This window comes from Perlabentimonas gracilis, from assembly GCF_011174675.1.
GTDB lineage: Bacteria > Bacteroidota > Bacteroidia > Bacteroidales > Tenuifilaceae > Perlabentimonas > Perlabentimonas gracilis.
This window is the reverse complement of record NZ_JAANIG010000005.1, coordinates 115,344-158,344: the sequence shown is the minus strand read 5'-3', so window position 1 is coordinate 158,344 and position 43,001 is coordinate 115,344. Positions and strand designations below refer to the sequence as shown.

32 protein-coding genes (1 of these 32 only partly in view) are annotated in these 43,001 nt (G+C 43.5%); 10 read left to right on the top strand and 22 right to left on the bottom strand.

The features are described from left to right. Positions 1-372 precede the first annotated feature (372 nt). From G8O23_RS04060 to G8O23_RS04025, 8 genes are all read right to left on the bottom strand, one after another. On the bottom strand, positions 373-2,745 hold the full coding sequence (locus G8O23_RS04060; RefSeq protein WP_166362024.1) for an alpha-amylase family glycosyl hydrolase: 2,373 nt from the start codon (positions 2,743-2,745) through the stop codon (positions 373-375). Between the two features lie 150 nt (positions 2,746-2,895). Then, on the bottom strand, positions 2,896-4,737 hold the full coding sequence (locus G8O23_RS04055) for a glycoside hydrolase family 13 protein (protein WP_166362022.1): 1,842 nt from the start codon (positions 4,735-4,737) through the stop codon (positions 2,896-2,898). A 64-nt stretch (positions 4,738-4,801) separates the two neighbouring features. After that, on the bottom strand, positions 4,802-5,866 hold the full coding sequence (fbaA, locus tag G8O23_RS04050) for a class II fructose-bisphosphate aldolase (protein WP_166362020.1): 1,065 nt from the start codon (positions 5,864-5,866) through the stop codon (positions 4,802-4,804). A 26-nt stretch (positions 5,867-5,892) separates the two neighbouring features. After that, positions 5,893-6,222, bottom strand: a complete 330-nt coding sequence (locus G8O23_RS04045) for a YidH family protein (RefSeq protein WP_166362018.1) — start codon at positions 6,220-6,222, stop codon at positions 5,893-5,895. A 19-nt stretch (positions 6,223-6,241) separates the two neighbouring features. Beyond that, positions 6,242-8,011 carry an SLC13 family permease gene (locus G8O23_RS04040; protein WP_166362016.1) on the bottom strand — a complete coding sequence of 590 codons (1,770 nt, stop codon included), beginning with the start codon at positions 8,009-8,011 and terminating at the stop codon, positions 6,242-6,244. A 107-nt stretch (positions 8,012-8,118) separates the two neighbouring features. After that, positions 8,119-10,428 (bottom strand): glycoside hydrolase family 65 protein, encoded by a 2,310-nt coding sequence (locus G8O23_RS04035; RefSeq protein ID WP_166362014.1) that lies wholly within the window; start codon positions 10,426-10,428, stop codon positions 8,119-8,121. Positions 10,429-10,482: 54 nt separating this feature from the next. After that, a complete protein-coding gene (locus G8O23_RS17390; RefSeq protein WP_235942243.1) occupies positions 10,483-12,276 on the bottom strand; it encodes an MFS transporter in 1,794 nt (597 codons plus the stop codon). Positions 12,277-12,612: 336 nt separating this feature from the next. After that, a complete protein-coding gene (locus G8O23_RS04025; RefSeq protein WP_166362012.1) occupies positions 12,613-13,629 on the bottom strand; it encodes a LacI family DNA-binding transcriptional regulator in 1,017 nt (338 codons plus the stop codon). A 299-nt stretch (positions 13,630-13,928) separates the two neighbouring features. Here G8O23_RS04025 and G8O23_RS04020 point away from each other — a divergent pair, with 299 nt between their 5' ends. The 6 genes from G8O23_RS04020 (at position 13,929) to G8O23_RS03995 (ending at position 26,373) form a co-directional block, all read left to right on the top strand. Beyond that, positions 13,929-16,928, top strand: coding sequence for a SusC/RagA family TonB-linked outer membrane protein (locus G8O23_RS04020; RefSeq protein ID WP_166362010.1), 3,000 nt, complete (start codon positions 13,929-13,931; stop codon positions 16,926-16,928). Between the two features lie 19 nt (positions 16,929-16,947). Then, the gene (locus tag G8O23_RS04015; RefSeq protein ID WP_166362008.1) at positions 16,948-18,570 is read left to right on the top strand and encodes a RagB/SusD family nutrient uptake outer membrane protein; all 1,623 of its coding nucleotides are present in this window, start codon (positions 16,948-16,950) and stop codon (positions 18,568-18,570) included. A gap of 55 nt (positions 18,571-18,625) precedes the next feature. Beyond that, entirely contained in the window at positions 18,626-20,074 is a 1,449-nt protein-coding gene (locus G8O23_RS04010) for a SusE domain-containing protein (protein WP_166362006.1), read from the top strand. A 76-nt stretch (positions 20,075-20,150) separates the two neighbouring features. Continuing rightward, positions 20,151-22,001: a glycoside hydrolase family 13 protein gene (locus tag G8O23_RS04005; protein ID WP_166362004.1), complete on the top strand. Its 1,851-nt coding sequence runs from the start codon at positions 20,151-20,153 to the stop codon at positions 21,999-22,001. A gap of 10 nt (positions 22,002-22,011) precedes the next feature. Further along, complete coding sequence (locus G8O23_RS04000) at positions 22,012-24,825, top strand: alpha-amylase family glycosyl hydrolase (protein ID WP_166362002.1); 2,814 nt, start codon at positions 22,012-22,014, stop codon at positions 24,823-24,825. 429 nt (positions 24,826-25,254) lie between these two features. Further along, entirely contained in the window at positions 25,255-26,373 is a 1,119-nt protein-coding gene (locus G8O23_RS03995; protein ID WP_166362000.1) for an acyloxyacyl hydrolase, read from the top strand. 57 nt (positions 26,374-26,430) lie between these two features. Here the strand turns inward: G8O23_RS03995 and G8O23_RS03990 are convergent, their stop codons facing one another. The 11 genes from G8O23_RS03990 to G8O23_RS03940 all read right to left on the bottom strand — a co-directional run bounded on the left by G8O23_RS03990 (position 26,431) and on the right by G8O23_RS03940 (position 37,949). After that, positions 26,431-27,354 (bottom strand): DUF6263 family protein, encoded by a 924-nt coding sequence (locus G8O23_RS03990; protein WP_166361998.1) that lies wholly within the window; start codon positions 27,352-27,354, stop codon positions 26,431-26,433. A 49-nt stretch (positions 27,355-27,403) separates the two neighbouring features. Beyond that, on the bottom strand, positions 27,404-28,219 hold the full coding sequence (locus tag G8O23_RS03985) for a DUF3108 domain-containing protein (protein ID WP_166361996.1): 816 nt from the start codon (positions 28,217-28,219) through the stop codon (positions 27,404-27,406). 28 nt (positions 28,220-28,247) lie between these two features. Beyond that, entirely contained in the window at positions 28,248-28,736 is a 489-nt protein-coding gene (locus tag G8O23_RS03980; RefSeq protein WP_166361994.1) for a hypothetical protein, read from the bottom strand. 17 nt (positions 28,737-28,753) lie between these two features. After that, on the bottom strand, positions 28,754-29,695 hold the full coding sequence (locus G8O23_RS03975) for a DUF368 domain-containing protein (protein ID WP_219932404.1): 942 nt from the start codon (positions 29,693-29,695) through the stop codon (positions 28,754-28,756). Between the two features lie 27 nt (positions 29,696-29,722). After that, positions 29,723-30,481: a phosphosulfolactate synthase gene (locus G8O23_RS03970; RefSeq protein ID WP_166361992.1), complete on the bottom strand. Its 759-nt coding sequence runs from the start codon at positions 30,479-30,481 to the stop codon at positions 29,723-29,725. 32 nt (positions 30,482-30,513) lie between these two features. Then, positions 30,514-31,914: a tetratricopeptide repeat protein gene (locus G8O23_RS03965; RefSeq protein ID WP_166361990.1), complete on the bottom strand. Its 1,401-nt coding sequence runs from the start codon at positions 31,912-31,914 to the stop codon at positions 30,514-30,516. Between the two features lie 504 nt (positions 31,915-32,418). Next, a complete protein-coding gene (locus tag G8O23_RS03960) occupies positions 32,419-33,000 on the bottom strand; it encodes an indolepyruvate oxidoreductase subunit beta (RefSeq protein WP_166361988.1) in 582 nt (193 codons plus the stop codon). Between the two features lie 26 nt (positions 33,001-33,026). After that, a complete protein-coding gene (locus tag G8O23_RS03955; RefSeq protein ID WP_166361986.1) occupies positions 33,027-34,634 on the bottom strand; it encodes a thiamine pyrophosphate-dependent enzyme in 1,608 nt (535 codons plus the stop codon). Positions 34,635-34,851: 217 nt separating this feature from the next. Beyond that, positions 34,852-35,262, bottom strand: a complete 411-nt coding sequence (locus tag G8O23_RS03950; protein ID WP_166361984.1) for a secondary thiamine-phosphate synthase enzyme YjbQ — start codon at positions 35,260-35,262, stop codon at positions 34,852-34,854. A gap of 8 nt (positions 35,263-35,270) precedes the next feature. Further along, positions 35,271-35,699 carry an arsenate reductase/protein-tyrosine-phosphatase family protein gene (locus G8O23_RS03945; RefSeq protein ID WP_166361982.1) on the bottom strand — a complete coding sequence of 143 codons (429 nt, stop codon included), beginning with the start codon at positions 35,697-35,699 and terminating at the stop codon, positions 35,271-35,273. 132 nt (positions 35,700-35,831) lie between these two features. Further along, the gene (locus G8O23_RS03940) at positions 35,832-37,949 is read right to left on the bottom strand and encodes a S9 family peptidase (RefSeq protein ID WP_166361980.1); all 2,118 of its coding nucleotides are present in this window, start codon (positions 37,947-37,949) and stop codon (positions 35,832-35,834) included. A gap of 156 nt (positions 37,950-38,105) precedes the next feature. Here G8O23_RS03940 and G8O23_RS03935 point away from each other — a divergent pair, with 156 nt between their 5' ends. Next, positions 38,106-38,630, top strand: coding sequence for a TlpA family protein disulfide reductase (locus G8O23_RS03935; RefSeq protein WP_166361978.1), 525 nt, complete (start codon positions 38,106-38,108; stop codon positions 38,628-38,630). 28 nt (positions 38,631-38,658) lie between these two features. After that, complete coding sequence (locus tag G8O23_RS03930) at positions 38,659-39,261, top strand: thioredoxin family protein (protein WP_166361976.1); 603 nt, start codon at positions 38,659-38,661, stop codon at positions 39,259-39,261. 69 nt (positions 39,262-39,330) lie between these two features. Here the strand turns inward: G8O23_RS03930 and rbr are convergent, their stop codons facing one another. After that, positions 39,331-39,903 (bottom strand): rubrerythrin, encoded by a 573-nt coding sequence (rbr, locus tag G8O23_RS03925; RefSeq protein WP_166361974.1) that lies wholly within the window; start codon positions 39,901-39,903, stop codon positions 39,331-39,333. Between the two features lie 229 nt (positions 39,904-40,132). Here rbr and G8O23_RS03920 point away from each other — a divergent pair, with 229 nt between their 5' ends. After that, positions 40,133-40,549, top strand: coding sequence for a secondary thiamine-phosphate synthase enzyme YjbQ (locus tag G8O23_RS03920; protein WP_166361972.1), 417 nt, complete (start codon positions 40,133-40,135; stop codon positions 40,547-40,549). Between the two features lie 21 nt (positions 40,550-40,570). Beyond that, on the top strand, positions 40,571-41,248 hold the full coding sequence (locus G8O23_RS03915) for a TatD family hydrolase (RefSeq protein WP_166361970.1): 678 nt from the start codon (positions 40,571-40,573) through the stop codon (positions 41,246-41,248). Here G8O23_RS03915 and G8O23_RS03910 read toward each other — a convergent pair. Both G8O23_RS03910 and G8O23_RS03905 read right to left on the bottom strand, forming a co-directional pair. Further along, positions 41,226-42,308, bottom strand: coding sequence for an alanine racemase (locus G8O23_RS03910; RefSeq protein WP_166361968.1), 1,083 nt, complete (start codon positions 42,306-42,308; stop codon positions 41,226-41,228). The two genes, G8O23_RS03915 and G8O23_RS03910, sit on opposite strands and share 23 nt — an antisense overlap. Before the next feature lie 206 nt (positions 42,309-42,514). Next, positions 42,515-43,001, bottom strand: the 3' portion of a protein-coding gene (locus tag G8O23_RS03905) for an MBL fold metallo-hydrolase (protein ID WP_166361966.1). Its footprint extends 275 nt past the window's final position; 487 of the gene's 762 nt are visible here — the last part of the coding sequence; the start codon falls outside the window, past its right edge; it ends in the stop codon at positions 42,515-42,517.

Sequence of the window (43,001 nt, the reverse complement as noted above, 5' to 3'; positions counted from 1 at the left end):
CTTAAAATCCAAAAATAACACCTTAATAAATAACAAAAAAACAAACCTAAAATTAGCCCAAATCACAGATAGATGTTAGTTTTCCGAACATGACTGGGCAACGCCCCAGTATACAGGTGCAAGGGTTTTAGCAGAAACGCTCGAATTTCCTTGCACTTGACAGAGTAAATATGTTGTTCAATTATTAGGGAATCAGATGTTTATGTCTTACTCAGCAAGCCCTAAGTAGTATACTATACAAAACAATAAGCAAAAAAGTAGCGTCATTGCGAACCTGCCTTGCAAGCAGTGCTGAGTAAAGTAATCTTCTCCATTCTATATAAGTAGATTGCTTCGCTCGTACCTCGCTCGCAATGACGCTAAAATGAATCCCTAATTTGCAGTAAATACCTCAAACGAGAAACCATCTAACTTTACGCTCAGGCTCTCTCCGCTTTTAGAAAACTCATTATCGAAATTATTGCTAAAGCTTAACTTAGCAAATCGAGCAGGTAGCTCCATTTCAATGTCAGCGGTAGTATTGGAGTTATTGAATACAATAAGCACCACATTGCCTATGAATGTTCGGGCGTAGGCATACACCTTATCGTTCACCAGCACGGGCTCAAAGGTTCCGTAGTTCAGCGCCATATTGGAACGTCGCAGGTTGGTTAGCGTCTTGGTAACCTCAATGGTTTGCTGCTCCTGTGGGTTCAAATCGTCAAACTGCATCATCTTGCGGTTATCGGGATCGTTACCCCCGGGCTGGCCAAACTCATCGCCCTGATAGATGGTGGGAACACCCGGTATGGTTAGGTTAAACGCATTTAGCATCTGTAGCTTCTTGTAACCCACAGGGTCACCCACTCCTATTTCTCTATTCCATCCCGCATGCTTTGCATCCTCGTCGAAAGAGAGCGCACCTCCTGCGTAGGAGATAAATCGCCCCTTATCGTGATTTCCGGTGATAATGCCCATCAAATTGTTCCAACCGTAGTAGCTAAAACCCTCTACCAACTTGCTATGCAGATTGGTAAAAGGAACATCGGTACGACCAAAGGTTGCTGTTGCAGCATCGAAAACATTGAAATCGAACTGGCCATTGAGCATTCCGCTACCAATATAGCTCGATATTAGCTCGTGGCTACCGTAAGTCTCACCAATCTGATAAATGGTGCGATTGGACTCAACGTTCTCCTTGATTTTACGGGTAAGCGTGCGCCAGAAAACCTCGGGGATATGCTTGGTGGCATCGTGGCGAAAACCATCGAACTTGTACTGGGTAACCCAGAAAAGAGCCGAGTCGGTCATGGGCTCGAACACCTCGGGGCGTTCCAAGTCGAGCGTGGGCATAAACGTGTCGAACCAGGTGGTAAGGCGGTGCTCGTCCCACTTCTCGGTGTTCAGCGTGCCATCGGGCAGGTATAGCTCGGTTGCCCAGTCGGGGTGCTTTTGGTAAAGCGGATGCTCCTGATGCACGTGATTGGCCACGTAATCGAGTATTATGTTGATATCGCGCTTATGGGCCTCGGCCAGCATCTGGTGAACCTCATCGGATGTACCAAACCTAAAATCGACCTTCGATGATGATATTGGCCAATACCCGTGGTAACCCGAGAACTTTGTGCGAGGCTCGGGATATAAACCGTAGGCACCAAGCGGGTTCTGGGTGATGGGCGAAACCCAAATGGTATTTATGCCCAATTCATCGAAATAGCCATCGGTAATCTTCTCGGTTATCCCGGCAATATCGCCACCATAGTAGTTAGCCTTGGGATGAATTTCGGGATCATCAACAGGCTTATCGTTATCGGGATTGGCATTGTGGAAACGGTCAATCATCAGCGAGTACATAACCTGCGTATGCAGGTCGGAGCGATTCAGCTGTGCTGTGGATGTTACGGCACGACGCCCCTCAAGGGGAATAAGCAAGTCGTTCGATTCGCCCTCGGCGTTGTAAGCCCACACCCTGATATGCGATCGTTTGAGCCCATTGGCATTGGCAGGAATGGTGATGGTAGCACCATCTTTGTCTATCGTCACAAAATTCTCGTCGAGGCGATAGTTTTCCCAAGCAACAAACAGCTCATCCACCTTATTCTCAAATCCAAGGTATATCTTCTCAACTTTTGTATCCTTGGCATAAATAAAAGGCAGCAAATTGGGGTTGCTCTCCCCTACCCTTAGCACCGAGTTTTGTCCGCCAATATTGTTATCCTCAATCTCGGGGTTGGCCGGATCGAGAATCCAGTTTCCATCAACCACCACTTGATAGTGGTACTTACCCGGATTTAGCTGCAGCGTGATTTTCCAAACCCCATCAACCTTCTCGAGGTTGGTTTTGCTTGGATTCCAATCGTTAATCTGCCCGGCAAGCTGTACCGATTTGGGTTGTTTGCCCTTAGGCTGATAAATAAAGTCCACGGATTGCTTACGGCTCTTGAGCATAAGCAGCGAGTAGCATGCGCCATTAGCCCACACCTTTAGCTCGGAAAGCTGTGGAATGCTTTCGTTTTGTGAAACTAGTTTAACGGTTTTCTTATCCACAGCCATTAGCACATCGAAGTTGCTTGGCGCAACCACTGAGTCGATTTGCGATACATCAAGAAAGTAGTCCTCAAGGATTACTTCAGACGACTCGCCAGTAAGTTGCACAACCGAAGCTAAGCCATGAATCTCCGATTTTTTGGCGTAGTGAGGAATAATTTCCCTTGCTCCGCACGATGCTAGCAGGAAAGTGATGGAAATTAGTAGTAATCTTTTCATAGTTTCGATTTTTCAGAACGCTGATACTTCGACTTTGCTCAGTACAAGTGACGCAGACCCGCCTGCTGTGGGCAGGTTTTATCAGATTATCGCAGATCTATATTTCGTGAGAATTCGCAAGATCAGCGTTCCAATTTCCAATTTAAAATGCTACTTTAATTCAATTACCATTGCTGAACGAGGTGAGAGCTGAATCTTACCCATATCGTTCAACTCCTTGCCAGTAATAATATCTTTTCCGCTGGTAAAACCAGAGAGTATCTCATTAAACCGTTCGGTTTTTAGCACCTTGGGTTGATAGCCGTTGTGCAGAATAACCATAACCGTTTGCTCCTCGTTCTGTCGGAAGTAAACATAAACCTCATTTTCGGGTAGGAACTGCACCAATCTTCCGTTATGAATAGCAGTAGCTGTTTTGCGCCAGTTGAGCAACGTGCTCATATAGTCCCACGCCTCGTTCTCCTTTTTGGTTCTGCCTTCGGCAGTAAATGCAGAGCGTTTATGGTCGGGCCACCCACCGGGAAACTCTTTTCGGAGTACACCATGCCCATTGGCATCGTCGCCATCCATAAGAATTTCTGTACCGTAATAAAGTTGAGGAATTCCGCGTGTGGTCAGCAAGAAAGCCATACCCAGCTTGTAACGCCCAATGGCCATATCCTTATGCTTCATAAAGCGGGAAAGGTCATGGTTATCGGGGAAAATAAAGATGTTGTTTAGGTCGGCAAAAAGATAGTCGTGGGCCAATATCTCATAAAGACGATGCAGCCCTCTGTCCCAACTCTCCTCCTCGTCGAATGCGCTATTTATTGCGTAGCAAAGCGGAAAGTCCATAACGGTGGGAATTCCCGAGTCGAAGCCATCGCGGTTTAACGCCCCAGTTTGCCAGTAGGCAACCCAAGCGGGGTAGTTAACCCAAGTTTCGGCAACAATATTGAAATTTGGGTACTCCTCCATTACGGATCTGGTCCAATGGGCCATAAACTCCTTATCGGGGTACGGATGGGTATCCATCCTGATGCCATCAAGATTGGCATACTCTACCCACCAAATGCTGTTTTGGATAAAATACTTAGCAAGGTAAGGGTTGCGCTGATTTAAATCGGGCATATGGGTATCGAACCACCCATCGCTCATCAACTTTTTATCTGCTTCGGAGGCATGGGGATCGAAAACGGCAGGAATACGATAGTTGGTGCGGGTAAATTCTGGCCACTGGTTTACCCAATCATCCATGGGTAAATCCTCAATAAACCAATGCTTGCTTCCCGAGTGGTTAAAGATCATATCCTTAATAATCTTTATATCCTTGCTATGCGCCTCCTCAACCATTTGCCTATACAGCTCATTGCTACCAAACCGCCTATCAACATTATAAAAATCGGTAATGGCGTAGTGGTGATACGATTGCCAGGGTTGCTTGCTCTCCAACACGGGATTAAGCCAAATGGCGGTCATTCCCAGCTCATTCAAATAATCGAGATGATTAATGACACCCTGCAAATCGCCCCCATGGCGAGCATACAGATCCTCACGATCGAACTTGTCGGCCATTCCCTCGTAGCTGTCGTTACTAGGATCGCCATTGGCAAACCTATCTGGGAAAAGCAGATACACCACATCGGAAGCATCAAACCCCTTGCGCTGAGCAGAACCCTCACGGCGCTCATCCAACCTGTATGTGTAGGTTAGCGTTTTTCGTTTCGATATCCTAAAGTTGATATCAAAACTACCGGGCTTGGTATCATCGGCAATAGCAAGGTTTATAAATAAGTAGTTGGGATTTTGTACCCGTTCGATGCTAATTAACCTAACACCTGGATACTCGAAGCTAACCTCTGTTAGTGCAATGTCCTTTCCGTAAACAAGCAGCTGAATCTCGTTATGCAACATCCCCACCCACCAGTTGGGTGGTTCAACTCTGCTTAAGCTTTGCGCGTTGGATATTGACATAGCAGCAATTAAAAAAACAACAACAAATAAATTTCTCATAGCAATAAAAATAAAAAGCCCCCTTGGGTACAGTTAGGCACTCCAAAGGGGCATTATTAGTAGCTTAACCTCTATTAATGCAGTTCAAATCTTCAAAAGAAACTTTTAAACGTGTAATGATGCTCTCCTCACCTTTACGCAGCCATACACGGGGATCGTAGTACTTCTTGTTGGGCTTATCGTCGCCATCGGGGTTACCAATCTGTGCCTGTAGATATCCCTCCTTATCAATGTAGTATTTACGTATCCCATCCCAGAATGCCCACTGCAAATCGGTGTCGAGGTTCATCTTGATAACGCCATAGCCAATGGCCTCCTCAATCTTCTCCTTCTCCGAGCCACTTCCGCCGTGGAATACGAAGCTAACAGGCTTGGGGTCGGTTCCGAATTTCTTCTCGATAAAATCCTGAGAATCTCTTAAAATCTCGGGGCTTAGCACAACATTACCGGGCTTGTAAACGCCATGCACATTGCCAAACGAAGCGGCAATGGTAAAATTGGGGCTTACCTTCATTAGCTGCTCATACGCATAGGCAACCTCCTCGGGCTGAGTGTAAAGCTTCGAGGTATCAACATCGGTATTATCAACGCCATCCTCCTCTCCTCCGGTAACACCTAGCTCAATCTCCAGGGTCATTCCAATTTTGGCCATCCGCTTAAGATATTTGGCCGAAATCTCTATATTTTCTTCCAGAGATTCTTCTGAAAGGTCTAGCATGTGGGAGCTGTAAAGGGGTTTGCCGGTTTCGGCAAAGTGCTTTTCGCCAGCATCTAAAAGGCCATCAATCCAAGGTAGTAGCTTTTTGGCGGCGTGGTCGGTATGCATAATAACGGGAACGCCATACGCCTCGGCCATTAGGTGAACGTGCTTGGCACCTGAAATTGCTCCAAGTATTGCTGAATTCTGCCCATCATTTGAAAGCCCCTTGCCTGCATAGAACGAGGCTCCTCCATTTGAGAACTGTATAATTACAGGGGATCCAACTTCACGTGCGGTTTCTAGAACGGAGTTGATAGTATCCGTTCCGGTTACGTTAACGGCTGGTATTGCCCAACCCTCGGCTTTTGCAATTGCAAAAACCTCTTGTACTTGTTTTCCGGTAAGTACACCTGCAGGGAATCTTTTCATAATAATATAATATTAGTTGTAAGTTATTAAGTCAATTCGTTATCAGTATCGGCGTTATAGGTCTTTTGGTAGTATCTGTCTAAACGAATTCTAATCTGTAGAAAACGGATTAATCCAAAAACTGCCAATATTACGCTAAGCCCTATGGTTACGTAACCTATCCATCGAATGGCCATGAAATCCTTTAGCTGCAAAAAGGCGATACCACCAAGCAACATATATACCGATGTGCGTGAATACGCTAGCAACGTGCGCTCATTAGCCAGCTTTGTTCGTTCAAGGGCAAGGTAATCTCTAAGGATTATCTCTTCCTTTGGGCTAAAGATGTGTTTAAAAAAGCTGGGCCGTCTTAACATCGCTTTTCCGATTAAATATTTACAAAGGCCAAAAATACATAATTAAAGGCACAGTCACGGCAACAACAAGGATGGAAATGGGAAGCCCCATCCTAAAATAATCGGCAAACTTGTAGCCTCCAGGGCCCATCACCAGGGTGTTGGACTGATGCCCAATGGGCGTTAAAAATGCCGCCGATGCACCAACTGCAATGGCCATGAGAAAAGGGTCGATACTATGCCCCATACCCTTGGCAATAGCTATACCTATTGGAGCCATTAGCACTACGGTTGCAGCATTGTTGATAACGTTGGATAACAACATAGTTACCGTTAGCAGAATACCGATGGTTGCCCAAGCGGGAATTAGCTGTGATAAAGACAATATGTGATTTGCAATGATGGCAGCCCCTCCAGAGGATTCGAGCGCCTCACCCACAGGCAGCATAGCCCCCAAAAGGATTATCACAGGCCAATCGATGCTTGTATACATGTTTTTGACAGGTAGCACACCGGTTAGAACCATCCCCACAGCCGCCAGCATAAATGAGACGTGCACAGGCAAGAGCCCAGTAATTACCAGCACTATGGATGTGATAAATAGGCTAAGGCTAAGGGCAATTTTTTTCTCGTACCCAATACGTAAACTACGGCGAGCCAAGGGTAGACATCCCATCGATTTTATGGTATCGTCGAGAAGGTGAGCACGCCCTTGCAGCATAAGCACATCGCCCACCCTAAAAACTATATGGTCCAGCCTTCTGTGTATTTGGTCGCCCCTACGGGCAACCGCCAGTAGGTTTACTCCGTACCGAGTACGCATACGCATTGCCGATGTGGTTTGTCCAATGAGTGGCGAGTCGGCCATGACAATGGCTTCATTTATTGCAATATTCTTGGACCCCACAGCATCCATACGGAATTTTTTACCTCCAACAAGAACAAGCTCCGAATCATCAATAAATGATTTAATGGCATCAGTATCGCCCTCGATAATTATAATATCATTCTCAAGTAGCACTTCGTCCTCATCGGGGGCATGCATACGCTTGTTTTGCCTTACCAACCCCAGTATCTGCACATCAGCCTTAGAAATCTTCTCTAGCTCTGCAATGCTTTTGCCCAAGGGCTTCGACTCTTTAGCAACCCTTACCTCGGTGATATAATCGTCGATTTCAAAACTTTTCGACTCCGATTTTTTAGCAGCGCGCTTGGGTAGAAGTCTCCATCCTACAATAACAATGAAGATAAGACCAACCAGGGTTAACCCCACGCCCACAGGTGAGAAGCTGAACATACCAAAAGGCTCACCCATCTCCTCAGCTCGAAAAGTGGCAATAATAATATTGGGTGGAGTACCTATAAGCGTTGTCATCCCTCCAAGCAACGAAGCGAAAGCTATGGGCATAAGCAGATACGAGGGCGGATTTCCACTTTTCCTGGCAATATGCAGGGCAACGGGCATGAGTATGGCTAAAGCGCCCACATTATTCATAAAGGCCGATGCAACTGCCACCAAAACCGAAAGGGTGAGAATTTGTAGCGTAAGGCTATTGCCCACCTTGGTAACCCAACTACCCAAAATATCGATTAGCCCGGAGTACTCAAGCGCTTTACCAATAATTAAAACCGCTGCAACGGTAATCACAGCAGGGTGTCCAAAACCGGCAAATGCGTCCTCAGCGGGAATTAATCCAAATACAATTAGTACGAATAGGGCTATAAGAGCAACAAAATCGTGCCTTACTCGTCCCCAGACAAATAGCCCAAGAACAACTATTAACGTGGCAAAAACATAGATATGCTCCATTCCCTATTGAGTAATAAGGTGAGATGAATATCAAAGTTACACAAGATTAAGAGATCCTCAACATTTGAGGACCTCTTAATTTTGGCAATTCGAGAAGAATCAAATTTCTACTTAGTAATTTGCTCCGATGAGCTGGACGCAATAACTTGATCCTTGCCAAATACTGTAACTGTAATTGAAGGCCCTTCTTCGTTTGTAATGGTTATAGCTTTACCATTCACATTAACCTTAAGCACATTCTCTCTGAACCACACCTTGAAGCTATACGACTTCCATTGCTCTGGGATTAGCGGATTAAATACCAGCTTATTATCCCTCACTCGCATTCCGCCAAAGCCCTCTACAATCGATATCCAGGTGCCAGCCATACTGGTAATGTGTAACCCCTCCTTCACCTCGTGGTTGTAGTCGTCCAAATCGAGACGAGAGGTGCGTAGGTATAGCTCGTAAGCTTTATGGATATTACCTATAAGAGCTGCCTGCACGGAGTGTACACAAGGCGAAAGGGAAGACTCGTGCACCGTACGCGCCTCGTAGAACTCGAAGTTACGGCGTATAGTATCCAAATCGAACCTATCCTCTAAGAAGTATAATCCTTGCAACACATCGGCCTGCTTGATAAAGCAAGAACGAAGAATGCGATCCCAACTCCATTTTTGGTTAATGGGTCGTTGCTTGGGGTCGAGATCCTTAACAAGTATTTGCTCCTTATCCATATACCCCTCCTGCTGAAGGAATATGCCTAACTTCTCATCCTCAGGGAAGAACATATTGTCACGAATATCTTTCCACTTCGACAGCTCTTTGCCTTCGTCGAATGAAATTTTTTGAGCTAAGGCATTATACTTCTCGGGTTCGGTTTGCTTAACGTACGCAGCCACCTCATCGGCATACTCCATACACCAAGTGGCAATTAGGTTGGTGTACCAGTTGTTGTTGATATTGTTCTCGTACTCATTTGGCCCGGTAACGCCAAGCATAACGTACTTACCTTTCTCCTGTGAGAAGTTAACCCTTTGCGCCCAGAAACGTGCAATGGCAATTAGGAGTTCAAGGCCAAAATTGGCCAGGTAGCTCTTGTCGCCAGTATAGCGCACATAGTTGTAAACGGCAAATGCTATGGCTCCATTTCGGTGAATCTCCTCGAAGGTAATTTCCCACTCGTTGTGGCACTCCTCACCATTCATTGTTACCATTGGGAAAAGAGCAGCCCCATCCGAGAAGCCTAACTTTTCAGCATTCTCGATAGCTTTACCAAGCTGCTTATACCTGTATAGCAATAGCTGACGAGCAACCTTTTGTCCATGGGTAATCATATAGAAGGGCAGACAGTAAGCCTCAGTATCCCAGTAGGTAGAACCACCGTACTTCTCGCCGGTAAATCCTTTGGGGCCAATATTTAGCCTCTCATCCTTACCCGTATAGGTTTGGCTTAGCTGGAAGATATTGAAACGAATGGCCTGCTGTGCTGCCACATCACCCTCGATGGTAATATCACTATGTGCCCACACATCGGCCCAGGCCAAGGCCTGATCGTTCAGCATCTCATCAAAGCCCTTAGATATAGCTTGATCGAGCAAGCTAGCCATCGCTTTTGGGAATGTATCCTTAGCGTGGTTTAGGCTTGAGATTACTGCACCGTACTTATAAACAGTAACCTCTTGGCCAGCTTTTGCACCAACAGTTACCTTTGAACCAACATATTTTTCTCGGCTAACAATTTCGGGGCTTATGTTTTGCCTCTCGTTATCGAGATACACGTTGTATCGCATGGCATGGCCAACCTGAAAATCGAGCTTCTTGGTTTTGGTAACAATAAAAGCCTCATTATCGGTGGCTTTCTGCTCTACCTCATCCCAAAACTTTTCGCCGTAGTTCGAGTCCTCGTTGCTAACATCAGCATCGAGGTAGGGTTTAAGAACAATATCGGCATTGGCCGTAAGGGGCTTAATGGAGTATCGAATGGCTCCGAGCTCAGAATTAACAATGCTTAAGAACCGTTTTGCCGACACGGCAACCTTCACCCCCGATGGCATCTCACAAATGAAAGTACGCTCAAGGTAACCTTCCTTCATGTTGAGCACACGGCGGAATTCATCAACGTTGCACTGAGCAAGATCTAGCGGTTCCCCATTAATATCGACATCAATACCAATCCAGTTGGTTGAGTTAATAACTTTAGCAAAGTACTCGGGGTAACCATTCTTCCACCAGCCTACACGGGTTTTATCGGGATAGTATACTCCTGCCACATAGCTGCCGGGGAGAGTTGAGCCACTATATTGCTCTTCGAAATTGGCTCGTTGGCCCATGGCACCATTGCCGATGCTAAAAATACTTTCAGATGCACGAGTATTCTCAGGATTAAACCCCTCCTCAATAATGCACCACTCATCGTGCTTTAAGTATGGATTCATATAATATGTGTTTTGTTTTCGCTATTTAAAAATCAAAATTAAGTAGTGCTCCCCTTAGCTGTGGGCAGCAATGTCATCTTTATCGGTTACAAACATTACCGAAACTGCAGCAATAATCATCGCGGCTCCACCAAGTATTAAGGAGTAGATAGCCTGACCACTGAAAACAGTTCCAACAAAGAAGCCAAGGATACTAGCCGCAAGTATTTGGGGAATTACAATAAAGAAGTTGAAGATGCCCATATAGGTTCCCATCTTATTTGACGGTAGTGAGCCAGCAAGAATTGCGTAGGGCATAGACAGGATGCTCGCCCAAGCCAGACCAACGCCCAACATTGAAACAAGTAGCATTGTTGGGTTGGTTACAAAGTAGATAGATACAAGCCCTATACCGCCAGCAACCAACGAAATGGAGTGGGTTAACTTACGGCTAGTGTACTTGGCAATAATCACCAGTAGAAAAGCCATAATGGCAGCAAATCCATTGTAAGTTGCAAAGCAAATACCTACCCAGTTTGCACCAGTATTATACTCCCTCAGAATTACGATGAACCGATTGAACAGCGACTCATCTATCTGATAAACGTTTTCGTATCGTATCTCATCACTCGACTCGGCTTTAGCCCCTTCTCTGAGGAAAAGGTTTACCATTCGGAGAGGGACAGCAACTTCAGTTTTGCCTTTGGCAAAATGTTGTTCAATTTTTTCGAGTTCCTCTTCGAAAACAGTAAATCTAAAGTCAGATGATGCGGCAGTTTCGGTAAGCCTCTCCTGCTCAATCTTAAGCTGATTAAACTCCCCTTGGCTTATCTTCATATCATAGATATGGCTGGTAACACCTGCAGTGGTGTAAATCCACATGGCAAAAAGAGCAAACCAGCTGAAAAACTGAACCACGGCCAGCTGGCCCATTGTTTTGGGCATATTAAACAGGTCGTTTATAACCACCACAAGGCCACCTTTGTTCTTGCCCGACTTTTTTAGTAATGCTACTATTAGCTGAATTACACCAAATACAACTATGCCAACGGTAACAATATACAATTTGGGGTCGAGGTTAAAATACCAAACACCAAACGAAAGTAGAAGACCAACGATAAGCCAAATAAAGCTATGCTTAAAGAATATATTCGAGGGTAACTCCTCATGCTTCAATATGGAGTCCGTCCCTGTTTTTTCACGAACCTCAGCCTGTTCTGCCTCTTCGAAAGATTTAAGCTCCTCGGGAGAGTACTCTTTGGTTTTAAAAACAGTCCAAATTACAGCACCAAAGAAGGCTATAGCCCCTAGGTAGAATGACCATTTAACCGATGGAGGCACTTGCCCCTCGGGGGCGGTGTTAGCCACACCAACCCACTCGGTTAAAATGTAAGGTAGTGCCGATGCAATTACAGCACCTGTTCCAATAAAGAAACTTTGCATAGCGAAGCCCTTAGTGCGCTGCTCGCTGGGGAGCATATCGCCCACAAAAGCTCTAAAAGGTTCCATCGATACATTTATTGATGCATCTAGAATCCAGAGCATTCCAGCAGCACCCCATAGAACGGGTGAGTTAGGCATAAATATTAAAGCAGCCGATGCTAAAATGGCTCCTATTAAAAAGAAGGGTCTCCTCCTACCAAGCCGGCCCCATGTGTTATCACTCATATGGCCAATGATGGGCTGAATAATTAGTCCTGTGACTGGAGCAGCAATCCAAAGAATTGGAATGGCATCGATATTAGCGCCAAGAGTCTCGAAAATTCGGCTAACATTGGCGTTTTGCAGAGCATATCCAAACTGGATACCTAGGAATCCAAAACTCATATTCCATATCTGCCAAAATGATAAACGAGGTCGCTTTGTCATCACGATATAATATTATAGTTATATGCACAGAAATATCTTTTCCAGGAATTGGAAAGATTTTGGAAGGGGTAAAATGTAGCCAGTCAAATATAGGACGAAAATTGTTTCCCTGCAAATATTTCGAAGCGTTGAAACTTCTAACCGCTAGCCAATTATCGACCAAAACGCTATTTCAATCGTTTACGATGGGGCGATAATTTTTAATATTTTTTTGTGATAAAACAAAAAAAAGGCGATTCATCACAATGAATCACCCCACACAATAGTATAAACTAGGCCTTAAAATTCTTGAGAAAACTCTCTGTAGAAAATGTTACTATATATACAATGGTATAATCACCTTTTCTTGGTTGTATTTCTAATAATAAGTTTCGTTGGCAGCACTTCTGTCTTTGGCTCAAGAGTTTTCTCGCTGTTAATCCGGTTGATTAGCATTTGCATGGCCTTTTCGCCCATAGTAAATCCAGGTTGACAAACTGTGGTTAGCGTCGGCTCTATCATTTCGGCCATGTAATCATTTCCAAACCCAATAACCGAAACATCTTCGGGCACTTTAATCCCATTTTTCACTAGGGTTTTAACCACACCTGCAGCCGTAAAATCATTGACAGTAAAAATGGCATCAAACTTAACGCCTTCGTCAATTATTCTTTGGGTTTGCACCAAGGCACTCTCAAAATTATCGCAATTAATTACAAGCGACTCATCAATTACCACCCCATTTTTCCTGTGGGCTTCAAGGTATCCCTTAAGCCTATTCTTTCCAATTAATCGGCTTTGGGGCCCAGCAAAATGCATTATTCTTCTACGGCCCTCCACTATTAAATATTGGGTAGCCTCAAAAGCCCCTTCGTAATCGTTTATCAGCACCCTGTCGGCGTTAAACTCCTCAATCATCCTATCGAAAAACACTACGGGTATGCCCTCCTCATCGAGCCTTCGTAGATGCTCATATTCGGTGGTGTGCTTCGACACTGAAATCAGCAGTCCATCGATTATACTATGACGAAAAGTTTCGCATACCTCAACCTCCTTCTCAAAATCCTCACTCGACTGGCTAACCATTACGCTAAAACCATGCTCGTTTGCCACCTTATTAATTCCACTAATTACCGATGAGAAAAAGAAGTGTACAATCTCAGGAATTACCACACCAATCACATTGCTCCGCCTATTTCTAAGGCTAAGTGCTATCGGATTTGGTCGATAGTTCATCTCTGCGGCGAGCTTATTAACCTGATCCTTGGTGGCCTGACTGATATCTGGGTGATCCTTAAGCGCTCTAGAAACTGTGGATGGACTAATACCCAGCAGCCTAGCAATATCTTTGATGGTTACATTCGGTGATTTCATATCGTAAAATTAGTTATGGTCATTTTGATATTTTAACCCAACCAAATATAGCCATAAAGCCACAATGAACAAAGTTTTTGTGTCAATTGTTGTTCAATAAACACAAAAATCAACCTAAACATTCGTTTAAATTTCAAACGTTTGCACACTCGTTTGCGTTAACGATTGCAGTGATTTTAAGGTTTTTAAAGTTGTATCTATAGGTACTCAATGTTAATTTTTTGTTAATTGTGAAAGATTTTGGAATTTTTAAGAGTAGCCAAACCTTTAATTAATTATCAAATCAAACTAATTTGAATATGAAACAGAAGAGTACTGTTTTTAAATGTGTTACGCTTTTATTGCTGCTTGCATTCTCCCAACATACGGCTTGGGCGCAAACACAAAACGTAACGGGTAAAGTTACTGATGCCTTAGATGGTTCAGGTCTTATTGGTGTAACCGTGGTAGTAAAGGGCACAAGCTTAGGGACTACTACCGACGCACTTGGTAACTACACAATAAATGTAGAGCCTACCGCTACACTAGTATTCTCGTATATTGGATACGAAACAGTTGAAATGGCGGTAAATGGCAGGACAACCATTAATATGTCCATGGTTCAAGCAATTGAAACCCTTGATGAAGTAGTGGTTATTGGTTATGGTGTAATAAGGAAGAGCGACGCTACAGGGTCGGTTAATGTTATTGGAGCAGATGACTTCAACAAGGGAGCCATAAGTTCCCCTCAAGGGTTAATCACAGGTAAGATCCCTGGTGTGCTTATCACTTCAAAGAGTGGAGAACCAGGTGCTAGTTCAACCATTAGAATAAGGGGGGGCTCATCACTACGAGCATCCAACGACCCCCTTGTCGTTATTGATGGGTTCCCTGTAGATAATAGTGGTGTGGCAGGTTTAGCTAACCAACTATCGACGATCAATCCCAATGATATCGAGTCTATGACAATACTAAAAGATGCCTCTGCAACTGCAATATACGGTTCTCGTGCATCGAATGGTGTTATCATAATCACCACAAAAAAAGGGATTAAGGATGGCCTAAATGTAAGTTACTCTGGCAATGTTTCCCTTGGTCAAATGATGAAATACCATGATTTATTTAATGGGGACGAGTTTAGGGAACTAGTTCAGGACAGGGTTGATAACCATGGGCTTTCAACAGTTGCAGTAGATCGACTTGGAGATTCTAATACAGATTGGCAGAACCAGATCTACAGAAATTCAGTATCCACGGACCATAGTGTAAGTCTATATGGAGGCTATGCAGGGGTTCCTTATCGTGCCTCTGTTGGTCACACCATTGAAAATGGTCTACTGCAAGAATCTGGATTAAACAGAACCACCATTTCTCTTAATACTACTCCTACTTTCTTTGATAATAGCCTTAAGGTTACAGTTAATATGAAGGGGATGGACATTAGGAACAATTTCTCAAACACTGACGCTATCTACTCAGCCTTTGAATTCGATCCAACCCAGCCTATTTACAATGATAACACCCGCTACGGTGGCTACTTCACATGGATTGAACTCGGCGAAACCGATCAACTTAATGGCGATGCTATCAATATTGCCACGCACAACCCTTTGGCAAGGATTTCTTATCGGGATAATAAGTCTATGGTTCAGTCTGCCATTGGTAACATACAACTTGACTACACAATGCCATTCCTCCCCGAGCTAAGGGTAAATTTGAATACTGGCTTGGAATTCTCTGAAAGCGAGGGGCATAATAACACTGACCTAAGAGCCTCATGGGCAACTAGGGAGCCTGCATCAAATGTTCAGAACTACTCTGATCTTCGCAGAAACAAACTGTTAGACTTATACCTAAACTACAACAATGAAATCGGCATACATCGGATTGATGCAACCGTTGGTTACGGTTGGCAACACTTCTATCGTTCAGGGGAAAGATCCAATCGTCCTTGGGAAGCAACCAATGGTGAGTACATTGGCGCAAGAAGTACATCTTACAAAAACGAGAACTTCCTCGTTTCATTCTTTGGTAGATTAAATTACTCGTTGCTCGATCGTTATCTGGTTACAGCAACTTTGCGTAACGATGGTTCATCTAGATTTAGTAAGGAGAATCGCTGGGGTTTATTCCCCGCAGCAGCCCTTGCCTGGAAAATCAATGAAGAAGCTTTCCTTTCATCAATTTCAGAGATAAGTGAATTGAAGTTAAGGTTAGGTTATGGTATCACGGGACAACAGGATATCCCTGGAGGGTACTACCCTTACATTCCTGTTTATCGTGAGAGCGAGTTGGGATTCCACTATCAGTTTGGTGATGAATATATTTCAACTCTAAGACCAAACCCCTATGACCCTGATCTTAAGTGGGAGGAAACTACAACCTATAATATCGGTCTTGATTTTGGATTATTCAACAATCGTTTCACTGGTTCATTTGATGTGTACCATAGGGAGACTAAGGATCTTATCGCTGAAGTTCCCATTGCTGCTGGAACAAACTTCTCTAATTTCCTCACAACTAATGTTGGTTCACTTGAGAACCAAGGTATTGAATTGTCACTCAACTATCGAGTTGTATCAAACGTTGATTTGAGTTGGGTAATCGGAACAAACTTCTCTGCAAATAAAAACACTATCACTTCGCTTTCCCGTTTTGACGATCCTTCAGCAGGATATGCATTGGGTGATATAGCTGGCGGTGTTGGAAATAGGGTGATGTGGAATACGGTGAATCAAGCATCAAACACATTTTTACTTTTCGAGCAAGTATACGACACCAATGGAATGCCTATTGAAGGTCTTTACATTGACAAGACAGGCCTTGGAGGCAATGTTTCTGGGAACAATGACAACAAGTTCTTTTTGGGTACACCAACACCTGATTTCTTAATTGGTATCTCCTCTGATCTCAGGTACAAGGAGTTTGACTTCTCATTTGCGGGACGCTTGAGTATTGGAAATGATGTATATAACAATAATGCTTCAAATCGAGCTCTATATCAAAACATTTATAACCAATCTGGGTATCTTTCCAATATACCAACTGCCGTGACCCGCTCTCAATTCACTACTGCACAGTACTGGTCCAGTTTTTACCTTGAGGATGCATCATTCTTTAGAATGGACAACATAACACTCGGTTACACATTTAACAATCTTATGGCAGAGAAACTAAATGGTAGAATTGCTGTAACGGTTCAGAATGCATTTGTAATTACTAAATACACTGGTCTAGATCCTGAAGTAGACGGGGGTATTGACAACAACATATACCCAAGACCTCGTGTCTTTATGTTGAGTTTGAATTTTAACTTTTAATTGCTAAAACTTTTTTAGTATGAAAAAAATAAAGTATTTATTAATCCTTGCAATTGCTGTAACCACCACATTCACAGCTTGCATGAAAGATTTGGATGTAGAGCCAATAGATCCAAACGAGGCAACTTCGACCAATGTTTTCAAAGATGAATACTCCTACAAGCAGGCATTGGCTCGTATATACGCAACCTATGCTGTTAGTGGTCAATCCGACGGAACCCCTGATATCATTGGTATAGATATGAACTTTGGTAACTATCTTCGTCAGTACTGGGGACTACAACAACTCCCTACTGATGAAACTATTATGGCTTGGGATGATGCTACTATTAAGGATTTCCATTGGCATACTTGGTCGCCCAATGATGTGTTTATAGCAGCTATGTATTCAAGAATCTACTATGCTATATCATTAGCCAACGAATTTATTAGAGCTACTGATGATGCCCAAGATAAAGCCTCAGAACAATTCCTTACAGATCTAGGCCTATATCAAGCTGAAGCTCGTTTCCTTCGGGCTTTGTCCTACTGGCATGCAATTGATATGTTTGGAAATGTGACCTTTGTTACTGATGATGATAAACCCGGCGCATTCTTCCCTGAACGCATAACACGATCTGATCTTTTTAACTACATTGAAGAAGAACTTATGGAGATTGAAGATCTACTTGCACAACCTCAAGCAAATGAATATGCAAGAGTTGATAGAGTTGCAGCATGGATGCTACTGAGCAAACTCTATTTAAATGCAGAAGTTTATATAGGAGTACCTAAATACACTGAGGCGCTAACCTACCTAAATAAGGTGTTAACAGAGGGCGGTTACAGCATTGATCCCAACTACAAGAGAATGTTTTGTTCAGACAACAATAATAGTCCAGAAATCATTTTCCCTATTGCTTTTGATGCCACTCACATACAAGGTTATGGTGGAATGACATTTATTCTTAACGCTGCTAGGGGAAGCGATATGCCATCCAATGGAGTGGGTGCTTGGGGCGGAATTAGAACCATAAGCAATCTTGTTGAAACATTTGGAATACAAGAAAGCGACTTCACCCCAGCAGACCCTGCATTCACTGCCAGAGCAGATAAACGAGCGCATTTCTGGTTTAACCCAGATAAAAGTTGGAAATGGGAAATTGAAAATGTAGGAACTTTCAACCATGGGATTGGGGTAACAAAATTCACAAACTTAACCTCAACTGGTGACGATGCTCCTAACCAACAAGGTGATTTTGCTAGCACAGACTTTCCTATGTTTCGTCTTGCCGATGCATATCTAATGTATGCTGAAGCTGTGCTAAGGGGAGGACAAGGTGGCAGTAGAGCGATTGCTCTTAATTATATTAATGAACTTCGCGACAGGGCATTTGAGAATACTACCAACAGGATAGTAGATGCTGAGTTAACTCTTGACTTCATTCTTGATGAAAGGACTCGTGAGTTATACTGGGAAGCACATCGCAGAACCGACCTAATTCGCTTCGGAAAGTTAACAGGTGGCGATTACATCTGGACTTGGAAAGGAAACGTTAAGGAAGGAAGAGCTACCGAGACCTACAGAAACTTGTTCCCAATTCCGTCGGCAGAACTTAGCGCCAATCCTAATCTAATTCAAAACGACCAATACACCAACTAATTGAACGAACATGAAAAAGTATAAGTTTATAATATTAGCACTTGTAGGTCTCTTCATGCTTTCGGCATGTGAGCACGACCTGAAAAATATTCTCGACCTCGAGGAATCAACACCACCAGCTATAACAAGTCCAGCCGCTAACACCCAATTTGAACTGCTGGCTGCTAATGCTAGTGATAACATTGTCTTTGAGATTAGTCTAGCTCAATTCTCAACTACTGTTGCAACTGAATATAAACTAGAGGTGTCTGGCGAGTCAACTTTCACTGAGGCTAGTACAATCGATGCCTCTTTCAACAAGCAAGACGGGATATTTTCGACAACTGTTGTCAACCTTAATAGAGCTTTACTTGCTCTTGGATTCGAACCTCTTGAAGAAGCTGACGCATTCATAAAAGTTGTTGCACTAGTTAATTCCACTAGTTTAACCTTGGCATCGGAAAGCCTAACGATCAAAGTCATACCATACAAGATTGCTGCAGATGGCACAACCGATGACGGAACACGGATATATATGATTGGCGCTGCGGTTCCTGCTGGTTGGAATCCTGACGAAGCAGTTGAGATGGTAAATATTGCTCCCGACACTTACCGTACAACAACAACCTTCACAAATGAGCGTTTCCGTTTCTTTGGTCAAAAAGATTGGAATCCTATATCATACAATTTCCCCTACTTCACTTCAGTGCCTGAAGAGTACTTTGAGAATGCTCGTCAACCGGATCGTGAGGATGGAGATGATAATCTTTGGTTTAAAGGAGAACTTGGAAGTTATATTATCACAGTTGACCTTGGTGCAAAAACTATCACAATGACTCCTGCTTCTGATGACGGCACAGTTGATGATGGAACTCGCATATATATTGTAGGTGCTGCTGTACCCGCAGTGGGATGGGATGCTGCTAATGCACAAGAGTTGGTTAATATCGCACCTTATGTATATAGGGCTACTGTTGAACTTGAAAACGATCGATTCAGATTCCTTAAACAACAAGATTGGGGTGATGGTTACAACTTCCCATATTTCACCGGTTATGTTAACAGTATGCTAGAGAATGCCCTTCAACCTGACCGTGAGGATGGAGACGAGAACCTCTGGTTCAAGGGAACTCCTGGCACCTATGTGATAACAGTGGATGTTGAGAAAAAAACCGTTGAACTCGACCTACCATACTCCGATGATGGAACCCATATTTATTTGGTTGGAGCTGCAGTTACTGAAGTAGGATGGGATGCAGCCAATGCTCTAGCTATGATAAATATTGCTCCAAACAGATATAGAGTAACTACAGAATTTGAGGTAGATCGCTTCCGCTTCCTTAAGCAGCAAGATTGGGGTGATGGTTACAACTTCCCATTCTTCACCTCGGTACCTGAACAGTATTTGGAGAATGCTTTTCAACCCGACCGTGAGGACGGCGATGAAAATCTTTGGTTCAAAGGACCAGCAGGTACGTACACCATAACAATTGACGTTGAGGAGAAGTGGATTACGATGTATTAACCCTTCGCTTCTAATTTATAATCTTAAAAGGTTGCCTTGTCAAGCGCAGGGCAACCTTTTCACTAAAATAAAAAGGATGAGAAAAATAATACTCCTTGCAAGTCTTGTCTATCTAGCCTCATGTACTAGCTCTACTGATAATATAGCCCATAGCTTGCCTCCAGAATGGGCTCAAGATGTTGTTTGGTATCAAATTTTTGTTGAGAGATTTAGAAATGGAGACCCTTCTAACGACCCAACCCCAGAAACTATATTTGCCGAATCGGATTTTTTTGATATTCCCTCAAATTGGCATATTACGCCCTGGGAGCAAAACTGGTATAAGGAAGATGATTGGGCAAAAGATCTTGGAATGGATTTCTATGCTCGTCTTCAGCTCAGAAGATACGGAGGGGATCTCCAAGGCATATTTGACAATCTAGACTACCTCTCAGATCTTGGCATTACAGCTATATATTTTAATCCTCTCAACGATGCCCCTTCGCTACATAAATACGACGCAAGAAACTACCACCACATTGATGTGAATTTTGGTCCAGACCCAGAAGGAGATATGAAAATTATACGATCTGAGGATCCAAACAACCCCAACACATGGAAATGGACAGCTGCCGACCGGATGTTTCTTAAGCTGGTTGAGGAACTGCGAAATAGAGGCATTAGGGTTGTTCTCGATTACTCATGGAATCACACTGGGGTTGAATTCTGGGCATGGAAAGATCTTGTAAATAACCAAACCAACTCAAAAAATATGGATTGGTACGAGATTATATCTTTCAACAATCCCGAAACACAGAATAACGAATTTGATTATAAGGGATGGCTCAATATAAAAAGTCTACCTGAGTTTAAGAAAATTGATGTTGTGGGGAATATGAGGCATGGTAGTTACTTTGAAGGAAATCTTCATCCAGAAATTAAAGACCATATATTTGAGGTAACAAAACGCTGGTTAGCTCCCAATGGTGATGCTTCAAAGGGTATTGATGGTTTCCGCTTAGATGTAGCAGATCATATCCCTCTGGGCTTTTGGAGAGAATACCGACAACTTGTAAAGCATATTAAACCTGAAGCGTACCTTGTTGGGGAGATATGGTGGGAGAATTGGCCTAACACATTAATGGATCCTACTCCATACCTTAAGGGCGATGTGTTTGATGCCGTGATGTTCTACCAAGCCTATAGACCAGCAAAATATTTCTTTTCCAAATCCGATTTTGAGATTGACGCCCAACAACTTGTTGATAGCCTCAATTTTCAATGGGGAAGGGTTGGTAGAGAGTTCCGAAATGCGATGATGAACACAGCTACAACACATGATTCTCCTCGCTTACTAACATGCTTTGCCAACCCAAGTAAATATAAATACGGTGTGAAATTGAACGATAATCCACACTACATAGCAGGAAAACCCGATAGTGACACTTACCAAAGAGTAATGCTATACCTACTTCACCAATTCACTATTCCTGGGGCACCACATATTTGGAACGGTGAGGAAATGGGAATGTGGGGAGCCGATGACCCCGATTGTCGAAAGCCACTCTGGTGGTCAGATTTTTCATTTGAACCAGAAACAAGGTATGGTGTTACACCCCACGACAAGGCAGTTGATGAGGTAAAATTTAATAACGAGATGTTTGGCTACTACAAGAAGTTAATCGAAATCAGAAAAAACAATCAAGTTTTATCTAACGGAGATATTGAATTCATAATAGCCAATGGCAAAACACTTGCTTATAAAAGATTTAATGAAACAGATACCCTATACGTGCTTTTCAATCTAGAAACATATCCTGTTGATTTTCCAATTGACAAGAACTCGGGATTCCTTAATCTTATTACAGGAGAAACTGTAAAAGGTAGTGCTATTACCCTTGACCCCTTAACTGCGATGCTTCTTATACCAACGAGTATCATACAATAAATTAATGCGTATGAAAAGACACATTACATCTCTACTATTTACCTCACTAACGTTGCTAGGTTTCAGTCAAATAACTTCAGAACCTGCCCTTCCAACGTCTTCGGATGCTGTGATTATTACTTTCCATGCCGATCAAGGAAACGGTGGGCTAAAGGACTATTCAGGTGACGATGTTTACGCTCATACCGGCGTTATCACCAATAAAAGCACTGATCTATCAGACTGGAGATATGTCATTGCCGCATGGAACGTCAACTTGGAAAAGGCAAAGTTAACCAAAACTAGCGAAAACATTTACACTCTTAGCTTAAGCCCCAACATAAGGGAATTCTATGGTGTTCCTGAAAATGAAACTATTGAAAAACTCGCTTTTGTTTTTAGAAATACAGATGGTACTAAAACGGGCAGGGCTACTGGGGGTTCCGATATCTATTTAGATGTTGTGGAAGAGGGTTTATCGGTAAAGATAAAATCCCCCGATAAGGAAAAACCTTTCTATGCATTTGGGAGCAATGTTACTGTTGATGTTCAGGCAAATAACTCAACAAGTATTTCACTCTTTATTGATGGTAACGAGGTATCCACCTCATCTACCAACCAAATTGAATATACCCACACCATTAGCAACCACGGGTTGCAATGGGTAAAGGCTGTAGCCACCGACGGAACTGAAGAAGTAGCCGATTCAAGCTACTTCTATGTACTTGGTGGCGATGTGCCCGTAGCCAGCCTACCGGAGGGAGTTATACCTGGCATTAACATAACCGGAAACGATGAGGTAACCCTTGTGCTACACGATCCCCCGGCCAAAAAGGAGTTTGTTTTCGCCATTGGCGATTTTAGCGATTGGCTACTCGACGAAACTTACTTAATGAACCGCACCCCCGACGGTAAGCACCACTGGTTAACTATAACAGGCTTAGAGCCTGCAAAGGAGTATATCTATCAGTACTGGATAGATGGGGAGATTAAGCTAGCTGATCCTTACACCGAGAAGGTGAGCGATCATTGGGACAAGTATATTAGCAACAAAACCTATCCCAACCTAATTAGCTATCCCGAGGGAAAAACCACGGGAATTGCTTCGGTTCTTCAAATTGCACCCGAAGAGTACCAGTGGGAAGTAACCGATTTTGTTGCTCCACCCAAGGGTGAACTGATTATTTACGAGCTACATATCCGCGATTTTGTTGATGACGATTACATCATAACTGTTCTCGACAAGCTCGATTACCTCGAAACCCTTGGCGTAAACGCCATTGAGCTAATGCCCATCAACGAGTTTGAAGGTAACGACAGCTGGGGATACAACCCAAGCTTTTACTTTGCCACCGACAAGGCCTACGGCACTAAAAACAACTACAAAAAGTTTATCGACGAGTGCCATAAGCGCGGCATGGCGGTTATTATTGATATGGTGCTTAACCACTCCTTTAGCCAGTCGCCATTGGTTCAAATGTATTTCGATGGCGTAAAGCCAACTGCCGATAACCCATGGTATAACCAAACTTGTCCACATGAGCCCTGGTGCTGGGGATACGATTTTGATCACCAGAGCCCCTACACCATCGATTTTGTGAATAGGGTAAACGAATTCTGGCTAACCGAATTTAAGGTAGATGGATTCCGATTCGATTTTACCAAAGGATTTACCAATGACCAAACAGGCAACCAAGGCTCCGACTACGACGAGCAACGCATTGGCATACTGAAAAGCTATGCCGACTACATCTGGGAAGTAAATCCAAACGCATACGTAATCCTTGAGCATTTTACTGACAACACTGAGGAACGTGAGCTAGCTGAGTATAAAGCCTCTGAGGGCAAAGGAATGCTTATTTGGGGCAATATGAACCACGCCTACTCTGAGGCCAGTATGGGTTGGTTATCAACATCCAACTTCAATCAAGTATCATACAAGCAAAGGGGCTACAACTATCCACATCTGGTGGGCTATATGGAGAGCCACGATGAGGAGAGGATGATGTACAAAAATCTTACCTATGGTAATAGCAGCAATCAGTACCATGATGTTAAAACATTGGGGGTAGGAATTACACGACAAAAGCTAGCTGGGGTTTTCTTTTTCACTATCCCCGGGCCAAAAATGATATGGCAGTTCGGTGAGCTAGGCTATGAGGTTCCCATTGATCAGAACGGCAGAACCGGAAGAAAGCCCATTCGATGGGAATATTTTGAAGATGGAGGAAGACGAAGTTTATACAGCACTTGGGCCGAACTTATTGCCCTGCGTAAGGATTACCCAGCATTTACAACCGATAACTTCTCGGTTTCGTTAGCAGGCGCCGGCAAAAGAATTACGCTTATGCATGAGGATATGAATGTGGTTATAGTGGGTAACTTTGATGTTACGCGAAGGGATATTTCGGTATCGTTTCCCAATACAGGCCAGTGGCACGAGTACTATACCCAAACCGAAGTTGATATAACCAATATAAGCCAAACATTCAGTATGGCGCCCAGCGAGTATCGGATTTACACTACATCACCTATAAACAGAGGAGACTACATTGTGGATGCTCCCATTATTGAGAATATAGGTAAACCCATGGACATAAACCTATGGCCAAATCCAGCCAGTAGCCAGCTGAATGTGTCCATTTACTCTGAGAAGCCAGAAAAGGTTGATATAAAACTCTACGACATAAGTGGCAGGCTACTATCCACAATTCACCAAGGAAACATTTTGCAAGGTGAAAACACGCTGGTATGGAATAGGCCAAACGGTATCCGAAGTGGAATTTACTTTGTTGTTGTAAATACATCGAGTAATAGGGTAGCAAAACGAGTGCTTATTCAATAATCAAAAAGATAAAATACCCTCTATAAAAGCAGTCATATACTTCGACTGCTTTTTTTATGGTTCTACCACGACTTTAATGGAAGATTCTTAACGTAGTTATAATATTATCGGTGCGCTGCACCTTACTCCGTTGGATTTGTTTAACTTTTTTACAAGTATTTACGCCCTGACTGCCATCAGGCAGGTGCTCTGCAGCTAATGTTTAAATGGTTCAAAAATGTATAGGTGCGTAGTACCGATGATATTTGTAAAAAGAAACTCTTGTAATGAAAAAAGCAGGTGCAGCGCACCGATAATATTGAACTGCTAAGGTTTTGCTTTATATTGAAACACACAATATTTTAATGTATATGAGCGACCCATTAAAGTCGTGGTAGAACCTTTTTTATTGAAGAAAAGTTTACCTTAGCTCAACAAGCAATAATTGCAATGCAACGTCTTTACGCCATCATATTAACCATACTAATATTGAGTTTCCGAGGTTGGGCAATTATTCCTGAGCCCACAGAACCATTCAACAATCAGGCCTTATCATTCGACTTTTACTGGGGTTATCTACAGTATCATCACCCCGAAATGGCCGCTCTTAAGCAATCACCTGCACAAGCAATAAGAGTATCATTAATACAGAACACCAGTGGGGACAAACTATGGCAAAGCGTATATCGCTTTCCAGCGGTTGGCGTTTCGTATATGTTAATGGACTTAGGCCATAGCAATACACTGGGAAATTCGCATGTATTATCGCCATTCATTGCCGTTCCTGTAGTAAGGCAAACCAAACGATTCTCATCCGATTTCTATGCTGGAGCAGGCATTGGGTTTATGCCTAAAATATACCATCCCCTACACAACAGCCTCAACACGGCCATATCTACCCATATTAATGTTTATGTGGATTTGGGCCTAAGGGTAAACTATCAGGCAAGTCCAAATCTAGGGTTCTATGGAGGGGGTCATTTGGTTCACTTCTCCAATGGTAGTGTTAAAAAGCCTAACTATGGATTAAACTACATGCTTATGTCGGTTGGAGTACGGTATGGCGGTATTATTAGCAAAATGGAACATAATGGGCTACCTCAACAAGATGACATTAAAAATAGGTTATTACTAACATTTTCTGGTTTTTACAAAGAAGCTCTGGATTATGGTGGCCCAAAGTACAATGTTGCTTCAGGTTCAATTGAATATAGCTACCCATTATGGTCTTCGCTTTTTAGAGTCGGTGCTTCACTTGATTATATGTGCGACCAATCGCACGGAGCCATTCTAGAAAGAAATAATGTTGCATACAAATCGGACTGGGAGCTAGCCAAGCTAGGCGTGGCAGCAAATGCCGAAATCATTCTCGACCGGCTATCGCTTATCCTACATTTTGGAGGATACTACCATAACCTCAGCAGAGATATCAGAAACCAGTGGGTTTACCAACGGGTTGGGTTACGCTACCAACTAACTCCTAGGCTGTGGGCACATCTAGCGCTGAAAACACACTGGAACCTTGCCGATTACATTGAGCTGGGATTGGCAGTAAAAGTATTTCCCTAACGAAAAAGGGGAACTTGCCTCGGCAAATCCCCCTTAAAAAATCGATAAATTTTAATACTACAACTGCTTTACGGTTGTTTTTGAGGTAATAGCCATAGGAATATCGAGCTTTTGGCCCATCATATCACCGGCAATACTGCCGTTGATATTTTGATCCATTACCGATTCGCTAATCATTCCGGTTTTGGGATTAAGCGTTATTGTACCCGATGTGGTTCCAAATAGGTTATAAGTAACTTCCATTCCCATCATGTTGCTTTTATTGCCAGGAACGGTAGACATGGTAGCCGAAAGGGTTAGCTTAACCTCATTGTTGCTAAGCGAGAGAACTGTGTAGTTGTTGATAGTATTAAGCGTGAACTGATTCTCTATTGATTTATTCTCGGTCCAGCTGCTGCTAGTTCTAATTGCTTTTTCGGGAAAAGCAACAAAAGCGCCAGCAAACATCTGCTTAATAGCCTCGTCATTTATGGCAGCACCAATGGTTTGCTCGGCCTGAGCACCACCACCCACCTCGTTAATCATTTGACTCCGCATTTCGTCAACGCCATTAACCTCTAACACCTCGCCCATGGGCGATACTAATGCCATAACACTTTTACCCACCATGGCTTTAAAAACGAGGAACTGAGGATTTGCCGCAGCACTGCCCGAGTCATCGTCAGAATCGAAGGACATCTCCATTCCCTGCATCTTCATATCAACAGCAATGCGGTTGAAGGTAATGGCTGCTTTAAAATTACCGTTAGCCTCCTTACCCTTGGGGCTTACGGTAAACTCAAAGGTCTGATCCTGATTAATCACCTGCTGCATACCGCTTACGGTTTGGGTTATCACTTGCTTTGTTACAGAGCTGTACTTAACATCAGCCCCTTTGTCAAAATTCAGCCTTAGGGTGATATCCGATGCAAAAAGTCCAAGAGGCATAGTAAATGCCACTAGCAGGGCAAGTACCTGCACTGATTTGAAATACTTCTTCATTTTTTAGGGTTTAGATTAGTGGAATATTAAGAAAATTATTCTAGGGTTACTATTTTACAATTGAAGTTACGGGATGCTTTAATCCCTCCATACCAGTAAGCACAGCTTTTACCGAGCCCACAAGGATCTTTGCCTCAACCAACACGGGCACCCTATTGTCGTCGTCGGTAACCCACACCTCAAGATCCTCTCCGCCTTTAAAAATGGTGCCCTCAACAAGCAATGCCGAGAAGCGAATAGTGTTAAAAACTGTGCCATCGCGAATTTTAAGCCGCTCCTTACCCTTATACCTGAGGAAAAGATCGAACACCTCATCGTCGATAGCCATAGTGATTGGAATTTTATCACCCTTTTTGTACTTGTCGAAATCCAATGTGCGGCAGTAGTATATGGCGCTAACCACATCGAACGTACAGTCTTTAAGGGGAAGCAAGTCGCGCTTATAGGGCCTATCGGAAGTATGGCTTATAATATCGAGGATACCCTCATCACGTTTATATATGTACCGATTGTAAGCCTCAAAACCACCCTCGTAGGTATCGCGCTCAAACCAGTAGGGTTGTAGTGTTTTAGGATGCACAATGGACTCGAACCTGTCGCGCACCTTGTAGAACCAATCGTACTTTTTAAGGCTCCATCCTCTTGATACAAGGTGAAGCGCCGATTGCTGCATGTATGTGGTATCACGAACAAGAAACTCTACATCGCCAGCATTTACCCATATAAAACCCCAATTGTAAACCGCTCTGTAGGTAACCTTCTCTCCACTCTTAAAGTTGATCTGCTTAACCGTACAGTTTTGACCTGTGGCCGTACCTCCTGCAGTAGCTAGTAGTAAATAAAAAGCGAATAACTTCCTAAACATTATTACAAATTGAGTGACACCAAAATTACTATTTAATTTTTGCTAAACGCGCTGTTACCTTAGCCGTTCGTTTGGAGTAAAAAATTGGAACTATGTACTTTTTTACTTCGTACTGAGGATAAACCACCACGTCGTATCCCGGATTTTCGGCCATTAAATTGTAAAGGGCATACGACCGAACCCCACCCTTCACCTGATCGCCTAGCACAGGAATTATTGCTGATACTACACCCACTATGGGGTCGACCAACACGGTTGTGCCCACTGAAACATCTAGATTTGGCGATGAGAACTCATTGGAATTTGAAATGGTGGCTGAATTCCAATTGAAAAGCCTTGACCAATCAATCCCCAAAACCCTAACCATAGTTGCCTCGGCTGTAACCTGTGGAGAGTATTCGAAATCGGACTTATAAAACTCAATGTGATAATTTGGGGTTTGCATCGCCCTATCGGTAACTGAACAGCTACCGAAAATCAATATAGACATTACAAAAAACAATGTGTACTTTTTCATACTAGGTAATATTAGGGTTAATCATTGGGCTTAACATTGGCTATTCGCTCCATTAGGGCAATAACCAAATAACCAGCAATTGCTAAAAATATTGCAATAACAACTTCGGAATTTAGAGCATGGGGAATAAACATATCGTACCCCTGCACTATTGGCTCTCCATCCTTCAGCAATAGATTGCCAACCTCATCCATCCTATGTATTTCATTTTTCCATGGCCAAAGGATGCTAAGAGAGCCCAGTATGAACCCAGTTAGGGTGGAGATGGTTTGATCCTTAAATCTTTTATACACCCATGAGAGCAGATGCGAAAGCGTAATTATACCAACCACACCGCCCAAAACAACCGGCCCCAGCACGCTAATATTTCCCTCGTTTACAGCATCAATCATAACCAGCTCGTAGTTTCCCATAAGAATTAGCACAAACGATCCGGAAAGACCAGGTAGAATCATACTACAAACCGCAACCACTCCACATACCATAAGGTATAAGAACGAATCGTTTTGTGTTGCAGGATTCATGAATGTAATCCAAACGGCAATGGCTGAGCCAAAAATAAACGAAACAACAACGCTAAGGCTCCATTTCGTGATTGTCTTACCCACGTAGTATATAGAGGCTAAAATAAGTCCGAAGAAAAATGCCCAAATAAAAATGGGGTAGGTAGCAAAAAGAAACTTTAGTATACGAGCTAAGCTAACAATGCTAATAATCATTCCACCGCCAAGGGCAAGCAGAAAGAAAAAATCGACATGAGCAAGTAGCTCCTTAAATCGCCCTTTAAAGAAGAGATTAATGGCTTTGCCATCGAACGACTTAATGGCATTGATTATCCGCTCAAATACTCCGGTAATAAGAGCAACGGTACCTCCCGAAACACCTGGGATTACGTTAGCAGCCCCCATCCCCATACCCTTAAGGGCATAGATGATGTGATTTAAAATTGTATGATTCATAGTAATGATAGGTAAAAGCAGCAACGCCTACTTAAGATACTGAAAGAAGGTATCGCCCCTAAGGCCAAGTCGTAACGACTCAAGAGCAATTACCTCGTTGGGTGCAATGTTTCCAAGGTTTACGTTGGCTCCTAGCAGGTTGATAAACCAAGCCTGCTGGTTTTTAAGAGGAGCCTCCCAAAGCACATCGTCCATACTAAGGTTCTGCATAATATCGTCAATTAGCTCGGTGTTGGCAGAATGATCCGACTTGTAAATCCCTATGTTTCCACCCTCGCGGGCTTCGGCAATAACCTTCCATGAGCCTGCTTCGAGCTCGCTCTTCATCATGCTCACCCAATCGCTATTGGGAATAACAACGCCAGCCTGCTTTGATCCAACTTCCGAAATAACAGTTACCTGCTTGGCCAGCCTGCTAATGTAGTCGCACTTAATATCATGATGCATCTCAAGGGTTCCATCAGATACCTCGGCCATTTCGAGGCCGAGCTTATTAAGAAGCTTTTGATAATCGTCGAACATGTTACGGGCAATGTAGGCTTCAAAAAGGGTACCACCAAGGTAGGGCTTAATTCCGTTCTGCTGCAGAAAGGATATTTTTTGGGCAATATTTGGGGTTACCAATGCTGTTCCAAAGCCAAACTTGACCATATCGATGTATTCGCCGGCCACGCTTACCATATCTTCCAACTCGCGTTGGCTCAACCCTTTGTCCATTACCATGGTTAAACCTTTGGTACGGGGTTTCTCTTCCCGGCTGGGCAGATTAGGAATTGATTTTAACATTTTTCAGGTACTTTAGGTTAAAGAAATAAAGGCTAAATTGATTTTAGCTGCTGTAGAAATTTTGGGTCGTCGATAATTGAAACAACGGCAAAAAACTCATCAACTGCAAACACGTTAAGTTTCTTTGCCTGCTTAAGCACTGTTAGGGCTAACTTTGATTTGCGCTGCAAATAGAGTGCTGCAGCATACAACACCTTAAGCGCTGAATTATCAGAAAATTTTTCGTTTACCTCGTGGTATAACTCTTCCACCGAAACAAACTTCTCCTCAAAAAGCAGAAGTTCGGCAATACCGATGTAGGCGTCGGGCTCATCGGGATTAAGGCTGGAAGCCTCACGGTATGCTTCCATGGCCTCCTTGTCCGATCCCATCTCAAAAAGCACCTTGGCCAGCCCCAACCAGTAGTCATAGTTATCGGGTTCAATCGATATGGTTTTCTTCATGCTGTCAAGCGCCTGGGTAAGTTGTTCCTGCTTCAGGTGAGCCACGCCCATTCCAAAGTAGGCGTCGGCGTAGTCTGCATCAAACTCAAGGCACTTGTGGTACATCTCAAATGCTTTATCGAACTGTCCAAGCTTCTCAAAGCACTCACCAATTGAGGCGAATATCCTAGGGTTTTCGGGTTCATACTTAAGCAGCTCGACAAACGATTCGGCAGCTTCGGCATACTTCTCAATAGTAGCGTACGTATTGGCCTGATTGTGTAAAGCCGATGCATTTACTGGGTCGACAGCCAAAGCAAAGTCGTAAGCCTCGAGCGCCTTGGCAAATTCACCCTTTCGGGTATGAACAATGCCCAGGTTGTACCATACACTAGTTGAGAATGGGTTAATATCGAGATATAAGTTGTAATACTCTTCGCTTTTCTGCAGATCGCCCAAGCGCTCGTAGCAAAAACCTAGTTCAAAAAGAACACCAAGTGCTCGCCTGTTTAGGCTATGAGCATACAATAGGTAGCGTAAGGCGTAGTTATCCTCATCAATATCCTGATAAAGGGATGCAATGCGGTAAAGAAGATCCACTTTATCTTCTGAGTACGAATTGGTAGCATACCAAAATGACTCATGAGCACTCTTTTGATCGCCCAGCGCTAGATGTGACTGCCCCTTTAGGTAGTGGATCTCGCTGTTCTCGGGTTCAATTTTTACAAGTACTTTAAGTATATCGAGAGCCTCGGCGTACTTTTTATCGAGCACCAGCAGTTCCGCCTTTTTCATCTGAATTTCGGAAGAGTATGGATGCATATTGTATGCAATATCCACGGCCTCCGATGCCCGTTGCGAGTCGTCGGAACTTATGTAGTAATCGATTATATTTTCAAAATCTACAACGTCGAAGAAAAAACTACGGTTGTGACGAAGCATATCCTCATACTTCTGCACAATCTCCATGGCCTCCTCGGGGTTGTAATAAAATTCGCTGTCTTCTTTCATATGCAGTTACGCTCCTTTACGCGGCGAATTTACTAAATATTGCAAGCAATAAGTAAGTATGTGAATTAAATTATATTAACAAAGGGTAAAACATATCAACAATACCCTTATGCCTACTGGCTTTTACCTTCCTTTTGCAATAAGGTGATAGTTGTCAACTTATTAACCTAAATTTAGCTAACGCTGAGCTACGCTTCGCTCCGGTTGTCATTAGCGATTCTTTTTCTATTGACCGCCTTAGAAAAAGACACAGTTTATGCATTGATTATATGGGTGTTAATTTGACAAACTGATGAATAAAAACAAAAAAATTGTAATCATAAATGCTAACAATTTTAGTTTTTCTAAATCAGCTTGTTCCGATTCATCGGGAGGGTTAAACCCAGCTAAGCCATTAGCTCGCAGAACTCCTAATGACTAATCTGTGATTAAAAAAACACGGACTACAGCGGTTTAGCAACCGTGTAATCCGTGCATTAGGGTAATATGTGCTAGAAAATCTTACTACCTGTTTTTCTGCGAAAACTCGCGGCCAGCACGAAGAGCCTTAAGGTTTACCTCAACAACCTCCTTGCCCTTGCGGCCAAACAACTGGCGTATGCCATCCTCTAGCTTATCAAATTCAATATCGATGAATGGTGATGCTGCGCCCAGCATTACAATGTTAGAGGATCTTGAAGAACCGGCCTCCTTGGCAATGGCATCGGCATCGAGTGCAATGTGGTTTGGTATCTTCTTAATCTCCTTCAGAATAGCATCCACTTCGGGGTAATCGGTAATATTATTGAATGGGGTAATGTTAGTTACCAACCAGCCATCCTTACTAAGGAATGGAAGGTAACGTAACCCCTCCATGGGTTCAACCGAAAGGATTAAATGGGCCTTGCCCTGTGGAATTAGATCCGAAGAGATGGGCTGGTCGGAAATTCTTAGGTGCGACTGCACATCGCCTCCACGCTGGCTCATACCATGAACCTCGGCTTGCTTGATGTATAGCCCAGTTTTAACAGCAGCTAACCCTATGCCCGCCGCAATGGATAGAATTCCTTGGCCTCCAACGCCTGCAAGTATTATGTCTGTTTTCATATTTATGCTTTTTATCTGTGAACCGATTAGTTTTTGCCAGCGGATTTTTTTTCTGCCTTCTTCCTGCGTGCAAATGTTTGGATACATTCACGCTGAGGAATTAGAACCGATACGCCTTGGTATGAAAGCTCCTTTTTCATGATCTGAACATTCTCCTCATGGAACTTCTTCAGCGGGTTCATCACGTGGATATGCTCAGGGTCAACGCCAATACCTTTACAAATCTCAACTATGCGTCCAAATGCCGATGATGTTTGTCCTCCTGTCATTCCGGTGGTTGAGTTATCGGAGATGATAACGGTGATGGGAGAATTCTCGTTAACAGCGTCGAGCAGGCCGGTCATACCGCTGTGGGTAAAAGTTGAGTCGCCAATTACGGCAACGGCAGGAACAAGACCAGCATCGGCTGCTCCTTTGGCCATAGTAATTGATGCGCCCATATCAACACATGAGTTGATAGCATTGAAAGGTGCTAAAGCGCCAAGGGTATAGCATCCAATGTCGGCAAAAACCCGTCCTGTTCCGTACTCCTCGAGCGCCTCGTTAAGGGCAATATACACATCGCGGTGTCCGCAACCCAAGCAAAGTGATGGTGGACGTTTTTTTACAACTTCAGGAATTGGCATGCCTTCGTACACCTCCAAGCCAAGAGCTTTGGCAACTATAGCAGGGTTCAATTCACCATCACGGGGTACTGTTCCATCCAAACGACCATGAATTGGCTTGCCTAGGTTAAGGAAACCTTTGATCATTTCTTCAATAATTGGGTAACCATCCTCAAGAATCAGCAGCTCGTCGCACTGCTCGTATAGCTCACGCACCTGCTTGGGCGGAATGGGATACTGCGATAGTTTAAGCACTGAGTAGTCGCCCTCAGCAATGTTCTCCATAAGGTAGTTATAGGCAATACCTGCAGCAATAATCCCCAGCTTGTTGTTTTTCCCTTTGGATAAAGTGTTGAACTGAGACTCTTCGGCCAAACTATCCATTAAGGGTTGCGTATTAAGCAGCTTCTTGTAGTTTACCCTTGCAATGGCAGGTAGCAAAACGAATTGCCTCGGATCGGAAGGTAAACGCATACCATTTTGAGCCTTTACCTCTTTGCGACCAACACCCGACCTTGAGTGGGCCAAACGGGTAGTTATGCGAAGCATTACAGGGACATTAAGCCTCTCGGATAGTTCAAAAGCCGAGTAGGTCATATCGTAAGCCTCCTGCTGGTTGGATGGCTCAAGGATTGGAATCATGGCAAACTTTGCGTAGAACCTTGAATCCTGCTCATTCTGCGATGAGTGCATCGAGGGATCGTCGGCGCAAAGCACAACCAACCCACCGTTTACACCAGTGATAGATGCATTAATAAACGCATCGGCAGCAACGTTTAGGCCCACATGCTTAAAGCAAACCAGCGCACGCTTGCCAGCGTAGGACATTCCAATGGCCGATTCCATAGCAGTTTTTTCGTTGGCCGACCACTCACGATGAATTCCAAGCTCGGCAGCCTGCTTCGAAGCCTGCACGTACTCCATAATTTCGGTTGATGGGGTACCGGGATATGCGTATACACCCGAAAGGCCTCCATCGATGGCGCCCTGAGCAATTGCCTCGTCGCCTAGTAAAAGAAGTTTATCCATACCAATTTATTTTTGTATCAAATGGGAAGTTATTGTTTTTTCAAAAAATATCAAATTATCAAAAATATTGAAAGCAAAAGTATGACATATTTCGAACAATCACAACCAGACCTCCGATTTAAGCTAAATTTTGTAACATACGAGCAACAGTTTTACAACATACGATTTTACGCTATGTCAGACGGAGCTGCAAAAAGTAAGTCAAACATCATAATCCTTACGTTACAATACTAGCAATTATCCTGCGCACACCACCCCTGTTTCGGAACTCACAAAGGTATATGCCTTGCCAGGTTCCCAAGTTGAGCGCTCCATTGATTATTGGTATGGTAACATTAAAACCAACGAGTGATGCTTTTAGGTGAGCGGGCATATCATCATCGCCCTCGTAGTTGTGTTTGAACCAGGGTTGCCGCTCTTGCACCAGCCTGTTGAAAAACTCGTTGAAATCGTCACGAACGGTAGGGTCAGCATTCTCGTTAATGGTAATCCCAGCCGAGGTGTGCTGTATAAAAAGATGCAAAACCCCAGCGTTGGGCAGGGTGGGAAGTTGTTGCTCAACCAGGTGAGTAACCAGATGGAAGCCTCGGGGAAATGGAGGCAACTTAATGTTCACCTGTTGTACCATGGAACAGTCTACATTAGGGGTTTAATTTTTTGATGGATAAAATCGAAGCAGAAGTTTTCCAGCTCATCGCGCAGCTCGGCGTAGGCTTTTTTCTTCTCCTCCTCCTTCTCTATTTCAAGCCCAGCCACATCGGGGAATGGATACTCGTAAACCCGTGGGTTTCCTTTAAATACAGGGAGAACCTGCTTAATATCTGAGGATAAAACCAATACGTACCTATACTCATTGTCGCTAACCTGAGGAATACCTTTGGCTTTGTAAGCACTTATATCGATAATGGCCTCGGTCATGGCATTTGCGGCAAACATATCGAGCTCCGTTGGTATTACTCCTGCGCTATCGACAATCACCTCGCCTTTACCATAGTAGCTTAACCACCCCTCGGCCATTTGCGACCGGCACGAATTACGCTGCGACACAACCAGTATTCTCTTCATATCGTGTAAATATTGTTTTAGTATTGATAAATGTAATGAAAAATTGGAAAAGGCAAAACATATGCTTAAAAAATGGCATAAAAAAACCAGCCAGGGTCTAAAGGCCTTGGCTGGTGAATTTACTATATACATCTAGCTATTAATGCCCAGTAGGTATAGCATAAATGCGTACTCGAAAGCCACATCGCGGAGCGATTTAAAGCGTCCAGAGGCTCCACCATGGCCTGCATCCATATCTGTTTTAAACAGCAGGATATTATCGTCGGTTTTGGTGTCGCGCAGCTTGGCAACCCACTTGGCTGGTTCAAAGTACTGCACCTGCGAGTCGTGATAGCCTGTTGTTACCAGCATATTAGGATAATCTTGCGCCGTTACCTGATCGTAAGGAGAGTATGACTTCATGTAGTGGTAGTACTCCTCATCGTTGGGATTTCCCCACTCGTCGTACTCGCCGGTGGTTAGAGGAATTGATGTGTCTAGCATAGTGGTTACAACATCAACAAAGGGAACCTGTGCAATCATCCCCTTGTACAAATCGGGGCGAAGGTTGGCCACGGCGCCCATTAGCAATCCACCTGCACTGCCACCCATAGCAAAGAGCTTATCGGGGTTGGTATACTTACTATCTACAAGGAATTGTGAGCAATCGATAAAATCGGTGAAGGTATTCATCTTCTTAAGCAACTTGCCATCCTCGTACCACTCGCGACCGAGTTCCTCACCTCCCCTGATGTGGGCAATAACGTAAACAAAACCCCTGTCGAGCAGGCTTAAGCGCGCCGAGCTGAAGTAGGGATCCATGGATGCGCCATAGGAGCCATAACCGTAGATCAACGCAGGGTTTTGTCCATCCTGTTGAACTCCTTTTCGGTACACCACCGAGATTGGTATCTTTTTACCATCGCGTGCCTCCACCCAGTGACGCTTGGTTTCGTAGTTTTCTGGAGAAAAGTCTCCCACAACCTCGGTTTGCTTCAGCAGTATTTTTTCTCCAGTGGCCATATTGTAATCGTAGGTTGAGAAAGGTGTGGTCATAGAGGTATACGCATAGCGAAGCAGTGGGGTGTCGTACTCTGGGTTTATGGATATCCAGGCGCTATACACCTCCTCGCCAAAGTTAAGGTAGTGCTCCTTACGGGTTTGCTGATCTATAATTCGCAGCTGCTTAAGCCCATCCTTGCGCTCGTCAATTACTAAAAAGTTTTTGAAAACCTCAATGCCCGATAAAAGCACATCGGTCCTGTGGGGTATCACCTCTTTCCAATTCTTTTTCTCGGTACGAGTAACGGGTGTTTCCATCAACCTAAAGTTTTTGGCATCGAGGTTTGTGATGACATAAAACTTGTTTCCGTAATGGGTTACTGAGTACTCCAAACCCTTTTCACGGGGCTGAATAACCTTAGGCTTACCCAATGGATTATTTGCACTTAGGTAGCTGAACTCGGTGCTAAGCGTGCTACCCGAACCAAACATAATATACTCTTTCGATTTTGATTTGTAAACAAATGCACGGAAGGTCTCATCATTCTCTTCGTAAACCAGGGCATCATTTTCGCTACCCTCATCGCTTACGCTATGCCTATAAATTTGATGCGGACGAAGAGCCTCGTCAATTATCGTGTAAAAAACCGTAGTGTTATCGTTGGCCCAGGCAATCCCCCCTGTTGTATTGGGAATTTTACTATTGAGCAGCTCGCCAGTTTCTAGATCTTTAAAATAGATTGTATACTGTCTACGGCTTACGGTGTCGACTCCAAATGCAACAATTTTATTGTTTGGCGATACGTTAACCCCCACCACAGAGTAGTAAGCATAGCCCTCGGCCATTTGGTTCACATCGAGCATAACCTCTTCGGGGGCATCCTGGCTCTCCTTCTTACGACAGTAGATGGGGTACTCCTTACCCTCATCGTAACGGGAGTAATAGTAGTACCCATTCTCGAAGTAGGGAACCGATTCGTCCTGCTCCTTAATACGACCCTTAATCTCTTGGAATAGTGCTTCCTGAAGTTTTTCAGTACCCTTCATCACGGCCTCGGTATAGGCATTCTCCTGGTTAAGGTACTCTATCACCTCTTCGCTATCGCGCTGGTTCATCCAGTAGTAAGGGTCAATACGAGTGTCGTTATGCATCACCAGCTCATGAGGCACTTTGGTGGCTACTGGAGGTGTTTGTTGCGACTTACAGCCAACAAGTAGTTGTGTTCCAATCATTACAGTGAGAATGAGTGTGTTAACTTTTGATATCATAGGGCTAATAGATTAAGGTAATTTAGGTAGTTTGTGTAATTATATCTAATCAAAGGTATTATAAAAACAGTTAAGATTTAAACATAATTATTGACATTTTGTTGTTATGTTGTATTTTTACACTAAACAGTTGTTATACTTCATATTCTCAATAAAATGCGAATAATTTTAGTTGTACTTACATTAGCAATTTTTACCATATCATGTGGTACGAATCAGAGTAACGGAAAGAGTGAAGCAGACAATGAAAAATCATGTAAAGCCCCAATTGCTATTGTTGATTTTGAGGGAGTAAAACCTCTACTTCACAAAGAAACGGACACCCTTTACGTTGTGAACTTTTGGGCAACATGGTGCGCTCCTTGCGTTAAGGAGATACCATACTTTGAGCAGATTGCAGCCGAATTTGCTGATAGCAAGCTAAAGGTTATCCTTATTAACCTCGATTTCCCCAATCATTACGAGAATAGGTTGCTCCCCTTTGTGGAGAAGAATAAAATACAATCGAAGATTATGATGCTTGATGACCCCGATGCCAACCGATGGATCAATCAGGTTGACCCTAGCTGGAGCGGTTCAATACCGGCAACGTTAATTTACAACAGGCACCAACGCAAGTTCTTTGAGCAGGAATTTACCTATCAGGAGCTAAAGGATGCTGTTACGTCCTTCGATTTTTAACTGGCAACTAACCAAAACAAATATCGCTATGAAAAAAGTTTTTTTATTCATTTCAATGATTGCTCTAGCAGCAACCACAGCATTAGGCCAAGGCTATAAAATTGGCGACAAGGCTATTGACTTTAGCCTTAAAAATGTGGACGGAAAAATGGTGTCGATGGCCGACTACACCAACGCCAAGGGTTTTGTTGTAATCTTTTCATGCAATCACTGCCCCTACGTGGTAGCCTACGAGGATAGGATGATTGAACTCCACAACAAGTATGCTCCCAAAGGTTTTCCCGTAATTGCTATCAATCCGAACGATCCTGAAGTTCAACCACAGGATAGCTACGATAAGATGATTGAGAGGGCCAACGAGAAGGGTTTCCCATTTGCATACCTGTTCGATAAAGGTCAGAAAATTTACCCAGTGTACGGTGCAACCCGCACACCCCATGTATACCTTCTGAGCAAAAAGGGGAAGGAACTAATTGTTGAGTATATTGGTGCCATTGACAATAACTATCGCGATGCCTCGCAGGTAACCGAAACCTACTTGGCCGATGCAATTGATGCATTGCTCGAGGGTAAAAAGCCTAGCGTTACCGAAACCAAGGCCATTGGATGTACCATTAAGGTAAAGAAGTAGCAACCAGTTAAATACAAAAAGCGAGGCTGCCAACATTGGCAGCCTCGCTTTTTGGTAAGTATCTTAAAGCTAGTAATTCTCGGCCAATACCTCGAAGTACTCCGTGGGGTGCTGACATGCAGGACAATTCTTAAGGGCTTTTTTTCCCTTGTGATGATATCCGCACTTACGACACATCCAAACAACCTCCTCGTCCTTCTCAAACACCTTATTCTCCTCAATATTCTTTAGCAGCTTAAGGTAGCGCTCCTCGTGCTCCTTCTCAACCTTAGCAATCATTTTAAATGCCGTGGCAACCTTCTTAAACCCTTCCTTTTCAGCAATCTCGGCAAATACGGGGTATAGGTCGGCCCACTCCTCATGCTCACCCATAGCCGCAGCCTTTAGGTTTTCGGCTGTTGTACCAATTACACCAGCAGGGTACGATGCGGTGATCTCAACCATTCCACCTTCCAAAAACCCGAAGAACACTTTAGCATGCTGTTCCTCTTGCATTGCCGTTTGCATAAACAGCTCGGCAATCTGCTCATAGCCCTCTTTCTTGGCCACCTTTGCAAAATAGGTGTATCTATTTTTAGCTTGCGACTCCCCTGCAAAAGCTTTCAGCAGGTTCTTTTCAGTTTCAGTTCCTTTAATACTCATATCGTTATAATTATTTATGTTGATAAATAAAAATCATCCAAAACTATATCATTATTTCAAATTTCTCAATAACCAAACCCTTGCCTAATCTAATATATAATTAGACTGATTATTAATACCACCAATTTCTACATAAAAATAAATAGCCTACTTTTTAACCCAAATGTTGGCCGCGATTAGTTATTTTTGTTTTACCGATTTAACTGATATCCTTTAAAAACTGATAGCCATGAAAAGTTACCGCAAAGAGCTTTGGTTCGAGACCAAAAGTAGAAGAGAATACATAAACATCACCCCTGATGTTGAGGAGTGCATAAACGAAAGCGGTATTAAGGAGGGAATGGTGCTGGTGAACGCCATGCATATTACCGCCAGCGTTTTTATTAACGACGATGAGTCGGGCCTGCTCCACGATTTTGAGGTGTGGCTTGAAAAGTTAGCCCCCGAAAAACCCCACTCGCAATACAAGCATAACGGCTTCGAAGATAACGCCGACGGCCACTTAAAGCGCTCCATTATGGGCCGCGAGGTAGTTGTGGCTGTTACCGAGGGTCAACTCGATTTTGGTCCATGGGAACAAATATTTTATGGCGAGTTCGATGGCAAAAGGAGAAAAAGGGTTCTAGTGAAAATTATTGGAGAGTAGCCCCTGACCATTACAACAGCTATGCACAAAGGGGTATATATCGATTTTCACACCCATCGCCCAACAACACGAAATAAGGACGTGATTGCAGTTGCTAGTATTGATCCTTCCGAAGGGGACAGTTCACTTCATCATTATTTCACTGCAGGTATTCACCCATGGAATGCTAACATCAAAAGTATTGATAACGATATTGCCAAGCTAATGGCCTTAGCTTCAAATAGTATGTTTATTGGGGTTGGTGAAATTGGCCTCGATAAGCTAAAAGGCCCCAGGCTAGAGGAACAGGTTGAAGTTTTCGAAAAGCAGGTGGGTTTTGCTACAAGCAATAGCATGCCTATTGTAATTCACTGTGTAAAGGTTTGGGAGGAGCTACTATCCGCAGTAAATAAAGTACCAAAGCATATACCTATGGCCATTCACGGGTTTAATGGGACTGCCCAGCTGGCAATGCAGCTCGTTGAAAAGGGGTTTCACCTATCTGTAGGCAGCTTGCTGCTCGATAGTAAATCGAAAGTTTCGCAGGCATTAAGCATAATACCAATCAGCAGGTTGTTTTTCGAGACAGATAGTTCAAGTGTTGATATCAAACTGTTATACCAAGTCGCATCTGATAAGCTGAATATTACAACGGAAGATTTAAAGATTCAGATAGCGAAGAATTTCACCGAATTCTTCAATACCTCGGCATTGCCTTAGTGTACTTTCCATTCACCCAAAACTCCCCCATTGCATCAACTGTAAGGCACGAATGGGCTGGTAACACCACGAGAAAGTCGTCTTCGCCTATACTCTCCATTGCTTTGGGGCTACCCACCCTTACCATTCCATGCTCCTGCGATATGGACTCGAGGTACAAATCACCAATGGGTTGCCCCCAGCTACCATCGTCATTCAATCTACAGATGGCGCCAAACGATTTGTTCCCGGCAGCATCAATATAAAAATCCTTAGAAAGATGAACTGCACCACCCCAAATGGCCACCAAATTTCGATTAGGATACCTAGCCACAACAGGACAGGCTAGGCCAACAGCTATTTGTTCGGGGGAGCAAATACCATTCGATGCCTGCTGCATATCGAAGAAAGCATTGTTGCCCGGACGCAGCTCATCAATTCCTATAAATGTCTCAGCAACAACACTAGTGGGTGTATCGCCATAAGATAATACGGCGCTTGGGTACCTTTGCTTTAGTGGCAACAGCCTGCTAATGGTTTGGTTATTGAGCTCTCGAATATCCCGTGCGCTTACACCATAGGAATGACCTGCGTGCGTAAGAAAGCCTACAAAATTGGTAAGTAAGTTTTGGTTGAGCATGTTGATAATGCTATCAAGGCTTTCCAAATCGTATGGTTGAACCCCGGTTCTCCCCTGCCCCGAATCAATTTCAATTAGAATATTTACACTGTGAGCTACTAGGCTAACCAAATCCTTTGCATTATCTATTGAGGAGACAACGAGGGTAAGACTGATTTGATTAGCAAGCTCATTTACGGCATCGGCTTGCTGCTTCACAAAGGGAAAGGCTATGGTGATATCGCCCCACCCATCGGCAGCAAAGTACTGCGCCATGGGTATCGACGATACTGCTATTCTTTCAACGCCATAATCTCTGAACCATCGACCTACCACAATGCTTTGGTGGGTTTTAAAGTGGGGGCGATAAGTAACACCTAACTGTTTGGCCTTATGGGCCATATATTCAATATTCTTTCGACATTTCGCCTCATCAAGTATTAGGGTGGGTTTTGTGAACATGGCGGTGATTATTTAGGTTGACTGTTGGGAACTTCTGAAGGTTGAGGGTAAGTGGTTGATTGATTGATTGACCCGCCAGTGGCCTGTGTAAGCTGCCTACCGGCAGGCGGCAGGTAGAGCGGGCAGGTTGATTGATTGAATGGCTGACATACCTTCGGCAAGCAGTTTGGTGAACCAAACAAAGCTAATAAATATCAAGCAACTTATCAAACGTCTAGGGTTAAGCCATCGTAGGCCAAATAGATATTGGCTGGCAGCTCATTCTGCACCTCCTGATAAAGTCCCATTTGGTGTCCCATATGCGTTAGGTAGGCAGTTCGTGGTTTTATGGTGCTTATTAAATCAATTGCCTCCTGCAAGCTAAAGTGCGAAATGTGCTTCTCCTTACGCAATGCATTAATCACCAGAACCTCAACACCCCTTAGTTTCATCATCTCTTCCTCAGGTATAGAGTTAGCATCGGTAACGTAGGCCAAATGCCCAAATCGAAAACCATAAACTGGCATTTTGTAATGATACGCTCTAATGGGTATTATCTCTATTCCATCAATTACGAAATGGCCTCCATCGATACGATGAAGGTTCATCTCGGGTGAACCCGGGTATTTGTAATCGGCAAAAACATACGAAAACTCATTCTGGATAGCCTCTAGCACCCTTGCTTCGCCCCAAATATCCATAGGTTTTTTTTGC

What these genes read in the sequence shown, in the direction of transcription:
- G8O23_RS04060 (WP_166362024.1), bottom strand. Translation starts at nt 2,745, where the DNA reads ATGAAAAGATTACTACTAATTTCCATCACTTTCCTGCTAGCATCGTGC.
- G8O23_RS04055 (WP_166362022.1), bottom strand. Translation starts at nt 4,737, where the DNA reads ATGAGAAATTTATTTGTTGTTGTTTTTTTAATTGCTGCTATGTCAATA.
- fbaA (WP_166362020.1), bottom strand. Translation starts at nt 5,866, where the DNA reads ATGAAAAGATTCCCTGCAGGTGTACTTACCGGAAAACAAGTACAAGAG.
- G8O23_RS04045 (WP_166362018.1), bottom strand. Translation starts at nt 6,222, where the DNA reads ATGTTAAGACGGCCCAGCTTTTTTAAACACATCTTTAGCCCAAAGGAA.
- G8O23_RS04040 (WP_166362016.1), bottom strand. Translation starts at nt 8,011, where the DNA reads ATGGAGCATATCTATGTTTTTGCCACGTTAATAGTTGTTCTTGGGCTA.
- G8O23_RS04035 (WP_166362014.1), bottom strand. Translation starts at nt 10,428, where the DNA reads ATGAATCCATACTTAAAGCACGATGAGTGGTGCATTATTGAGGAGGGG.
- G8O23_RS17390 (WP_235942243.1), bottom strand. Translation starts at nt 12,276, where the DNA reads ATGACAAAGCGACCTCGTTTATCATTTTGGCAGATATGGAATATGAGT.
- G8O23_RS04025 (WP_166362012.1), bottom strand. Translation starts at nt 13,629, where the DNA reads ATGAAATCACCGAATGTAACCATCAAAGATATTGCTAGGCTGCTGGGT.
- G8O23_RS04020 (WP_166362010.1), top strand. Translation starts at nt 13,929, where the DNA reads ATGAAACAGAAGAGTACTGTTTTTAAATGTGTTACGCTTTTATTGCTG.
- G8O23_RS04015 (WP_166362008.1), top strand. Translation starts at nt 16,948, where the DNA reads ATGAAAAAAATAAAGTATTTATTAATCCTTGCAATTGCTGTAACCACC.
- G8O23_RS04010 (WP_166362006.1), top strand. Translation starts at nt 18,626, where the DNA reads ATGCTTTCGGCATGTGAGCACGACCTGAAAAATATTCTCGACCTCGAG.
- G8O23_RS04005 (WP_166362004.1), top strand. Translation starts at nt 20,151, where the DNA reads ATGAGAAAAATAATACTCCTTGCAAGTCTTGTCTATCTAGCCTCATGT.
- G8O23_RS04000 (WP_166362002.1), top strand. Translation starts at nt 22,012, where the DNA reads ATGAAAAGACACATTACATCTCTACTATTTACCTCACTAACGTTGCTA.
- G8O23_RS03995 (WP_166362000.1), top strand. Translation starts at nt 25,255, where the DNA reads ATGCAACGTCTTTACGCCATCATATTAACCATACTAATATTGAGTTTC.
- G8O23_RS03990 (WP_166361998.1), bottom strand. Translation starts at nt 27,354, where the DNA reads ATGAAGAAGTATTTCAAATCAGTGCAGGTACTTGCCCTGCTAGTGGCA.
- G8O23_RS03985 (WP_166361996.1), bottom strand. Translation starts at nt 28,219, where the DNA reads ATGTTTAGGAAGTTATTCGCTTTTTATTTACTACTAGCTACTGCAGGA.
- G8O23_RS03980 (WP_166361994.1), bottom strand. Translation starts at nt 28,736, where the DNA reads ATGAAAAAGTACACATTGTTTTTTGTAATGTCTATATTGATTTTCGGT.
- G8O23_RS03975 (WP_219932404.1), bottom strand. Translation starts at nt 29,695, where the DNA reads ATGAATCATACAATTTTAAATCACATCATCTATGCCCTTAAGGGTATG.
- G8O23_RS03970 (WP_166361992.1), bottom strand. Translation starts at nt 30,481, where the DNA reads ATGTTAAAATCAATTCCTAATCTGCCCAGCCGGGAAGAGAAACCCCGT.
- G8O23_RS03965 (WP_166361990.1), bottom strand. Translation starts at nt 31,914, where the DNA reads ATGAAAGAAGACAGCGAATTTTATTACAACCCCGAGGAGGCCATGGAG.
- G8O23_RS03960 (WP_166361988.1), bottom strand. Translation starts at nt 33,000, where the DNA reads ATGAAAACAGACATAATACTTGCAGGCGTTGGAGGCCAAGGAATTCTA.
- G8O23_RS03955 (WP_166361986.1), bottom strand. Translation starts at nt 34,634, where the DNA reads ATGGATAAACTTCTTTTACTAGGCGACGAGGCAATTGCTCAGGGCGCC.
- G8O23_RS03950 (WP_166361984.1), bottom strand. Translation starts at nt 35,262, where the DNA reads ATGGTACAACAGGTGAACATTAAGTTGCCTCCATTTCCCCGAGGCTTC.
- G8O23_RS03945 (WP_166361982.1), bottom strand. Translation starts at nt 35,699, where the DNA reads ATGAAGAGAATACTGGTTGTGTCGCAGCGTAATTCGTGCCGGTCGCAA.
- G8O23_RS03940 (WP_166361980.1), bottom strand. Translation starts at nt 37,949, where the DNA reads ATGATATCAAAAGTTAACACACTCATTCTCACTGTAATGATTGGAACA.
- G8O23_RS03935 (WP_166361978.1), top strand. Translation starts at nt 38,106, where the DNA reads ATGCGAATAATTTTAGTTGTACTTACATTAGCAATTTTTACCATATCA.
- G8O23_RS03930 (WP_166361976.1), top strand. Translation starts at nt 38,659, where the DNA reads ATGAAAAAAGTTTTTTTATTCATTTCAATGATTGCTCTAGCAGCAACC.
- rbr (WP_166361974.1), bottom strand. Translation starts at nt 39,903, where the DNA reads ATGAGTATTAAAGGAACTGAAACTGAAAAGAACCTGCTGAAAGCTTTT.
- G8O23_RS03920 (WP_166361972.1), top strand. Translation starts at nt 40,133, where the DNA reads ATGAAAAGTTACCGCAAAGAGCTTTGGTTCGAGACCAAAAGTAGAAGA.
- G8O23_RS03915 (WP_166361970.1), top strand. Translation starts at nt 40,571, where the DNA reads ATGCACAAAGGGGTATATATCGATTTTCACACCCATCGCCCAACAACA.
- G8O23_RS03910 (WP_166361968.1), bottom strand. Translation starts at nt 42,308, where the DNA reads ATGTTCACAAAACCCACCCTAATACTTGATGAGGCGAAATGTCGAAAG.